Annotated in this window: 45 protein-coding genes; 31 read left to right on the plus strand and 14 right to left on the minus strand. The window is 61.8% G+C overall.

What is annotated here, in order from left to right; genetic code table 11:
• Positions 1–363 carry a TfoX/Sxy family protein gene (locus LD110_RS14410; RefSeq protein WP_225499508.1) on the minus strand — a complete coding sequence of 121 codons (363 nt, stop codon included), beginning with the start codon at positions 361–363 and terminating at the stop codon, positions 1–3.
• Between the two features lie 319 nt (positions 364–682).
• Here LD110_RS14410 and LD110_RS14415 point away from each other — a divergent pair, with 319 nt between their 5' ends.
• Both LD110_RS14415 and LD110_RS14420 read left to right on the plus strand, forming a co-directional pair.
• Entirely contained in the window at positions 683–886 is a 204-nt protein-coding gene (locus LD110_RS14415; protein WP_225499509.1) for a cold-shock protein, read from the plus strand.
• Positions 887–1065: 179 nt separating this feature from the next.
• The gene (locus tag LD110_RS14420) at positions 1066–2136 is read left to right on the plus strand and encodes a hypothetical protein (protein ID WP_225499510.1); all 1071 of its coding nucleotides are present in this window, start codon (positions 1066–1068) and stop codon (positions 2134–2136) included.
• An 86-nt stretch (positions 2137–2222) separates the two neighbouring features.
• On the opposite strand, the gene LD110_RS14425 is transcribed toward LD110_RS14420, so the two are convergent.
• The 4 genes from LD110_RS14425 to LD110_RS14440 are packed head-to-tail and all read right to left on the minus strand — an operon-like array spanning position 2223 to position 6198.
• The gene (locus LD110_RS14425; RefSeq protein ID WP_225499511.1) at positions 2223–2531 is read right to left on the minus strand and encodes a hypothetical protein; all 309 of its coding nucleotides are present in this window, start codon (positions 2529–2531) and stop codon (positions 2223–2225) included.
• A 10-nt stretch (positions 2532–2541) separates the two neighbouring features.
• On the minus strand, positions 2542–3966 hold the full coding sequence (locus LD110_RS14430; RefSeq protein ID WP_225499512.1) for an amidohydrolase family protein: 1425 nt from the start codon (positions 3964–3966) through the stop codon (positions 2542–2544).
• Positions 3959–5059: an acetamidase/formamidase family protein gene (locus tag LD110_RS14435; protein WP_225499513.1), complete on the minus strand. Its 1101-nt coding sequence runs from the start codon at positions 5057–5059 to the stop codon at positions 3959–3961. Before LD110_RS14435 ends, LD110_RS14430 begins: the two co-directional genes overlap by 8 nt.
• A 14-nt stretch (positions 5060–5073) precedes the next feature.
• Entirely contained in the window at positions 5074–6198 is a 1125-nt protein-coding gene (locus tag LD110_RS14440) for a branched-chain amino acid transaminase (protein WP_225499514.1), read from the minus strand.
• Between the two features lie 372 nt (positions 6199–6570).
• Between LD110_RS14440 and LD110_RS14445 the strand changes: the two genes are divergently transcribed.
• The 15 genes from LD110_RS14445 (at position 6571) to LD110_RS14515 (ending at position 20047) form a co-directional block, all read left to right on the plus strand.
• Positions 6571–7458: an ABC transporter permease gene (locus LD110_RS14445; RefSeq protein WP_225499515.1), complete on the plus strand. Its 888-nt coding sequence runs from the start codon at positions 6571–6573 to the stop codon at positions 7456–7458.
• Positions 7458–8486: an ABC transporter ATP-binding protein gene (locus LD110_RS14450; protein WP_225499516.1), complete on the plus strand. Its 1029-nt coding sequence runs from the start codon at positions 7458–7460 to the stop codon at positions 8484–8486. Before LD110_RS14445 ends, LD110_RS14450 begins: the two co-directional genes overlap by 1 nt.
• A complete protein-coding gene (locus LD110_RS14455) occupies positions 8486–9364 on the plus strand; it encodes an ABC transporter ATP-binding protein (RefSeq protein ID WP_225499517.1) in 879 nt (292 codons plus the stop codon). Before LD110_RS14450 ends, LD110_RS14455 begins: the two co-directional genes overlap by 1 nt.
• Positions 9361–10434, plus strand: coding sequence for an ABC transporter permease (locus tag LD110_RS14460; protein WP_225499518.1), 1074 nt, complete (start codon positions 9361–9363; stop codon positions 10432–10434). The genes LD110_RS14455 and LD110_RS14460 overlap by 4 nt, the downstream gene beginning before the upstream one ends.
• A gap of 161 nt (positions 10435–10595) precedes the next feature.
• On the plus strand, positions 10596–11423 hold the full coding sequence (locus tag LD110_RS14465; RefSeq protein WP_225499519.1) for a hypothetical protein: 828 nt from the start codon (positions 10596–10598) through the stop codon (positions 11421–11423).
• A gap of 9 nt (positions 11424–11432) precedes the next feature.
• Positions 11433–12260 carry an MBL fold metallo-hydrolase gene (locus LD110_RS14470; RefSeq protein ID WP_225499520.1) on the plus strand — a complete coding sequence of 276 codons (828 nt, stop codon included), beginning with the start codon at positions 11433–11435 and terminating at the stop codon, positions 12258–12260.
• Positions 12261–12302: 42 nt separating this feature from the next.
• The gene (locus LD110_RS14475; RefSeq protein ID WP_225499521.1) at positions 12303–13898 is read left to right on the plus strand and encodes an ABC transporter substrate-binding protein; all 1596 of its coding nucleotides are present in this window, start codon (positions 12303–12305) and stop codon (positions 13896–13898) included.
• 92 nt (positions 13899–13990) lie between these two features.
• Complete coding sequence (locus LD110_RS14480) at positions 13991–14677, plus strand: cysteine hydrolase family protein (protein ID WP_225499522.1); 687 nt, start codon at positions 13991–13993, stop codon at positions 14675–14677.
• A gap of 21 nt (positions 14678–14698) precedes the next feature.
• Complete coding sequence (locus tag LD110_RS14485) at positions 14699–15505, plus strand: hypothetical protein (RefSeq protein ID WP_225499523.1); 807 nt, start codon at positions 14699–14701, stop codon at positions 15503–15505.
• Positions 15502–16326 carry an MBL fold metallo-hydrolase gene (locus LD110_RS14490; RefSeq protein WP_225499524.1) on the plus strand — a complete coding sequence of 275 codons (825 nt, stop codon included), beginning with the start codon at positions 15502–15504 and terminating at the stop codon, positions 16324–16326. Before LD110_RS14485 ends, LD110_RS14490 begins: the two co-directional genes overlap by 4 nt.
• Before the next feature lie 156 nt (positions 16327–16482).
• A complete protein-coding gene (locus LD110_RS14495; RefSeq protein ID WP_225499525.1) occupies positions 16483–17427 on the plus strand; it encodes a polysaccharide deacetylase family protein in 945 nt (314 codons plus the stop codon).
• Entirely contained in the window at positions 17424–17876 is a 453-nt protein-coding gene (locus LD110_RS14500; RefSeq protein WP_225499526.1) for a cupin domain-containing protein, read from the plus strand. Before LD110_RS14495 ends, LD110_RS14500 begins: the two co-directional genes overlap by 4 nt.
• A complete protein-coding gene (locus LD110_RS14505) occupies positions 17869–18573 on the plus strand; it encodes an aldolase/citrate lyase family protein (RefSeq protein WP_225499527.1) in 705 nt (234 codons plus the stop codon). Before LD110_RS14500 ends, LD110_RS14505 begins: the two co-directional genes overlap by 8 nt.
• Before the next feature lie 125 nt (positions 18574–18698).
• Positions 18699–19310 (plus strand): cupin domain-containing protein, encoded by a 612-nt coding sequence (locus LD110_RS14510; RefSeq protein ID WP_225499528.1) that lies wholly within the window; start codon positions 18699–18701, stop codon positions 19308–19310.
• A gap of 2 nt (positions 19311–19312) precedes the next feature.
• The gene (locus LD110_RS14515) at positions 19313–20047 is read left to right on the plus strand and encodes an aspartate/glutamate racemase family protein (protein ID WP_225499529.1); all 735 of its coding nucleotides are present in this window, start codon (positions 19313–19315) and stop codon (positions 20045–20047) included.
• Positions 20048–20060: 13 nt separating this feature from the next.
• Here LD110_RS14515 and LD110_RS14520 read toward each other — a convergent pair whose 3' ends face one another.
• Positions 20061–20957 carry a polysaccharide deacetylase family protein gene (locus tag LD110_RS14520; protein WP_225499530.1) on the minus strand — a complete coding sequence of 299 codons (897 nt, stop codon included), beginning with the start codon at positions 20955–20957 and terminating at the stop codon, positions 20061–20063.
• Positions 20958–21046: 89 nt separating this feature from the next.
• Here LD110_RS14520 and LD110_RS14525 point away from each other — a divergent pair, with 89 nt between their 5' ends.
• From LD110_RS14525 to LD110_RS14585, 13 genes are all read left to right on the plus strand, one after another.
• Positions 21047–22420, plus strand: a complete 1374-nt coding sequence (locus tag LD110_RS14525; RefSeq protein WP_225499531.1) for an amidohydrolase family protein — start codon at positions 21047–21049, stop codon at positions 22418–22420.
• Entirely contained in the window at positions 22417–22596 is a 180-nt protein-coding gene (locus LD110_RS14530) for a hypothetical protein (protein ID WP_225499532.1), read from the plus strand. Before LD110_RS14525 ends, LD110_RS14530 begins: the two co-directional genes overlap by 4 nt.
• Positions 22593–24017, plus strand: a complete 1425-nt coding sequence (locus LD110_RS14535) for an amidase (RefSeq protein ID WP_225499533.1) — start codon at positions 22593–22595, stop codon at positions 24015–24017. The genes LD110_RS14530 and LD110_RS14535 overlap by 4 nt, the downstream gene beginning before the upstream one ends.
• Positions 24018–24658: 641 nt before the next feature.
• The gene (locus LD110_RS14540) at positions 24659–27226 is read left to right on the plus strand and encodes a LuxR C-terminal-related transcriptional regulator (protein WP_225499534.1); all 2568 of its coding nucleotides are present in this window, start codon (positions 24659–24661) and stop codon (positions 27224–27226) included.
• A 196-nt stretch (positions 27227–27422) separates the two neighbouring features.
• Positions 27423–28043, plus strand: a complete 621-nt coding sequence (locus tag LD110_RS14545) for a hypothetical protein (protein WP_225499535.1) — start codon at positions 27423–27425, stop codon at positions 28041–28043.
• Positions 28044–28141: 98 nt separating this feature from the next.
• Positions 28142–28759: a hypothetical protein gene (locus LD110_RS14550; RefSeq protein WP_225499536.1), complete on the plus strand. Its 618-nt coding sequence runs from the start codon at positions 28142–28144 to the stop codon at positions 28757–28759.
• A complete protein-coding gene (locus tag LD110_RS14555) occupies positions 28756–29373 on the plus strand; it encodes a hypothetical protein (RefSeq protein ID WP_225499537.1) in 618 nt (205 codons plus the stop codon). The genes LD110_RS14550 and LD110_RS14555 overlap by 4 nt, the downstream gene beginning before the upstream one ends.
• Entirely contained in the window at positions 29370–29990 is a 621-nt protein-coding gene (locus LD110_RS14560) for an LPXTG cell wall anchor domain-containing protein (protein ID WP_225499538.1), read from the plus strand. Before LD110_RS14555 ends, LD110_RS14560 begins: the two co-directional genes overlap by 4 nt.
• On the plus strand, positions 29983–31278 hold the full coding sequence (locus LD110_RS14565) for a hypothetical protein (RefSeq protein ID WP_225499539.1): 1296 nt from the start codon (positions 29983–29985) through the stop codon (positions 31276–31278). Before LD110_RS14560 ends, LD110_RS14565 begins: the two co-directional genes overlap by 8 nt.
• Entirely contained in the window at positions 31275–31952 is a 678-nt protein-coding gene (locus LD110_RS14570) for a hypothetical protein (protein ID WP_225499540.1), read from the plus strand. Before LD110_RS14565 ends, LD110_RS14570 begins: the two co-directional genes overlap by 4 nt.
• 32 nt (positions 31953–31984) lie before the next feature.
• On the plus strand, positions 31985–32752 hold the full coding sequence (locus LD110_RS14575; RefSeq protein ID WP_225499541.1) for a signal peptidase I: 768 nt from the start codon (positions 31985–31987) through the stop codon (positions 32750–32752).
• A gap of 925 nt (positions 32753–33677) precedes the next feature.
• A complete protein-coding gene (locus LD110_RS23925) occupies positions 33678–36248 on the plus strand; it encodes a LuxR C-terminal-related transcriptional regulator (RefSeq protein WP_225499542.1) in 2571 nt (856 codons plus the stop codon).
• 425 nt (positions 36249–36673) lie between these two features.
• Positions 36674–37252 carry an Hpt domain-containing protein gene (locus LD110_RS14585; protein WP_225499543.1) on the plus strand — a complete coding sequence of 193 codons (579 nt, stop codon included), beginning with the start codon at positions 36674–36676 and terminating at the stop codon, positions 37250–37252.
• 64 nt (positions 37253–37316) lie between these two features.
• On the opposite strand, the gene LD110_RS14590 is transcribed toward LD110_RS14585, so the two are convergent.
• From LD110_RS14590 to LD110_RS24090, 8 genes are all read right to left on the minus strand, one after another.
• Complete coding sequence (locus LD110_RS14590) at positions 37317–39077, minus strand: ABC transporter permease subunit (RefSeq protein ID WP_225499544.1); 1761 nt, start codon at positions 39075–39077, stop codon at positions 37317–37319.
• Positions 39074–40654, minus strand: a complete 1581-nt coding sequence (locus LD110_RS14595) for an ABC transporter substrate-binding protein (protein WP_225499545.1) — start codon at positions 40652–40654, stop codon at positions 39074–39076. Before LD110_RS14595 ends, LD110_RS14590 begins: the two co-directional genes overlap by 4 nt.
• Before the next feature lie 19 nt (positions 40655–40673).
• Positions 40674–41984 (minus strand): MFS transporter, encoded by a 1311-nt coding sequence (locus LD110_RS14600; RefSeq protein ID WP_225499546.1) that lies wholly within the window; start codon positions 41982–41984, stop codon positions 40674–40676.
• Positions 41981–42772, minus strand: coding sequence for an ABC transporter ATP-binding protein (locus tag LD110_RS14605; protein ID WP_225499547.1), 792 nt, complete (start codon positions 42770–42772; stop codon positions 41981–41983). The genes LD110_RS14600 and LD110_RS14605 overlap by 4 nt, the downstream gene beginning before the upstream one ends.
• Positions 42769–43647, minus strand: a complete 879-nt coding sequence (locus LD110_RS14610; protein WP_225499548.1) for an ABC transporter ATP-binding protein — start codon at positions 43645–43647, stop codon at positions 42769–42771. The genes LD110_RS14605 and LD110_RS14610 overlap by 4 nt, the downstream gene beginning before the upstream one ends.
• 777 nt (positions 43648–44424) lie before the next feature.
• Positions 44425–45054, minus strand: a complete 630-nt coding sequence (locus tag LD110_RS14615) for a hypothetical protein (RefSeq protein ID WP_225499549.1) — start codon at positions 45052–45054, stop codon at positions 44425–44427.
• A gap of 200 nt (positions 45055–45254) precedes the next feature.
• On the minus strand, positions 45255–45824 hold the full coding sequence (locus tag LD110_RS14620; RefSeq protein ID WP_225499550.1) for an RNA polymerase sigma factor: 570 nt from the start codon (positions 45822–45824) through the stop codon (positions 45255–45257).
• Positions 45825–46738: 914 nt separating this feature from the next.
• The gene (locus tag LD110_RS24090; protein ID WP_374200346.1) at positions 46739–47749 is read right to left on the minus strand and encodes an IPT/TIG domain-containing protein; all 1011 of its coding nucleotides are present in this window, start codon (positions 47747–47749) and stop codon (positions 46739–46741) included.
• Positions 47750–48070: 321 nt separating this feature from the next.
• Between LD110_RS24090 and LD110_RS14630 the strand changes: the two genes are divergently transcribed.
• The coding region (locus LD110_RS14630; RefSeq protein WP_225499552.1) for a S8 family serine peptidase at positions 48071–49695 on the plus strand (1625 nt) is incomplete at its 3' end.

Here is a 49695-nt window from a genome sequence, read left to right on the forward strand (position 1 = left end):
CTACTTCTTGGCAGCCTTTGGCGGCAGCTGCGCAACGTATTCGAAAGCCTTCGCCACCCAGAACCTGGCGCGGGCTTCGTCCCCCTCACCTTCGGCGTTCCATACCTCGGGCAAGCCGACGTAGTCGCCCATTGGCCGCTCTTCCGGGCCGAAGGGCCTCGTTCGTTCCGTGGCCTCGAGTTCTGCCTTGTCCTCCGGGGAAAGTTTGACCCCGATGGCGGGTCCAAAGAGTCCCGCGAACATGTTGCCGTTCACGAAGGCGCCGAGATTACCGAACATGGGTTTGACGATCACCTCAGGGTTATCCGGGAGCACCGAGCGGAAGTGTTCCTTGTCGGCTTCGGACGGTTTGGGGATCTGCATGTGCTGTTCTCCTCGTGTGGAGTGGCTGGGCTCGGAGCTGTCTGCAGGATAGGGGAGTGGGGCGGCTGCGGCTAGGGGCCAGCGGCGCCCGACGGCCATCTGTTAACCTTTTGTTTTCCACACAGGGGATCGAAACTCTGGCGAATCGCTCAATCCCCTGTAAACTCGTAAACGTTGTTGTGTCTGGCATTTGGTAGTTCAGGTAGTACGTGCGGTCCGTTCGGCCGTGTCTTTCTGAAGTAGCGGTTGTTGAGAACACTCACACACCCGGAGGCCCGAAAGTCGGGAGCCACCTCCACCTTCAGTAAGGACAGAAATTATGGCTACAGGTATCGTCAAGTGGTTTAACGCCGAAAAGGGCTTCGGCTTCATCTCCCCCGAAGATGGCGGCCAGGACGTTTTCGCCCACTACTCCGCTATCCAGTCCAACGGCTACCGCTCCCTCGAAGAGAACCAGCACGTTTCCTTCGACGTCGAGCAGGGTCCCAAGGGCCCGCAGGCCGTGAACATCCGGGCACTCTAAGCCTTTCGGATTCATAAGAAAGTAGGGTCGGTTCATTTGAACCGGCCCTACTTTGTCTTTCCGGGGCCTCTGCCCCTCTTGAGCCGCGCTCACTAATCTGTAAATAGACGCCTCGGGACCCTGACCCTTCCCGCCACGCCTATTTTCGGAAAAGCAAAGCTCAAAGGAGATGGTCTCCAATGACGGCGATTCAGCAATCGAAGGGCACTCTGAAGTCCGCCGATATCGTGACGCAGGTCTTGGGCATTTGGCTGGTCATCGCCTCTTTTGGAGATGGCTGGACACACGTAAACAGGCCCGCGCCCGAGACCTTCTTCACACCGTGGCATGCCGTCCTTTACTCAGGACTTGTCGCGGTAGCAGCGTGGACCGGCGTCGTCGTCTGGCGCAACCACACGCCCGGAACCTCGTGGATCAGCGCAGTCCCCACCGCGTATCGGCTCACAGTGGCCGGCGTCGTTACTTTCGGCGTAGGCGGACTTTTGGATATGGCCTGGCACCAGGTGTTCGGGATCGAAGTAGCCATAGACGCGTTGGTTAGCCCGACGCACCTGATCCTCGGCGCGGGTGGACTTTTGATCCTCGGCACGGGCGTTAGAAGCGCCCGCTTGTCAGCGGGCCGGGGACCTATCAGGTGGACAGCCCCCGCGGTGATGTCTGTTGTCCTGATGACCGCCCTAGTTTCGTTTTTCCTGATCTACGCATCCGCGTTCATCAGGGTGGCCCCCACCCACTCCTACCTCCCCATACCCGAGGGAACGCCGGGCCATGACAAGGAAGAACTGGATCTCATCGCCGGTTTGGCCTCCTACCTGCTAACCACGGCCGTGCTGGTTGTTCCCTTTTCATTCACTGCTGTTTCCAGCCAACGTCCCCCTCGGGGCATCGTCACACTGTTGGTCGGTACATCGGCTTGGTTGTGCGTAGCCATGATGGACTTCCACACAGTCCCCGTCAGTGGAGCCGCCGGTGCGACAGCCGCCGCACTACTCGCTGATCTTGCTTTGTCCAGGCTTCCCGCCGCCCAAGTTCGCCACAGACTGCCTGTTGTCGCCGCAGGAATCATCACCCTGGTCTGGGTGGGACAAACGGTGGGGATGGCCGTGGCCCGAGGCATCGGCTGGCCACCATCACTCTGGGTGGGCGCCATCGTCCTTAGCGCCACCGCAGCCGCTGCAATCGCCTGGATACCCCTGTGGCGGCTGCATTCAGCCACCGAGGTCCAGCCTGCGCAACAGCCACCCCTCTGACGGCACAGGCCCGAACACCTAGCCACGGCGCTATGAGGGCTCCCTCCGTCCAAGATACGCAGGGAGCCTTCATGCCCTAGCTGCGGCTACCGCTCACACGCGATGCCGTCGCTGCCCTTCATCGCACAACTTTCCAACGTCACTCCGAACGGGACCTCATCACTCACCTCTACCGTGAATTGGTCATGTGCAAGGCGAGTGATCAGGACGCCACCACCACCGCTTTTGGTGGCCTCAAGCCGGGCCAGCAGCTCGGCCTCGCCGAGCCGTGCCTCCAACGTCATCCGATCAGGTCCCGATACGCGCAGCACCAGCGGCACAGCCGCCGTCGAACGGTCAACGTCCGAGGCCGGCACGTCGCCTACCGTCGATTTCTCACCAACCGTCGTCGTCACCGTTGCCGCCTCAGCAAGCCGGCCGGTTCAACACGTCAGTGGACACCTTCTGCTTCAGCAGCGTTCCCTCCGGACCGGCTTTGAGTTGCCGATCCTCAACCACCACAGTCCCGCGCAGCACGGTCATGCTCGGCCAGGCAGCAACCCGATACCCTTCCCACGGCGTGTAGTCCGCCTCGTGCAGGTCCGCGGCAGTCACACGCCGATCCACAGTGGTGTCCAGCACGGCCAAGTCCGCGTCCGAACCGACAGCAATTACGCCCTTCTGCGGGTACAGGCCCATGATCTTCGCCGCGTTCGCTGAGGTGATGTCCACAAATCGTGTCAGGTCCAGGCTACGCTTGGCCACGCCTTCCGTGTACGCCACAGCCATCCGCATCTCGACGCCGGCATGCCCCCCAGTCGCGTCCAGAATGGTCTTGCCGCGCGTCTTCACATCCAGGTCCGTGCACACACCGTCCGTGGCCAAGGTAGACAACGAACCACTGAGCAACGACTCCCACATCGAATCCCGGTCATTCTCCGACTTCAACGACGGGTACGTGTGGTAAATCGCCCCGTTCTCCTGCTTGTAATCCTCGGCCGTGAAATAGGCGTAATGCGGCAGGATTTCTCCATAAACAGCCTGACCCCGGCCACGGGCTTCGCGGATCGCGTCCACGCCCTCGCGGGCACTCACGTGCATCAAATAAATCGGCGCGCCCACGTGCTCGGCCAAAGTAATCGCCCGCTGGAAGGACAGCTTCTCGGACAAATTGTTGTGGGCGTGATGCATGTACTCGATGCCGATTTTGCCCTGATGTTGCAGCTTCTTATACGAGTACATAACAATGTCGTCGTCTTCGGCATGAACCGCCAGCATCGCTCCCGCGGCCGCGGTTTGCTCCATCAGGCCCCACATATTTCCGAGGTCCGTCTTCTGCCTGGGCCGCGTGGGCGTGGTATTTGTCATCCACACTTTCCAACTGCCATGCCCGGCGGCAACCGCATCCGGAATCTGCTCCAAAACCTCAAACGGGATTTCCGGCTCCTTGAACGTCCCATGCAGCGCATAATCCGTGTACGTTGAACCAGCCCATTCCGCTGACTTCCGCGCAAACGACTCCGACAATTCGTCGCCCGGCTTCCAATGCGCAAAATCAATCAGAGTAGTAGTACCGCCATAAATCGCGCCCTCACTCACGCGGTCCGGGCCGAAACACATAATGCCGCTCTCTGCAGCCGTTGGCAGCACCGAGTTTGTGTGCACGTGCGGGTCCACACCACCCGGAACCACCAATTGCCCCTGCAGGTCAATAACCCGGCGCGCCTCATCCAGCGAACCGAAACCCGGTTCCCGGAGCGAAGCAATCTTGCCCTCAGCAATTCCGATATCCAGGCGCTTGGCCCCAGCCGGAGTAACTACCAAGCCATTTGTCAGAAGAAGATCAAACATTCGAAACCTGCGCATTCGTATCAGAAGAGGGAAGGGCAAAAGGGGCCGTACGGAAATAACGGGAAGCCAAAGTCACCTTGGCGGACATACGAGCATTCACCAGCTGCGAAACAGAAACATCCGCCGCGGCGCTCAGTAGCATCGCCGTTTTCTCACGCGACCAACCACGATCCGCCTGCAGCAGCGCCAGCATGTCGTCCAAAGCGAGCCGCGCCGCCTCATCCAGCGAGTCCCCGTCGCCAATGGTGATCACCTGCCCACCGGACAGGACCACCGGACGCCGAGTGTCGCCGTCGGACTTCACGGAACCGGACACCAGCGGGTCCGTCACCACGCGGCAGGACAGCCGCACGCTGCCCTCAACCTCCACAGCGGTAAGGCAGCACTCGCCGTCGCCCTGCGCCGCGTGCAGATCGCCCGCGTACAGCATCGCCCCGTCAACCTGGACAGGAAGTACGACGGCGGCACCCGCCATCACGTCCTTGCAGTCCATGTTGCCGCCATGGATTCCCACGGTGCTGGAGTTGGGACGCTCACCAACGGGGGCGACGCCGATCTTCCCGACCATCGGCCGGACCGGGACAGTGATGCCGTCGTCGAAAACCACGTGGCCGTCCACGATCTCCAATGCCTGACCCGCACGGCCCAGGCCACCGGAGAAGCCACCCCTGCCGGGCATGGTGACCATCGCACCGCGGTCGGCGATCCGGATTTCGTGGATGTCCACGCGCAAAAGGTCTCCCGGCTTCACCCCACGCACGGCAATCGGACCGGTGACCGGGATGGACAACTTCTCGTACTCGCCGGTCCTCTCAAATAGCCCGCCGGTGAGCAGGCTCCGCGCGTCCATCCAGAACTGCTCGCCCTGGTCCACAGTGAGGACCGGCGCAACAGCTGCGTCGAAGGAAAGGGAGGTGTGCTCGTAGCTGACGCGGGCGAGCTTTGGGGCAGCCGACACGTCGTGCCTAGATTCGGAGCCGTGACCGGCGGTTTCGCGGGCGCCAATGTCGCCCGGAAGTTGTTCGCGCAGCACAGCCTCCCGGCCCGTGCCTTCATGCACCCAACCGTGGTGCACCGTGTCGATCTTCTTCATCGGAAGCTCCCGACCTAGGACGAATAGACCGGAGTCGCCCAGCCCTGGTCCGCAGCGACGCGACCACGGACAGCCTGCTGGTACAGCTCCTGCAGGCTCTGCGTCACCTCGCCGGCCGTGCCCTTGCCGATGACGGTGCGGTCCACCGATTTCACGTGGTTCACCTCGGCCGCGCTGCCGCACACGAAGACTTCGTCCGCGGAGTACAGCTCAGTCCTGTCAATAGGCCGGATGTCCACGTCGATCCCCAGCTCGGTGCGGGCAAGGTGCAGGACGCTGTCCCGTGTGATGCCCTCAAGGATGCTCTCTGTGACCGGGGGAGTGCAGAGCCTGCCCTGGCGGACCATAAATACGTTGTATCCGGCGCCCTCGGCAACATGACCGCTCTCCGTAAGCAGCAGCGCGGCGTCGTAGCCGTTCCGCTTAGCCTCCAGCAGTGCGAGCCGGCCGTTCTGGTAATTCGCTATCGACTTCACGCGCGGCGGCATGGAGCGATCCGACAAACGGGCCCAGCTGCTGATCTGCACGTCCAAGCCGCTGGCGCCAAAATAATTGCCCATGGGAATCGCGGCCATAAATACCGTCGACGGACCAGTGTCTTCTGGCTTGCCGTCCTTGGAATCGACGAACACCTGCGCCCGCATATGCAGGTTCCCGCGCAATTCGTTGGCCCGGATCAGCCCGAGCAACTGCTCGCTGAGGAGGCCAATGTCCTGTGGCCCGTCGATCTCCACTACCCGCATCGAGTCGACCAGGCGACGCATGTGGTCGGCGACGCGGAAAGCGTAAAGCTGCTGTTCGTCCTCGCTCCAGTACGCGCGGAATCCTTCAAAAACGCCGACGCCGTACTTCAACGAGGTGCTCAAAACGTGCAAGCGTGCGTCTGCGTACTCAACCAGTTCGCCGTCGTGGAGCAGATAGCGGACGGGCTGCTTCGCGTTCCCGACGGCGGCAGGCTGGCTTTGGGGGACGGGCTGCTTCGCGCTCCCGCCGGCGGCAGGCTGGCTTTGGGGGACGGGCTGCTTCGCGCTCCCGCCGACGCCCGCGTTCCCGACGGCGGCCTGGTTACCACGCGCGCCTTTCCCAGCGTTCTCAGTCTTGGCAGGTGCCGTAGCGGTCAGTTCTTCAAAATCAGGCATCGCTCTTGTCCATCCTCTTCGTCTTGTGCGGAGTGCTGGCGCCAATGGCAGCACCATGCTTCATCAAGATCGGCACTTTACTCACTATATTGAAGATGCTTCAGCGCCCTGTCAACGGGTTCCAAGCTCGCACGTTGCCTCTATTGGGCCCCTCGGCGAGCCTGCAGAAATGGCATACCAACCCGCACAACCCACAAAGTCGTGCATCGGATAGAAGGATTTCCTCAAAAGGGGGTGCAATAGATCACACTTGGCGCTAGAGTCCATTCAATAAAGTGATGAGACTTCAAGGGAGCTGCATATGCATCAGCAATCAGTCTTCACCCCGGCTCCTCTTCAATATGTTGTGAGCCGGCATCCTAAGGCGGTCCCATGAGCATTCAAGGACTGCCACGAACCTCCCCAGGGCTGCGCGTCACTGGCTGGCCCCGCCGCAGCCGGAACTTCCTGACTAACAAATCCAGCACCGTGCTCACCGCTATTGCGGTGGCGGTCATTGTCGGGCTGCCACTCCTGGCCCTCTTCGCCCCATTGCCCCACGACCCGTTCCGCCCAGACACCAACGCGATTGGCATTGCGCCCAACGGAATCCATTGGTTCGGCACCGACGGCAACGGAATGGACGTCTTCTCCCGAACCATCGAGGCCGCTAAACTCGACCTTCCCATCGCCCTGGCAGCAACGGCGCTGTCGTTGGTGGTCGGCGTTCCACTAGGCCTGTTCGCCACCAGCGGCCGCATCGGCGACGCCATAATGCGTGTGATCGACGCCTTCGCAGCCCTGCCGATCATCGTGATCGCAGTCGTCTCCATCAAACTCATGGGCGGTGGCGCCACCGACGTCATTCTGGCTATCGCCGTCGTCGCTGCGCCTCGCTTCGTCCGCCTTTCCCGGGCCTCAGCCATGACTCTTCGCTCTGCGCGTTACGTGGAAGCGGCAGCAGCCATCGGTTGTTCACCCGTGCGGATCGCCTTTAACCACATCTTCCGCAACGCCTACGGAGTGGTCCTGGTCCAGGCAACACTGACAGCAGCCAACGCACTGGGAACCATCGCGGCCCTGAACTTCCTTGGTGTGGGTGTGAAACCACCTACACCTACGTGGGGAGCCATGATCAACGACGGCGTCAGCATGCTGATCCGCGGCGAATGGTGGGCGGCAGCGTTCCCAACGGCCGCGATGCTGCTGGCCATAGCCTCCTTGAACGTGATCGCCGGAGCCGTAGAAAACAAGATCGAGCGAGTGGAGCGTGTTCGGTAATGACAGGACTTCACGTCAAGGACCTGGTGACGGAATTCCACTCCCGGGACAAGGTCACACGGGCCCTCCATGGGATCTCCTTCGAAGTCGGCAGCAATGAAATTGTCGGCATAGTCGGCGAATCAGGCTCAGGCAAATCCACTGTGGTGCGCTCGGTCATCAAGCTGCTGATGCCGCCGGGCAAAGTCACCGACGGCACCGTCACTTTCCACGGCACCGAGCTGAGCAATATGCCGGACCGCAAAATCCGCCAGCTCCGTGGAAAGGACATTGGCTTCGTCGCGCAGAATCCTTTCAGTGCATTGAACCCCGTGGTCCGCATCGAAAAGCAATTCGCGAACATCGCCAAGGCCCACGGCCTCAAAGTGGATAGCGAATCCCGCTCACGCGCCCTCGAGTTGTTGACCTCTACCGGCGTCAACGACCCTGAGCGAGTAATGCGTGGGTATGCGCACGAACTGAGTGGGGGTATGGCCCAGCGCGTGGTCATCGCCATGGCGCTCTACCTCAACCCCAAGCTGGTCATCGCGGATGAGCCGACGACGGCGCTTGACCTCACCGTGCAACGGCAAGTTTTGGACACCCTCACCCGGCTGACGCGGGACAGCGGCCGTTCGATGCTGGTCGTCACCCACGACTTGGGCGTCGTGGCCAACTATTGCGACCGCGTCCTGGTGATGTACAAGGGCAACATCGTGGAGCAAGGGCCCGTGTCCGAGGTCTTCGTCCACCCGCAGGACCCCTACACAGTCTCCCTTCTTAACTCCGTGGTCCGCCCCGAGGCCGCCCCGGCTGAAGCAGGGCTGGAAGCCGGTCCGCCGGAAGCAGCGCTGGACGCCCGCCCGCCGGAAGCAGGGCTGGAAGCCGGCTCGCCGGAAGTCGAGAGCAACCCACTCGCCCAGCCTCCCGCCGTCGTACTTAACCGACGAGGTCAGAGGACAGCAACGCCCGACGCCGGTGAGCCCGCTCTGGCGGTCCCGGCACCTTCAGTGCATCCCACCGAGCTCTCCGAATCGAGGAGCACCTGATGCCCATCATCGAAATCAAGGACGTCCGCAAGACGTTCCGGACTCCGCAAGGCCACACCCTGAACGCGGTGGACGGTATTTCCCTGTCTGTCGAGCGCGGCGAAACGCTGGGGATCATAGGCGAGAGCGGCTCCGGCAAGTCCACGCTCGGCCGCCTGATCCTCCGCCTCCACGAGGCCGACTCAGGCACCATCCTCCTGGAAGGCGAGGACATCCGTTCATTGTCCAAGCGGCAACTGAGAAAACGACGCCGGAGCTGGCAGATCGTCTTCCAGGAACCTTTTGCCTCGCTCAACCCGCGGTTGACCATCCGGCAGATCGTGGAGGAACCGCTAATTGTTGCCAAGCAATTCGGCGCCAGCGAATACCGCTCCAAAGCTGAACGCCTGCGGCTGGTGACATCGACGTTGGAAGAGGTGGGGCTCTCCGAGGATTTCCTGGACCGCCGGCCAGCCAACCTCAGCGGGGGACAGCAGCAGCGCGTAGGCATTGCGAGGTGCCTGGTGACGGACCCGAGCCTGGTGGTTTTGGATGAGCCCACGTCCTCGCTGGACCTGACGATTCGTGCTTCTATTCTGCGGATGCTGGCTGAGCTGCAGGTCTCGAGGGGCCTCACCTACGTGTTCATCTCGCACGACATCGACACGGTCCGGCATTTCTGCTCCCGCGTGGCGGTCATGCATCGCGGTCAGTTCGTGGAGACAGGTACCACGCACCAAGTCCTGTCCAACCCGCAACAGCCCTACACCCAGAAGCTGATGGCGGCGGCAATGCCTCCCATCCCGTACTCCGACAGCTCCACAGCGAACGCCAGCTCCGCAGTGAACGCCAGCTCCGCAGCGAACGCCAGCTCCGCAGCGAAGGCGGTCAGCGCATGATTCGCTACATCATTTCCCGCATTGCTATCGCTGCGCTGCTGCTGTTTGGCCTGGTCACGTTGAGCTTCGGACTGGTTTCGCTGCTACCCGGCGATCCGGCCGTCGCTTTGCTCGGTGAGTACGCCACCCCGGCGGACATCGCGCGGATCAACTCACAGCTCGGCCTGGACAAGCCGTTCTGGGAACGGTACTTCGACTACATCGGCAACACGGTAAGCGGCGATCTTGGGAAGTCCTTCTTCACCGGCAGCCCAGTCTCATCAGAAATTCTGACCCGACTACCGAACACCCTGATCTACCTAGTTCCCGGACTCCTCCTGGCCCTGCTCATCGGCATGGGAATGGGCACATGGGCCGCCTACCGCTACGGTCGGGCCGCAGACAAGACCTTCACCGCCGGCGTTTCCGTTCTGATGGCGATGCCCGAGTTTGTCCTTGCGCTGCTGCTCCTGTTCATTTTCTACCAGCAGCTGCACATCGCCCCGGCACCGCTGGGCATGCTTTCGAGCGTCGATATTCCGCCACCGAGGGTCACGGGCTCCGTGGCTTTGGATGCCGTGATCGCGGGCAAATGGACAACCGTCAGCTCCATCCTGAGCAGGGCGGCCTTGCCAATCGTCACAATCGGCTTGTTCTTCGCGGCTCCCTTTGGCAAAACCGTGCGAACGGGCCTGCTCCAAGTCCTCAATTCACCCCAGATCGAGTTCGCCCGAGCCTGCGGCCTGAGACCGATGCAGGTATTCCGCTATGCACTCAGTGATGTGCGGGGCGCCCTGATGACGTACATGGTGTTGCTGTTCGCTGCCGCACTGAGCGGCGCGGCGATCGTGGAGAGCGTGTTCGCGTGGCCCGGCGTCGGTGGCTGGTCACTGGACGGCGTCCTCAAAGGCGACGTTCCGGTGATCCAAGGATTCGTTCTGATCATGGGCGCCACGAGCCTGATCGGCTACGTGCTCCTGGACACGCTCATCACCCTGCTGGACCCCCGAACGCGCAACACCGTGTTGCACGCCAAGAAATGGCACTTCGGCCTGCGTTCTCCGCGCCAAGCGGCGACGACGCGTGCCTAGTTTGCGACCACCAGCCCTCACCGGCCTCCTCCCCATTCCCGCCCACTCCGCGAGATGGCATTTGATGCCAATAATTCGCAGAAACATTGGCATCAAATGCCATCTCGCGGGGGAGCGGGCGAAACTCTTGACAAACCTGCCAGATTCAATAGATTGAAGACATGTTCACTTCATTGCATGACGACAAGCTGGTCGTCCTCGGCGGATCCATCCCGCTCGACGGCCGCGTGAGCTGGGTCCCGCAGGGATCCACAGGGTTCCAGCCCTCCAACGCGTACCTCCTGACTGAGGGCGACTCCCACCTCCTGATCGACTCGGGACTCGCCCTCCACAAGGACCTCATCCTGGACGACTTGGCAGCACTCATCGGCGAGGGCGGCGGAGTCTCCATCTTCTTCACGCGCAGTGAGATGGACTGCGTGTCCAACCTCGAGCCAATCGCAGGACGGTTCGACATCGAACGGCTCTTCACCGGCGGCGTCATCAACCCCTTCGACGCCTTCGATGACCTGAGCCGCATGGCCCTCCGCGGACGCCGGCACCAGATCGACGCGAAGCGCACCGAGGAAGGCGATTCCATGGCCCGGGCCGCCGAGATTGAAGTAGCGCCGGGACGCGTGCTGGAAGTCGAGTCTCCGTTGCTTCGACTCCTGCCCACATTCTGGGGCTGGGACAAGGAAACAGGCACGCTCTTCACCTCGGACACCTTCACCCACGGAGTTATGGACAGCCCGGATGGTTCCCGAATCATCGACTCCACCACAGTGGATAACACCACCGTGGAGCAGGTAGCCGGCCACCTTTACGCGAAGTACGAGTGGATCCCGCGGTCCACCTGCGAGCCGCTCCGTGACTGGCTGGTGGACAAGTTCGCGGAGCTTGACCCGGAGATCGTCGCCCCGTCCCGCGGTTGCGTTCTGCGAGGTCGGGACGTGGTCCGCCGCCACCTGAACTTCATGCTCGACGCGCTGACCCCGCAGTTTGTATAGGAGACCGCCATGGAAGATCTAGTCGAAACAATGAGCACCGACCTTCCGCGTGAAGTCGCTCCCGGGGTCACCTGGATGAGTTCCTGCCTCCCATTCCACCTGGCGGACAGGGTGATCCACGGACACAACTCCACCTACCTAGTCCAAGGCGACCACTCATCAATCCTGGTGGACACCGGCAACCCATCCAGCTGGCCCATCATCTCCCGGACGCTCGATGAATTGCTCCAAGGAGAGCAACTCACCTACGTCTTCCCAAGCCACCCGGAACTGCCACACACCGGCAACCTTCCGCGGCTGGTGGAGAAATACCCGGAGGTACAGGTTGTGGGGGACATCCGGGATTACCACCTCTTCTACCCGCAGATCGTGCCTAATCTGCACGCGCGGGTGCCTGGTGACAGCATCGATTTGGGTGGCAAGGAATTCGTGGTGGTCGAGGCACTCATAAGGGACCTGCCCAACACTCAGTGGGGCTTTGTCCGTGAAGCGGGGGTGCTCTTCACCGCGGACGGCTTCTGCTACATGCACCGCCCCGAACTCGACGACGAAGACCCCGTCCACCTGCCGGGCGAGTGCGGCCTGACCACCGGCGAACTGTCGGTTCCCATCGCCGTCGAAAATGCCGCGTTCTTCACTGGCAGCGCGCTGTACTGGGCGCGTTTCGCCAATGACGCGGATGCAGTTTATGACCGAGTTCTTCATCTTATTGACGAACTAGGTGTTACCTCCGTGGCCCCCACCCATGGAAACTTCATCAGCAACATCCGCGACGTGGAGCCCATCATCCGGGCCGGCCACAAGCGCGCTTACCGCTATGAGACTGCCCAGTCCTAGCTGGCGACTCAACCACTCCCGTCAGAAAACGGAGTCCCCTTCATGAAAAGTCTGCGTCTACTCACCGGGGGCGCCGCCGTCGCCCTCACAACCTCCCTCGTCGGTTGCGGCGGTGCTGCCAGCCCCCAGGCCGGCAACGCCGCGATCGAAAACGTTGTTGTCGCCGTCGGCGCCCTGCCGGACAGCCTCACGCCGGCGCCCTGGGGCGGCAGCGCCTCCCACGTGGTGCTCAGCGGCCTCGGCTCCCAACTCCTCGAATACAAGCAGGGCGCCAGCGACGGCAAGAGCTGCCCGGCCCCGTCCACCGAAGTGTCCGGCCGATTGGCCGAAAGCGCCAAGCCCAGCGCGGACGGCACCGGCATAGTGGTCACCCTCCGCAAACTGACAAGCCAATACGGCAACACCCTCTCGGCCGAAGACGTCCGATGGAGCCTGGATATCGGCATGAAGCGCCAGCCCGTTATGAAGGGCACGCTGAAGAGCAGCGGCTTCAACGTCGACAACCTGGTGAAGGTGATAGACGACCACACCATCCAGCTCAACACCACCGGGCTGACCTCCTACACCGAGGAATCCCTGCAGAACAACCTCTTCTACATCCACGACAGTGTGGAAGCCAAGAAACACGCCACCGCAGAAGACCCGACGGCGAACGGCTGGCTTTCGAAGAACCTCGCCGACTACTCGGGCTGGAAACTGGAGGAGTTCACGCCGGGTGCCTCCCTCACCGTGACGGCGGACTCGAACTGGCAGGGCCAACGCGGCTCCGTGAAGCGCGTGGTGGTCAAGGCCGTCCAGAGCACCGCTACCCGCAGCCAGCTGGTTGAATCCGGCGAAGTCCAGGTTGCCAACGGCTTCGAGTACGACCAATACAAGTCGCTGGAGAAGGCCCCCGGCGTCACCGTCCTCAACTGCCCCAGCCAGACCCGCGACACCATGATGATCAACACGAAGACGGGTCCGCTCTCCGACGTCAAGGTTCGCCACGCTGTCTCGATGGCCATCGACCGTGACGCCTTGGTGAAGGGTGCCTATGCAGGCTTCGGCGAAGCGGCTGGCTCCATCTTCCCAACGGTTGAGGGTTCAGCCACCTACAAGTTCAATAAGGAAGAAGCCAAGAAGCTGCTTGCGGAAGCGGGCTACGCCAACGGCTTCCCGATGACCCTGAGCTATAGCGCAACCCGTCCGGGTCCGGTGGCAGCGAAGTCCGCCGTCCTCATCCAGTCGATGCTCAAAGAAGTCGGCATCACCGTCCAGTTGCAGAACGTCGCAAGCTCAACCGACTTCTCCACCGCCCTTCTCGAAGGCCGCTACCAGGCGGTGCTCTACTCCGAACCGATCGTGATCGCGGACCCCGCGTTCTACAGCTACGCGTTCTACGGCTCCGGAGCCCCGAGCAACACCACCGGCTGGTCGAACCCCGAATTCGACAAGGCCCGCGCCGAGCTGGCCGCGACGCCGGCCAAGGAAACGGACAAGCGCACCACCCTCCTCAACAAGATGGCCTCGCTGGTGGACGACGGCGCCCCGATCCTCTCGCTGGTCGAAACCCGCGGAGTCCTGGTGGCCAAGACCGGACTCTCAGGCGCCACACCGCTCACCAACGGCCAGATCTACTTCAACGCCCTCGGGCGCTAGCACTTTCGCTAAAGCCACAGGCGACCTTCACTCGGTGCCGGCCGGCCGTCGTCGAACCCGGCCGGCACCACCTCTACAAGGAGGAACAACCCATGATTGAAATTTGCGGCAAGCAGGTCCGCGACACCCTCCAGGAACTCCTGGATCCCGCCACCACCGCGCTGGTTGTCATCGATATGCAGCAGGGCGCGGTGCACGCCGGCGGCGCAATCGGCGACTCCGGCCACGACCTCAGCATGATGCCCGCCGTCGCCGAGCGCTGCGGACGCGCCATCGCTGCGGCGCGGCAGAACGGCGTGCCGATCTTCCACATCCGCGTGGAGAACCTGCCCGACGGCGGCAGCTCGCCGGCCGCCTGGCTCCGCGCCTTGTACACGGCTGCTAATGGTCGGCCCATCGACCTCGGACGGCTCAGCCTCAAAGGCGATCCAGCCACGGAATTCTGCGACGAATGCAAACCGGAAGAGGGCGAAATCATCATTACCAAGCGACGCCCCAGCGCATTTGTTGGGACGGAACTGGGGCTGTTGCTTCGGAGCCAGGGCATTGAGTCCGTCGCATTGGTTGGTGTTTCCACAGGCGGCTGCGTCGAAGCCACGTTGCGGGACGCCGTGCATAACGACTTCTACGCCGTGCTCATCGAAGACGCTGTTGGCGCCTACGACACAGTGGTCCACGAAGCTGCGCTGACGGTGATGAGGGCGCGGCACGACGTCTGCACCCTGGACGAGGCCATCGCCGTTTGGGAATCCGCGGGCGTCGCCTCGCCGCGCGCCTAGTCCACGGTTGAGGAGAAGACCGTGAATTCCCGAACCATTCAACCCCCAGGGCCATCCCGCACCAGGGCCCGCGCCATTGCCGCCGCGGGCGCACGTGACCTGATTGGCGACAGGGTCTACCGGCTGGGCGCCGACATCCTGGTCGATGAGAACGTCAGCTGGTGCCCGCCGGGCATTCGCACCACTCAGCCCGTCAACTGCTACGTCATCAAAGGCTTTGGCGGTTCCGTACTCGTGGACACAGGCGTCCGCCTCCACGAAACCGAGATTCTGGCGCAGCTGGACGCCGTGCTTGAGCCGGGGGAGCGGCTTGCAGTCGTCCTGACCCGCACCGAGATGGAGTGCTGCCTTAACCTTCCCGCCATCGAAGCCCGATTCGACGTGGAATCCGTTTGGTACACCGGCGGAATCACGGTTCCGCGGACCACGGCCGAGCCGCGACGGATCATGGTCAATCCCGGAACTTCCCAACTGGTGGAAGTCATTGACGGCATCAAGCTGGAGTTCGTTTCCCCACTGATGCGGCTATTGCCCACGCTGTGGATCTTCGATCCAGTGTCCGGAGCGCTGCTGACCTCCGATGCCTTCACCCATGGCTCGTATCGTCGGACGCCTGACGGCCTTGGGGCATCCGACGGCCTCTGCAAGTTCCGCTGGTTCAGCGAGGCCGACACCCGAGGGATCGCCGCCGACGTCGAATCCGTTGTCCGCGAGCGGCAAGTCACCGCAATCGGTCCTGGCTACGGCGAGCCGTTTATCGGGGTGGCACAGTGCGCCACGGAATCAGCGGCGCTCGCCGCCGCGATCAGGGAGGTGGGAGTCCAGTGAGCCCTGAACTTTTGGCCGGCCGGATCATCGACGACGGCGTCCACTGGCTGGGCGGGTGCCTGTCGGCCAGCGCTCCAAGCCATAGTGGAGAAGTCCAGGAAGTCCACTACCACGTCTCCTCATATCTAGTGGTGGGTTCCAAGGCCACGATCCTGGTGGACACGGGGGACCCGGCGCATCGTGCCACGGTGATGGACCAACTGGACGCTGCCTTGTCTGGACGGCCTTTGGATTACGTCTTCCCCACGCATCCGGAGATCCCGCACGCGGGCAATCTTCCGGCACTGCTGGAACGTTATCCGGGCGCCCTTGTGGTGGGCGATGTTCGGGACTATGCCCTTCATTTCCCGGAATATCGTCACCGGCTGCAGGCTCAATCCGCGGGCGACGTCCTGGATCTTGGTGACAGGGAGTTCCGTTTCCTGCCCGCGTACATCCGCGATCTGGAAAACACGCTGTGGGGCCACGACTCCGGCGCCGGGATGATGTTCGTCTCGGACGGCTTCTCCTACATCCACGACATCCCCGGCCCGGACGAGGACGACGAACCCGTCCATTTGCCAGGCCAGTGCCGGCTGTTCTCCAGCGAGATGCCCGTCCCTCCGACCGTGGACCAGGCGGCGTATGGGACCGGCCGTGCCCTGTATTGGACCAAGTTCGTTGACGTCAGCACTGCGTTTCAAGCAATTGAAGACACACTTTCTGCTTTTCCCACCCGGTGGATCGGCCCAGCGCACGGCAACGTGATTGATGACGTTGAGGACATGCTCGCGACGTCGCTGGCCGCCCATCGAAAGGTCTATGAAGGGCGGCTTTTGTAAGATGAATCCTCATCAATATAATGAATCGACTGTGGTTCGTGAGTGCTCCGGACCCCAGCCCATAGTTTTCGGGCTTCGCAGCCCTGAATCCCAGCAGGGATGTTGCGGCGGATGCCCACGAGCAGCAGTTGTCTATGAACAGCGAGGAGATGCACAATGCGAGACCTGATCGGGTATGGCGAGAACCCTCCGATTGTCACGTGGCCCGGCGGCGCAAAGGTGGCTGTCTCCCTTGTGCTCAATTACGAGGAAGGTGCGGAAAGTTCCATCGAAGCCGGCGATGCGCGGGACGAGGACGTCTCCATCTTCGGCGGATGGTCGGCTGATCCCACGCGCAGGAGCCTGATGAAGGAGTCCTTCTTCGAATACGGCAGCCGCGTTGGCATCTGGCGATATCTGGGAATGCTCCGTGAATACAACGTCCCGGCGACCGTTATGGCCTGTGGCGCTGCCCTGGAGCGGAACCCTGAAGCGGCGCGCGCCATCGTCCGCGACGGCCACGAAATCTGCGCCCACGGCTACAAATGGCGTGGCACCGTAGGCATGACTCCCGCGGAGGAGCGTGCCGAGATCCGAGCCAGCCTCTCCGCGATCGAAGCAACAACTGGAGTGAGGCCGGTCGGCTGGTATGTCCGCGAAGGAATTACGGAGAATACCCGCGAAATTCTTGCCGAAGAAGGGTTCCTCTACGATTCGAATTCCTATTCCGACGACCTCCCGTATCACGTGGCGGCCGGGCCCAACAGCCACCTCGTGGTGCCGTACTCGGGGGACACCAACGACGCCCGCTTTTGGGGCAACGGCAGCCTGGGGACTGCTGAGGACTTCTTCACTGTCTTGAAGGACAGCCTGGATTGCCTGTTGATCGAAGGGGAGACCGTTCCCAAGATGATGTCCGTCGGTCTGCACTTGAGGATAGGTGGCCGCCCCAGCGTCTCCCACGGCGTCCGGCGGTTCCTGGAATACGCCCTGGCCAAAGATGGAGTCTGGTTCGCCACGCGCGAGGAAATAGCCCGTTGGTGGATCGAGCATCCGCCGGTGCAACAGTCAGTTGAAAATACGACGGCGGAACGCGCCGCGGCCTTTGAAGGTGTTGCATGAGCGGCGCGGCACGTGCCGGCGCGCGGCTGGACAGCGAAAGCCGGCCCGCCGTCGTCGACCTCAAGAAACTGGTCCACAACGTCCACGAGCAGGGGTTCCAGGAACTGAGCAAGACAGGCCTTCAGGGCCAGCGGGACCAAGGCCTGGTCAGCACGCTCATCTCCCGTGACCTCAGCGGCTCCGACGATCTATGTGTCAGTTGGGGGAGGATCCTGCCCGGCCAACACCATCTGTGCCACCATCATCCCGATGCCTCGGAGTTCTACGTGGTGCTGGCGGGGACGCCCATCGTCCACTTGGGTGACACGACGTACCGTGCCAAGCCGGGCGATGGCATTTACATCCCCCGGGGGACCACGCACGGACTGACCAACGACGGCGACGAAGCGGTCGATTTGGTGGTCGGAGTCAGCAAGCCCGCCGACTGGGAGTTCGTTCCCGATGAGTGAGCAGCGAAGCGTCGGCCTCATCAGCGCCGACCCCAGTCCAACACTCCTTGCCCTCCTGGCCCGCACCAAAGTGGACTTCCTGGTCCTCGACGCGGAGCAAACCGCTGTGACCGTGTCCGAATGCGCCGGGGTGGTCCAGAGACTTGCCGGCAGCGGCGTCCAAGTTGCGGTGCGTGTTCCTGATCTTGAAACAAACACGCTCGTAGCTTTCGCGAATACAGGCGTTGCGGAGATTGTCCTCCCGCAAGTTCGCACGGTGGACGAGTTGGAGCGTGCCTACGACGCCACGCAGTATCCGCCCCTCGGGTCTCGCCCCAAGCAGGTGAACCCTTCCTCCGCCTTTGGTATGGATTACTCCCTGACGCCCAGGCTCACCGTGCTTTTCGAAACCCACCAAGCCGTGGATAACGTGAAGGAATTCGCCGCGTCTGAGGCTTTCGGCGGGGGATGGGTGGGACCCACGGATCTCGCAGCGGACCTGAAACGGCACGGGCAACATGGCCCGGATGCCGTTAGCGAAGCCACCCAACGCGTGGTGGACGTCCTGGCGGAAGCTGGGAAGAGCGTGGGGCTGCCTGCTCCTGGCCTTTCCGACGCAGCCAGCGTGTTCAGCCGCGGCGCGGATCGTTGCGCTGTCTACTGGGAGCGCGAACTGGCCTCCTTGCTTGTCGGTTTTGCCAAGCAGCGAGCCGCTTGAACCTGTCCATCACCAGTAGTCACTGCAACAAGATTCAGCCCATTAAGAAGGGTTTCGAAGACCCTTCCAGGCACCCCCATCTTCGATATACTGACGGAAAACCGAGGACTAGTGAAGGAGTCGTCGTGACGGAGACAGCAAGCAATGAAGCAGCCGAGTCCCTGGAGCGCGACTTCTGGATCGCCCATCTCGGAGCAATGATCAAGCAACAACGTCTGGGCCGGTTCACCGTTGAGGAACTCGCCGATCGCGCAGGCGTCAGCGCTGGCCTGATCAGCCAAATCGAACGAGGCATCGGGAACCCGTCCTTTGCCACCCTCCTCCGCCTCGCCAACTCCCTGGAGCTGCCCCTCTCCAGCATGTTCACGGACCCCAACGAGGGCGAGAACCACATGCTCGTCCGCCGCGCAGACCGGCGCCGGATCGAGATCCCGTCGCAGGGCATCATCATGGAGCTCATCGTTCCGGACTCGGAGCGGAAGCTCGGCGTTGTCACCATGACCATCCCGGCAAACTTCGACGGCGCCCACGTCCCGCACTCCCACGACGGCGAAGAATGCGTCATTGTCCAGGCCGGGACCCTCGTGGCGACCATCAGCGGCCAGGACTTTACCCTCGAAGCCGGCGACAGCCTGACCTATGACGCCTCACAACCGCACTGGTGGAGCAACCGGACTAACTCGGCTGCCGTGATGCTTGCGATTTCCACTCCGCCGTCCCTCGGTAAGGCCCACTAGGCGTGGGCGACCCCCATGCCGACCTGCCCGGTCCGGAAACGCGGCTGGGAATTCTTGTTCCGTCCACAAATTCAAACGCCGAGACGCTTACCGCCGCGATCCTCGCGGAACAGCCCGACGTCGGCGTTCACTATAGCCGTTTCCGCCTCCCGCCGAGCCTGGACGACACCGTCAGTGCAGCCGTCCTGGGCGACGCGCCCGGCCTTTTGAAGGACGCGGAACTCCAGGCGGTTGCCTTCCACGGAACCTCCGGCTCCTGGACGGGGCTCGACGGCGATCGTGCACTGTGCGCCGAACTCTCGGCTGTCACAGGCTCACCTGCCACAACGGCCTCGCTGGCCGTTGTCGAGGCGCTCACCTCGCTGTCGGCAAGCCGCATCGCCGTCGTATTTCCGGGGCCGGGAAGCATTGCCGAGCGTATCCAGCGCGAATATGGCACCCAGGGAATCGACGTGTCGGTGACGTCTGTCCCGGCCCGGGAAATGACCAACCCGGAGATCTCCCGCTTGAGCCGGAGCGACATCGAAAAGCTGATGCGGCCCGCCTTCACTGGCGACGTTGACGCCGTCGTCTGCATCGGCACTAACCTGCGCTCCGGCTACCTGGTGCCCCATCTCGAAGAAGAATTCGGCGTCCCCATTGTGGATAGTGCCACCGCCACCCTCTGGCACCTACTCAAAATTGCCGGAGCCAGCCGCCCCATCAAAGGCTGGGGCAGACTCCTCGCAGAGTCGTAGCCAGCACCCCAACTTAAGAACTAGTCGACGAGCGCCAAGCGCCGACGATCTCTTCGCGCGTCGCGAACCATACCTTCTGGGCGCGCGCCGACTCGAGGAACCTATCCAAGGCCACCGCATAGGCTGGCCGCCCGATCAACCTGGGATGAAGTCCGACACTCATCACAGACGGCCCGGAGCGCGTGTCGTGCAGCATCATGTCCAGGGCGGCCTCCAGGTGGTTGGCGAAGGACGCCGCCGTCGGGAATTGCTTGAAGAGACCGGAATCGTTGGTGTCCCCTGCGTAGGGGAGAAGCGGGAGCTTGGGGTTTGCGGGTCCGTGTCCCCAATGCGGCAAGTCGTCATTGAACGAGTTTGAGTCGTAGCTAAATCCCTCGTCCGCCAGGAAACTCCGTGTCCCTGGCCTGAGGCCGTCCCGTGAATACCATGTGGTCGGCTGCCGACCGGTTGCAGCGGAAATGGCCTCGCGCGAGGCAATGATCTTCTCCCACTCTTCATGGTCCGTCAGGTCCGTGTGTGTATCCCACTGGTATCCATGGTCGGCGATCTCATGCCCGTCCCTTACCAACGCGGCCGCGATATCCGGGTTAAGCTCGAGTGCCGCCGCACAGCAGAAAGCCGTGGCTTTGACATCATGACGCCGCAGGATGCGCAGCAGTCGCCAAACGCCTGCGCGGGAACCGTACTCAAAGGCCGATTCGAGCGTGAGGTTGCGTTCCGTTGAAGCATGCGCCGGGATCCAATGTGCACCCAGGTCGTCTGCTGAGTCGCCCCGCGCCCTGCTCCGCTCGGCTCCTTCTTCAACGTTGATGACCAAAGATATGGCCACCCGGGCTCCGCCGGGCCAGCAAAAATCAGGCGGACTTTCGCCGTAGCCAACGAAGTCCCGCTGGGATAGTGCCTCTTCCATGGTTCTCCAATCGGGGGTTCCCTACTCCCGTTCGCCGACGCTATAGTGAAGCAACTTCGATATGATGAATCTAGATCAGAGGGAGACAAATGTCTACGCTCGTTCGGGGAGGCACCGTTGTCACCGGCGACGGGAGCACTGTCGTGGAGCCCGGCGCCGTGGTGATGCGCGATGGCCGCGTGTCCGATGTCCTGGAGCGGTGGGAATTCCCAGCACATTTCGACGGCGAAGTCATCGACGCCTCCGGCTGTGTTGTGATGCCCGGGCTCATCAACTCCCACACCCACGGCGTGACACCGGGTGCCCTGTTCCCAAGCGCGGCGCCGCCACTTCCTGAGCACCGCTGGATGGGCCATCTGGACCGTCACCTATTGGCGGGCACTACAACAGTCCTTAACCTCTGTGGCTTCGCGAGCATGGATGACGTGCGTGAGGCCGACCGCCGACACGCCGTGCACGTACGGGGTGCCACGACGCATTTGCCCAATTGCCTGCGCGCGGCGGAAACGGCGGACGGGAAAGGCCTGCCTCCCGACGCAGGGGACCTAACAGTTGAGCGCATGCTCGAAGACGGTGCCATTGTGATCGGTGAACTCGGCGGCGGACAGACTCTCGGCGGGGGAGGGCAGGATCTGGTCTATATTCCCGCCGCGATCGAAAAGGCCAGCGGAATCCGAATCTCCAACAACCAGGCAAGACGGATCAAAGAGGCGGTCCTTGGCCGTTTCATCGACGTGAAGGCCATCAACCTCGTGGAACTCGCTGAAGCGGCGGAGGAAGCCGGACTCGCTGAAGCCTTTACCGCGACCGAGTTAATGAAGCTTGTCGCCGACACCGTGCTGCCATCCATTACTCCCGCCTTGGACGGCATCCGCGAGGGCGTGCGCGCCGCGGCTCGATTTGGTGTGCCCGCAATTGTCCACAGCGCAGCAGCGACCGGCGGCGTGATTCGCGAACTCATGACTGACACGCGCAACAAGGACGTCCGAGTGGTCGCCGCCCATGCCAACCATCCCTCGCACACTCCTGCGGAGGCGCTGGACCTCGCAAAATTGGGGCACGACGCCGGATGGGCCGCGGAGGCGTCGGTATTCGATCTACTTCACCGCAAGCACACCGTCACCACTCGCGAGCATTGGGACCTCCTGCTCCAGGATCCGGGGCTGATCTCGGTTCTCGCCACCGACTACGGCCACGACGGTCACCACGACGAACTCATCTCGGCCGTCCAGGATGTCGCCGCCTCAGGTCACCGTTCACTTGCCGGGGCCGTGGCGATGGCGGCTTCCGCCGTCGCCGACCTGATCCCGGGACTCGCTTCCGGTGGCGGCCGGCTGGAACGCGGCAGTCCAGCAGACGTTGTGGTTGCCAGCGCAGGCGACTTCAGGGACGTCCGTTTTGTTTTCGTCGACGGCGTTTGCGTCGTTCGTGATGGTCAGCTCACATCGGAGGCCCACAGATGAGGACCACTCTTTCCCAGCAACAGCTCGACATCATCCGGAATCTCGTTGGCTCCGAGCTGGCGGCCGAAGACTTGCCAGCGCTGGAACGCGCCTATGGAGACTTTAGGGCGGCGATGGACACGCTTGGTGAGGCCTTCGGGTCCCTTGCTGACGTTGACAAGGAAGTGGCGCATTGAGTGAGGCATGGGAGCTGGGCATCGCTGAAGCGGCGCGCCAATTACGACGCCGGCAGTTGGGGTCCGTAGAGCTGCTTGACTCCGTTCTGGCTCGCTTGGGAGAGACGGAGGACTATGCCCGTGCCTGGGCTTACGTCGACGAGCACGGCGCGAGGGAGGCCGCGCGAAGGGCGGATGCCTTAGCCAGTTCAGGCGCTTTCGACGGCGTCCTGCACGGCATCCCGCTAGGAGTCAAAGACGTGATCGACGTCCGGGGCCTTCCGACCGAGGCCGGTTCCGCATCACTGAAGGGAAACCTCGCGAAGGCGGATGCCGGCGTCGTTGCCCAGCTCCGCGGTAGCGGTGCGGTGATCCTCGGAAAGCTGGAAACGCACGAGTTTGCATTTGGCCAGGGCACTCCGCCGACCCGAAACCCCCGGGATCCGGAGCGGTACGCCGGAGGGTCCAGCGTTGGATCGGGCGTAGCAGTTGCCGTTGGCAGTGCGCCCGGCGCCCTGGGTACGGACACGGGCGGTTCCATAAGGAATCCCGCCGCGGTCAATGGTCTGGTTGGGCTGAAGCCCAGTGCAGGTGTGGTTGCTTCAACGGGGGTGCTCAACGTCAGTCACACACTGGACCATGTTGGGCCGATTGCCCGGAGCGTCGAGGATTGTGCCCTGATGCTGGACGGCATGGCCGAGGCGAAAGGTCTTGAGCTTGTGGGCGGCCCCCTGTTGGGCCGAATTGAAAGACTTCCTTCCTCCCTGCGCCTTGGAGTTGATCGCAGGATTTGGTCTGATTGGAGCGTCTCGGCAGGAGTTGCCGCTGCCGTTGAGGATGCCTTGGCAGTCCTCGCCGGTCTTGGACTGGAGATCGTTGATCTTTCGATTCCTGAGTTGGACATGGCGCTGCCGGCCAGCCTGGCGATCTCGCTGTCTGAATCAGTGGAGCACCACAGGGCTCGGCTCGGCGCGGCCGCCGAGCTGTACCTTCCCGCCACAAGGGTCATGATCGAGACAGGCGCGCTTGTGTCCGGCCAGGAGGTTCACTTGGCGCGGCATGCGCGGGAGTACTTAAAGGTGTTCCTTGCGGATGCGATGGACCGTGCCGGGGTTGTTGCGCTGGTTTCGCCCACCCTTCCTACTATCGCGCCACGCATTTCTTCAATGACGTCAGAACTGACCGCGGCCAGTGGCGAGGAGTCCCTATCCTCGGCGCTTCGGATGCTTGCTAGTGCGAACCTCACAGGCATGCCGGCGTTGAGCATTCCCTGCGGGCTTGTTGACGGGCAGCCGGTGGGGCTTCACCTTATGGGCCGCATGTTCTCCGAAGCCAACTTGTTTGCCATTGCGCATGCTTACGAATGCGCGACGCCGTGGCATCAAGACGTTCCAGTGAGGACGCTGCCCGAAGTGGGCGCAGCAACAGCAGCAACCAGGTAGCCAGGGCGCGCCGGATCTCATCTGAAGTAGGTTCGGGGCCGACTGAGGAAGCCCAACTTGCCCACAATCCCCGTGGAGAACTAGTCGCCCCTGCCCTCTGATTCGAATCTATATTCGAGTATAGAAAAACTAATTCGAACACATATCCACATACGCCCCACCCACCATGGAGCCTTCTCACCAAGCCCCCGTAGCCTCCTTATAAGGAACCGCCACCCGCGGAATCCACGCCCAGACGTTCACGCGAACCCAGCCCACCGACCAGCCCAAACCGCCCTCTCACCACCTAGACGCCCGCGGGGCAATACCTATTTCTGCGCCTTCAATACCTAGATGGGAGTTCCAGACCCCGGATTTTGCCCGTTTCACCACCTAGATGCTCAACCGTCACCACCTAGACGCAAAACGGGAGGCCTAACTTCAATCCTGGAAACCAATCGTTTCCTTGGGCCTTCACAGCGGATCAAAAGGGCAATCGATCTTTTGATCCCCGACGGCCCACCCAGCCTTGCCGGCATAGTCCGGCGTCAAGCTGCCGGCGTTTGCGCTGTCCCCCATGCGCGCCGGCAACCGGGGGCTGTCGGGATGGCGACCCCGGCAGCCCCCACCCACTGGGGTTAGTTAGCCAGGGAGGGTAACGGGTGTTCGAGCAGGAAGTTCAGCAGGCACTGGACTATGTAGCCCGAGGAATCAACGTGCGCATTGTTGGTCAGTCCGGCAGCGGTCGAACCAGCGTGGCCAAGCGCGTTGCGGAGAGTCTGGAAAAGTCGGGAGCCACGGTCCACTTTCTTACGGGCCTACGTACGCACAGACGCGTGGCCTTCGGAGGCGTCAATTCGGTGGTCATGGATGTTCGGGTTGGAAGCCTTGGCGTGCTGGGCGTGGCAGACGTCTTCACAGCCCATCTGCTCAAGCCGGGCCTCCAGGTAGTCATAGTCGATGACATCGAATTCATCGACAACGAATCCCTGGCTGTCCTGGAGGCCGCCCTCGCCAGGACCGGACGTCCGCTGGTGGTAACCATGGGCGAACCCAGAATGTACTCCAGTGCCCAGGCAACTGCCGTCAGTCGTGGCCCGGAAGCAGAGGTGCAGCTCAATCCGCTCCGGTATGAACAGGCGGGCGAACTCATCTCCCAGGCACTCGGCGCACCAGCGGATGCCAACGTGATAGCCAGGATCCTGGCAAAATCAGCGGGCAACCCCCGGCTCATAGTGCGCATCGTGGAAACAGCCATACTCAGCAACCAGCTGAAACTTCATAACGGCAACTGGGCCCTGACCAGCGACGCACTGTGGAATGACCACCTCCGCGGCACCGTGGAAACACTCCTTGAAGGGCTCGGTGCAGAGGAAATCAATGCGCTGCACGCCATGGCCCTGGCCGGTGCCACCCCACTCGAAGCGCTACAGGACGTGATTCACCCAGACGTGCTTGACGTGTTGGAACGTCGGGGATTCGTGTCCCTCATGGAAGACCAGTATCGAGTGCTCACCGCAGCCATAAACCCTCCAATCATCGCCGACTACTTCGGCAACCACAGCAAGCCCAACGAACGACGCATCCTCCGGAAGAGGATTGCGCGGGTACTCAACGCCCTGCCTTACGTCCCCGAGCGCGACGCCGCGGAGCCCAATCCCTTGGACCGGGTTCTCCGGGACATCCGTTCTGAAAGCAACACCGATGCGGCTGCCACCGCTAGGCACTTTCAGGACAGGATTCACATGCGGGAGCGGGCCTTCTACGACCGCTGGGAAGCCGACAGATCTCTCACCAACGCCATCCCCGTCCTTCGGACGTACTGGGGCTCGCCTATCGATTCCCACCGGATCAGCATCGTCCTCGACCATACGCAGCTCACAAGCGGTTCGCCCATCGAAGCCCTGTTCTTCACCATGACCAAGGCGCTCTGGGGCATACATTCAGGGCAAAACGTCCACGTCGCTGCATCGGGCTTGCGGGAACTCGGGCGTCGCCATCCAGAGCTGATCAACGAAGTGGAGATGGCCGCCCTGTTCCTCCAAGCTACGTACGATCGCGTCCCGCCAGATCTCCAACGCTTCTTTTCCAACAACGACGCCGGCCATCGCCACGGAATCTCGGCCGTTGTACGCGGGATGATCGAGCTTTACCGGTTCAACCCGACGGCGGCGCTTGCCGCCGTCGACTCCGTGGCCGATTCCGACGTCGAACCGTTCCCGCGAATCAGGCCGTTCATCCGGGCGATGGCGCTGTTCGCCTCTGGGCGGGCGGAGGAGGCCCTCTTCTATGCGTTGGAAAGGCGCACCGAGGCCAGGCGTGCCCTGGATCAATTCGGCGTGGTCACCAGCAGCTACGCTGCCGCCCAATCCCTCGTCTACCTCGGCTACCTCGACGAGGCCGAATACCTCATGAGCGGCGTCTTCGCCATGGGCCGTCCCGGCCTCCTCATCGACTCCCTCTACGACGCCATGCTGCGCCTTGCCGGCCTCAAAACCGCGACGACGGCTCCCGTCCCAGCCGGAACGCTCGCCTCCCATGCCAAGAGGGGAGCTGCGGACATCGGACCGCTTCCTGGGACCGGAAAAGGAGTCTTCGACCTGATTTCGAAACGCCCAGTGGATCCGGAAGCGTTCGATCGCCGCGCAGCGCGCCTGATCAAGCGGCAGATCGATCAAGGGTTTGTACTGGAAGCGGTCATGTGCGCTCTCCTATGTACATGCCTGCTTCCCGGACGGAAAGTGGTGGAACTCCTCCGTACGGCACTTCAGATGAGCGACACGCCGTCCCACGGGCAACTAATGGCCATGGCCACTGCAGTTGTTGGCCAGGATCACCGCTCGCTTGGAGCGCTGGTCAACCGCTATGAACCCGATGACGACCTGTATGCGGTGGGGATGTTGCTGAGGGGAGCCTTCACCCGCTGCGTCCTCCTCAACGATCTTGTGTTAGCCGCTGCCATGGACCGGGCATACAGCGCGTTCGCCAATCGCTTCCCGGCGTTGAACGACGTTCTGTCGTTTAGTCCCGGGGACTACATGACACTGACCGTCCGTGAGATCGAAGTGGCTGCACTTGCCGGCCATCGCAGCAATGTGGAGATTGCACAGCAGTTGGGGATCAGCACCCGCACTGTGGAAAACCATATCTCCAACGCACTTCGGAAGACGGGAGCCGCCACGAGGAACTCCCTGTTCGAATTGGTCCGGGACCTCTATTCCTCACAGTAGTGCCCCGATTTACCACCTAATTTGGCCCTGAATGCCACTCATTTTTGGCCAAAAGCCCACCTAGTGCCCTAATGCCGCCCTTAGTTTCTTTCTTGGTTGCACACAGCGCCGATGCTCAAGGGAGCGCACCTGTCCCTTGTCGATGCAGTCACTCGCACAGTCGGCCAACGCCGACCCACCGTGAAAGGAACACATCTTGACTACAAAAACCAGCTCCGGCCGTAAGCGCGCCCTCCTCACCGGCGGTTCGCTGCTGGGCGTGACCGCCCTCTTGACGGCTGCTGCGTTCACTGACTTTGCCAACCTGAACCTCGGAAATGGAACCACCGATTCCGGCGTTGGCGGCAACAACCGCTTCAACATCCAGGTTGTTGGCACGGATACGGCCGGCCTCCCGGTGGCTGGCACCTGGCAGGAAGCAAACACCGCCGCCGGTGTGAACATCAAGGTCCCGGGTGCGGACCTGATCACCCCGGGCGACACCGTGTCTGTGGAGATCCCGTTCCGCAACGAGAGCCCCGCCCTCAGCGCCGCCATCAACTTCTCGCTGCAGGACCGTGCCGGATTCACCTCCAGCCCGGCTCTCTCCAGTGCACTCCGGTACACCGTTACCCTTGACGGCGCCGCTATCGCCACGAACGTCCCGCAGTCCGGAGTTTCCGCGCTGAACCTCGGCACTTTCGTTGCCGGCAAGGAAGGCAAGCTCGGCGTGAGCATCACCCTCCCGGACCAGGGCAGCGCCTCAGCGAACAACGCTCTGCAGGGCCAGATCTCGTACGTCCAGGCCCACTTCGACGCCACGTCCGTCAAGCCGTAACGCATTGAACAGGCTGGCGGGGATCGGGCACGGGTCCCCGCCAGCCAACGGCTTTGTGTGCCCCATGACCAAGCGCTCGCACCCTTGAAGGACACAGTATGAGGACTCACCGCCGCGGAGGCCTTCGGCTACTGCTCGCAACCGGTTCGCTGGTCGCGGCTGGAACGCTGATCACCGCCGCCTCGTTCACCGACTACGCGGACGTAGACGTAGCCCTGGACGGCTCCCGCAACACCTTTGACATTGTGGCATCGGGGAAGGCTGACCCGTCGTGGCAACCCACGCAGGCAGACTGGGACCAAGCAAACCCGCGTGCCTTTCGCATCGCACTGACGAATGACGGCAGCGGATACACCATGGCTCCCGGTAGCATCCTTGATCTTCGCATCGCGGCGAAGAACAACAGCCCCCGCCTTGCAGCAAACCTCGGTCTGCGGATCCTGGATCCGCATCCCCGCGGGAACCAGACGGATCCCAACACAGGCCATTTTGTAGAGCTCTTTGACCAACTGGTCTTCACCGTCAAAGACGGCGGGACAGTCCTTCTTGATCGAGTTCCGGCTGCCCAGCTGACCACCATCAACTGGAACGATCCCCTTCAGCCGGGGGCGTTCAAGCTGCTGGATGTTCGAGTCGAGCTGCCGTACAGCGTCGACAACCGCTGGCAGATGGCATCCACCGACATCCAGTTCAATTTCCAGGCGGTGAACCCATGACAAGCAACCGTCCAATCGCTGAAGGCGCTGAGAAAGGGCGCGGCAGGAAGCGACTGATCCTCATATTGGGCGCAGGTGCTTTGGTTATCGGTGCCACAACAACCGCTGCCGCGTACACCGACTTCGCAAGGCTGAACCTGGGCACAGGTGCGGCCGGCTCCGGCCTCGGAAATCCCAACCGTTTCGACATTGCGGTCAAAGACAGCGCGAATGCCCTGCAAGATGCGGAGACACCTGCAGACGCCGTGGTTCTCCCACTGACGTCAGGTGCCGCGTTCTCTGAGTCGGCACCCGTGCAGTTCGATGTCACGGTTGCCAACCGGACCCCTGGAGTTACGGGGGACCTGGCAGTCACTTTGTACGACCCGGACGCGCAGACGGATGACCTCTTTGACACCCTTCGCTTCTCTGTGTACCTCGACGGCGCAGCCACGCCGGCAATTGCCAACGCTTCAGCCCAGCAAGTCAATCAGGCAGGACTGAAGTTTGCGGACGTAGCTCCCGGCCAGGAACACAGCATCCGGGTGACGGCGATTCTTCCAGCCGGTTCCGGTGCTATGGCTCCCGGCAAGGCCACTCAGCTTGGCGTACTCACCAATGGAGAAAGCAAATGATCGCGCTTCGAAGCCTCCGCACCCTGTTGGCGGTCATTGGGGTCGCGGTCTTGACCATGATTCAAGCAGTCGGAGCCTCCGCGGCACCTGATCTCATCGACGCCGCGCCTACAGCTGTGGCTATTGATGCTCCCGCGCCCGGCGAGGCGCACAGCTGGAACATGTCGGTAAAAAACGTTGCCGGCCAACCTGTTCCCCTGGGACTCGAGATCACAGGCCACTCGAACGTGCTGTTCACGGGGCCAGCCCCCATGGAACTCACCGTTCAAACCCGTGACGGCGTTACGGTCGTCAACAAAGTCCGGGTTGGAGACGTGCTTGGGAGGTCCATGACACTGCCTGAACTGGGCGCCGGGGCTTCTTATGACCTGATAGGGACGGTCACGCTTCCACGGGAAGCGGATAACTCCTACCAGGGTGCCAGCGGCAACCTGAAGTTCCGCTTTGTAACAAGCGTAGATAGCCCCAAGGTCACTCCGGTCAGTCCCGTGAAGGGGCCGGATCTTGCCTCCACAGGCCTCGGCAATGTACTTCCGGTGGCCGCAGCAGCGGCAGGTCTGCTCGCCCTCGGCTTTGCCCTCATCCTCGTTCGTCGAAAGAAGTCCGCTCATGAGTAAGCCGTTCAGTGTTTCTCGCAGGCAATACCTCGGTGCAGCCGGTCTGCTGGGACTGGCCGGGTTCGTAGGCGCCGCTCAGCTCCCCGTTGCCACGAGCGCCGCCTACAAAGACCGTACGCATGCCCGCTCCGTCTCGATTCCTGTGAACGCGGGACCGGTATTTATGGCAGGCCTCTCGGTCAACGCGCGCATGGTTGACACCGGAATTGGTGTCGGGTCAGACGGAAACGCCTACGTGTGGGGCCTGACCAATATTGCGATCAACGGCGACACTCTAACGGACGGCGTTCAGCAACCACCCACCAAGGTAGCGGGCATTCCCGACGGCACTGTCCTCCAAGTCACAGGCCAGATTTACGACGCTAACGCGCTGGACAAGAACGGGACAGTCTGGGGCTGGGGCACGTTCAATTCGCGGAACGGAACCGACGCAGCGGCGCCGAATGGCAACGCTAAGCAGATCCGCATCAATTCTGCATGGAATGGGTCAGGCCCAATCCTTGACAGGATCACCGCTATTTCCTCCACAGAGTACGCCGGCGCCGGCATTCGCAGCGACGGGACAGTTTGGCACTGGGGGTCACCTACCGGATACGGGGGTAACTCAGCCCCTGGAGCAAGCCAACTGCTGGGCCTTCCCGATCCGTCGGTGCCAGGTAACCGACCCGTGTATCTCAAGGGTGCGTACACCAATTTCTTCCTGATACTTGAGAACGGGGACGTGTATTACTGGGGCGGAACCGGCGGCGGTGACAGTCTGCCCGGCGCCCTGGCGAATGTTGATTCAACGCCCGCCATGGTCACCCCCTTGAGTCCTTGGTTCAAACGCAACGTTGCCGCCGGATCTCCATATATCATTGCCGTTGACGGTGGCATCAATATGGGTGGCGCCATTCTTTCCAACGGCCAGATGATCAGTTGGGGGAGCAACTACACCCGCACAGGACGGGGAACAACTCTTACACCGACAGTTCCGGACGTCGTCCCCGGGCTTTCGAACATCAAGTCCATGCAGTTCGGCTTCACCGGTGTGGCCACGATGAACTCCTCCGGCGAACTCTGGGGTTACGGCGCCAGCGATGACTACGGCAGGTTTCCCCAGACACCGACTCGGATCGATACAAATGTCGTTCAGTATGCCTCAGGCCAGGGCTTCTACTTATGGCAAAAATCCGACGGCACGTTCTGGGGGAGGGGCTACAACCCTCAAGGATCCATCGGTCTTCCCACAGGTCAAATCAACACCACACGTCAGGTGTCTTGGAACATGGGGGTCGTGGCGAAATGAGCAAGCTAACAATGAAACCACGATCGACGCATGCGTTCATCCAGAAATCCGGGCGACTCCGGCTGGTCCTTACCGCGGGTGCTCTCGCTGCGGCAACAGTAGCTGTTACCAGCGCGGCCGCAACCGACTATGCACGGCTAAACATCGTGGGCGATTCGCTGATCGGGTTTCCGGATCGCTTCGATATCGGCGTGGTCAAGGCTGATGGGAAAGTGGAGCAGGCTGACACCGAAACCGGGTTCGATTGGGCAGTTGCCGGTGCCGCCGACCTAGTACCGGGACGATCCGTTGAGACCACCATCCCGGTCTTCAACAACACCCCCACGGTAAAAGCGGATACGACCTTCAAAATCGTTCTCAGGAACGGCGATGGCACCGTGGCCGCAGGAGTGCCGAACATCCTGTCCTTCCTGAGATTCACCGCAGCGGATGAATCAGGCAAAGTCCTGGTCTCCAATGTGACTTGGGACCAGGCGAAGGGATCGCTTGGTGTCTTGGAGCCGCGATGGGGTGCTGTGCTAAGGCAGGGAGACACCTACACGGCTGCCGCAGCCGGCTCGGAAAAGAAGCTGAAGCTGACAATCACCTACGTGGACGGACCTGGAGTCGAGAACTTCAACGGCGGACAGACAGCCATCGCCGTGCACTTCGATGCGACCTCGGTCACTCAGTGAGTGTGCGTCATTCCGTCAGGGAGAGCGACAGCGTGACAAACGGCCCGGTTGAGGAGTGGGACGCGCGGGAAGACCGCGAAAGCGCCCGTGCTAAGGGGACCCACGGATCGGAGGAGGCAACGATCACCGTGGAAGGGGAACCGGGCAGCCTCCAGGAAGAGCTTCTAGGTGGCGCGGACGAGGCATCGGCCGCCTGGGAGGAGGATACGCCGGGCCGCTCCGACGAGGCATCGGACGGCCCGGCGGATTCGAAGCAGGAAGACCAAATGGACCCGTGGCTCCGGCTTTATGCGCTGGTCCGCTCGGGGGTCCTATCCCTCGGGGCTTTGCTTGGAGTCCTGTGCATCTTGGTCTTCGGCGTATCGTTGCTCTTCGGTGTTCGACCGCTCGTTGTGGTTTCCGGCTCCATGGAGCCAACGATCCCTGTGGGGTCAGTGGTCTTCTCGGCCCAAGTCGCGGCAGGGGATATCGATGAGGGAACGATTGTCACCGTGGAACGGCCACGTGGTCTTGGGTTGGTGACTCACCGAATGGTCAAGTCTGTGGAGCCGATGCCTGGCCTGTACGAGTACACGCTTAGGGGCGACGCCAATGCCCAAGAGGATCCTGAGCCATACCGGCTCAGGACGGCCGGTAAGTACCTAGGGCATGTTGTTGGACTCGGCTATCTGGCTGGTTTCCTCCAGTCGACCTCCGGGCTCTTCGTAGCTGGAGCAGTCGGTCTTGCCCTCATTGCCCTGTTCATCCTGGATCCAGTTCGGATGAGGAATGGTTTACCGGCCAGAACCCGCAGGGACTAGCGCTGAGTTAGATGGGGGTCAGCGCTGGCCACCAGACGTTACGCATCCGGTTCATGACTGGCTGATTCAATCGAGGCAGTCGGGGCGACGGGGACGCCATCGATCTGGTTCGGGTTCAGGTACGCCGGCCGTAGCCGTGGTCCTTCTCGCGGACCAATACTCGGCTAGGGCCGGCGATACCGTCTCTTTTGTCGCTTGGATCATAAATGATTCCCAAGAGGCTTTCTCCCACATTGCGGTGACTTATCTCTCATTAACCAATTCAAATCTCGAAGAGTTGGCCTTCGTCGCCCCGCCGACATTGAATGAATTGGATATTGCCTCCCTTGCTCCCGGAGAAAGCGCCCGGATCAGATTTTTGTACGTTATCCAACCTGCCGATGTCGTAGCCGGTGGAAGGATTTCGTGCACGATGCACGTACGGGCGTCCTCCAGTTCCGGGACAGTAAGGGATGAAGCTTCTGTTGACGTTCAGGTGAGAGGATCGCATCGGGGCAGCTGGTTCCGATAACGCGCCACGCTCTAATATTCCTGCACGTCAATTGCTGAATTAAATCCGAGATCTCGTACCACCTATTGTCGATCGAAATATCGTAAGTTTTCCACCTAATTTGGTCCTTTTTGCCACCTAATTTTCGTCAAACGCCACTCATTGCACCCAATGTGGTCATAATCTTTTTTGTGAGGACGTACCTGTCCTTCGCGGCGTGTTCCGGACGTTTGACCCTAACCTGGAGCGCGGATGACTGCTGATTGAGACCCGGCAGAGTCTGCAGCCGGCCAGCGCGAACGTGGCCGGCTGCACCCATCTTGTAAGGGGTCGGGAAAATCACCGGAGATTCGTGTCTAAGCCACTGCGATGTGATCCCTCGCCACTCTGGCGCGGTTCAATGGTGAAGGGCTTAGAGAAGTAAGGAGTCTTGCGGTGTTCGAGGAAGAGACCCGCCGGGCACTCGATTACGTTGCGCGGGGAATCAGCGTACGGATAGTCGGTGCCACTGGAAGCGGCCGCTCGACGGTGGCCAAAGGCATCATCGCACAACTCGAAAAGGGCGGGGCCGAAGTTTATAGCCTGTTTGGGGCACGCCTTCTTCGTCAAAGTCCCTTGGCAGGAATATCAACGTTGGCGCTGGAAATGCGTGCGCGTCACACCGGCCCACTGGGGCTGGCCGACGCTCTCGCCGAGCAGCTGGCCCAGCGCGGCTCGCGAATAATTGTGGTGGACGACATCGATTTGCTCGACAACGAGTCACTCGCTGTCATTGATATCGCCCAGAAGCGGTCGCAGCGGCCGCTTGTCATGACCATGGACGATTCGCCGATTTATCCACGGAATCCGGGTTTCAGCCCTGAACGTTGGCCGGAGGCGCACATTCGGCTTGGACCGCTCCGGTATGACCAGGTCAACAAGCTTGTGACACAAACCCTGGCCGCGCCCGCAGACGTGGACACCACCGCGCATATTCTGATGAAGTCCGCGGGCAACCCCCGGTTGGTTGTGAGGATGGCCCAGAGTGGCGTGCTAAACAAACTGCTGGCTCTCAGCGACGGGCAATGGCGGATGGCCGGCCATACCCTATGGACTCCTGACCTCCAGGGCACTGTGGAGGCTCTTTTTCATGGTCTGGGCCCGAACGAACTAAACGCGTTGCATACGCTCTCAGTCTTGGGTACGCGGACCATGAAATGTTTGCAGACGGTTGTTGACGCGTCCATGCTGGACCGACTCGAAGCACGAGGCCTGGTGGCAGTCTCCGAAGACGTCAACGGCGAGATCTGCGTGGCTGCAAACCCGCCCCTGCTTGTGGATTACTTCCGCGATAGACACATGCTGTCAGCACGCAGGGTCCTCGCCAGCCGCATCGAAAATGCAGTCGAGATGCTTTCGCGGCCGCCAGAGGAAGGCCGACACCTCACGCCTTCAGTTGCAGCGGTGGTGGGGCAGCTGAGGGAGGAAGCAGGAGCCGGAGAAACCCTGACCGGGATCCACTTCCAAGAGCAGCTCCGTGAACGTGAAGAAGCACATTACGCCCTGTGGGAATCCGAACCGAACATGGCCAATGCTTCAGCCTTCCTCAAGTTCTACTGGGGCGGTCCAATCGATGCTGGACGAATTGAGAAGGTCTTCCGACGCACCTCAACAGCAGGTGCCCGCCCTGAACATCACCTCGTCTTTGCAATGACTCGGGCCCTGTGGTCCATCGTCAAGGGCGAAGAGACATCAGTGGGCGCTGCAATTCTTGCCGACTATGCTTCGATCCATCCCGAGTGGGCGCCTGAAGCCGAGGCCTTCGCGCTGTTCCTCAGTGCTTCGTACGACCAGATGCCGGACAATCCTGATGCCATGTTCGATGAACTGGGCAAGGGCCATTCAAACACCGGAGTCCTGTCCGTCGTCCGAGGCATGCTCGAGGTTTATCGCTTCGACGGGCAGTCAGCCCTCAAAGCGCTCGACGAAGCAGACGGATTCGAGTTGGCCGCGAACATTGAGCCTTTCGTGCGTGGGTTGGCCCTGCTGGTGGCGGGTCGTTTGGATGAGGCTTTGGTCTTTTCGCTGAACCAGCGCAACATTTCGCGACGAGCACTGGATCAGTTTGGGTTCATCGCAAACAGCTACGTGGCGGCCATGGCGCTCACCCAGCGGGGCTTCGGTCTGGAAGCGGACTACATGATGAGCAGTGTCTTCGCCCTTGGGCGCCCGGGCTTCCTGGCCAACTCGCTCCACGACGCCATGTTGCGGCTAGCCGGACTCCGTGCCCTCACAGGATCGGGGAAGAAAATCTCGTCCTTGGGTACCCAGGCCCGCGGTGATGTGGCGGATATTGGGCCACTTCCTGGCACTGGTAAGGGAGTCTTCAATCTCTTTGCCCAACGATATGGGGACCCCAAAGCGTTTGACGACAAGGCAACAGAACTCATTGAGGGCCAGTTAAGCCGTGGCTACGTGATGGAAGCAGCCTACACAGCGGTATTTACCTTGTGCCTTCTACCGAGCGGCGAGGTGCTGGAACGGGCGGAGAGACTGTTCAAAGGCAAGCGCGTAGCTTCACACAATCAATTCTTGGCGATCGCGGCAGCAGTGGTGGAGAACGACTATCAGCTGGTAGGAATCCTGCTGGACCAATATGAGCCTGATGCCGATCTGCACGCCGTCAGCTTGTTGCTTACGAGTGCCTCGAAGCGCCGGCTCTTGGAGCGCGATAAGAGCTCCGCATCAAGCTTCCAACAGTTGGCGCGTGCATTCGATTCGCGTTTCCCAACGCCCGGGCCGCATGTGACTTTGAACATCGGAACGGAACAAGCCCAGCCGCTGTCATCGCGCGAGGCTGAGGTTGCGATTTTGGCCGGAAGCCACACGAATACTGAGATCTCTGCCCGGCTGCGCATCAGCCTTCGCACCGTGGAAAACCACATCTCAAGGGCGCTCAAGAAAACTGGCACCAACTCGCGGCGTTCCCTTTACGAACATGTCCGGGGATCCCGGAATTCTCAATGATGGAGGCTGGACTGGGCTAGTCACCGCATCAGCCAGACAAAAGTTCAAACCACTCAGTCGCCGCAAAAATTACCACTCAATTTCAGCGGAATCGCCACCTCATTCCTCGGTTCCGCACACCTAGTGCCGATTTACGGGCCGTAGTCTCTCTTCGTTGGGGGTGAGATCACATGGCGAAAATCATTGGCAGCTGGGTCTTCTGGGGGCACAAAACGCCTATGCCTCGAAAGTGGGTGTCCCGCTGGGAACGGAATAACTGGGTCACCCTCGATTGCAGAGACGCCGTCCACGAAGCCTGTGACATCTGCCCCTGTTATTGCCATTCAGAGGCTGGTGCCGTTGTCGGCATGTCCGTGCCAGAAGCCGCATCTGCGGACTATGGCCAGGGGCAGTCGACCACGGTGCCCTGATCGAAAGTGAATGAGATGGGGGACATTGAACGTGCCGAAATTCCCTTGGTGTCCCGCTACGTGCTGGATGCCTTGGAACTCGAAGTGCAGGACCCCACGGCGTACGTGGATTACGTCCACCGGAACCTGGACCTGTGGCCGGCCCGCTACCACCGCTTGGTGGACGCGATTCGGCGTGAGGACGAAGTGGCATCGATGGACGCTATGCTCAGCCTGCGCTCTGCTAGTGAGATGGTGGGAGCAACGGGGCTGGCGGAGATCGCACTCCACATGGAACGGGTCCTGCGGGCGGGGAACTTCGTTGAAGCGGAGGCCTTGTTGCCACGCCTGGAAGCCTGCGGAATCGCTACCGTGGATCAGCTGACTCACCAATTCCCGGCGTACGCCCTGCCAGACTTCTGCGACATCGACTGGCGCACGCTCACCGGCCAAAAAGTGGAAATTGAGATCGCCAACGGAATCACAGATGCCGGAGTAGTCGACACCGTCACCATGGACGGCCAAATCTTGTGGCTCCGCCAAGACGGAGCCATCCCGCGCCGCCTGGTAGAGAAAGGACCCGGCGTGGGCATTCGAGTTCTGTCAAGGGAATGAGCGGACGACGGCGGCGGGCCGGCTGGAGGCGTCCGCATCACCTCCGACGCCACTGCCGTCGTTGTTACGCACCTGAAGCATCCACGGCTCCGCGTCGCGACGCCTTCCGCCGACCCCACGGGATACTGGACAAGGATACGGCCAGGACCGAAGCCAGAATGAGCGCCCCGGCAGGGGCAGCGACAGCCCAAGGTGCGCGTTCTACGTAATTGATACCCTCGGCAAGGATGAGCCCCCATTCGGGAGCTGGTGGTTGCGGGCCGAGCCCAAGGAAACCCAGCGCAGCGAGGGCCAGTGCAATGCCGGGGATCCGGAGCATGGAGTGGCGGAAAACCGGGCCCACCACTGTGGGAAGAATGTATCGCCACAGGACTCGGAACCGGCTGACTCCGAGTATGGGGAGAATCCGCACATGCGGTCGGGCGCGCGCTTCCTGTGCCAACGCCGCCGTGTGTGCCGCCAACGGCGCCCAGCTTGCCACTGTCACGGCGATGGCCGCGCCATGAGCCGACGGGCCGGTGATCACGGCAACCATGAGGCCGGCAAGGATGGGTGGAGCGGCGTTAGTGACCTCCAACGGACCCGTTGCAGCCAATGGAAACAGTCCGATGACCACCCCGAGGACCAGACACGTCAGGCAAACAACAACTGACGTGCCGAGGGTTCCCACAGCCCCGTGCGCAAACCGGGCAAGCAGGTCGCGCCCACTGGCGTCGGCCCCGAAAGGTATGTCCAGGCTGGGAACTGCCAATCGCGGAAAACCGGACGTAGACGGATCTCGGAGGAGCCCGGCCGCAATCATCAGAACCAGTAGGGAAGCCGCGACGAGCGGCACAGCCGCGTCCCGGCGTCGTACTTGTTTAGGTAATTCCGGCACCGGTACCGTACCTGCACGGAGGGCAGGGCCCAGCAAGAGGTACCTTGCACCGGCACTCAGCGCCCCGACCACGATGGCAAGCAGCACAAGCGCCAGGACACCAGCCTGAAGGGCGGGAATGTCCTGGGCGCTCGCGGCGCCCAGGACAGCCCGGCCGAGTCCAGGAATTGCGAAGACCTTCTCCACAGCCACCGCCCCGCCGGTCAGGCCCACCAGCACCAGCGCGATTTGACTGACGACGGAGGGCATAGCGCGCCGAACAATTGCGGCCATGAGCTTGCCGGATCCAGCGCCTGCCATGGCCCACGTACTTACCCACTTTTCGGCGAAAGCCATAGTGATCGCGTCGGAGAGTAGACGTCCGATCAGCCCGCCCGCAGGGATTCCCAGGGCGAGCGCGGGGAGGATCGCGTAGTGCAGGCCCTGCCAACCGTAGGGTGGGAACCAGCGGAGCCATACGGCACCCAGCACCAGCAGCATCGCGGCCAGGAGAAACTCGGGGAGTGCCGTCATGGCAGCAGCCGCGGCACCCGAACCACGTGCTGGGCGGCCCTGCAGTCCATTCAGGACGGCAGGCAAGCAAAGGGCCAGGGCAAATACAGACGCCACCACAACAGCCAAAGCCATCAACGTGATGGAGACGCCCAGGCTCTCCCACGTCCCCGGGCCGACGGGCGTGTTGGTGATCCAGGAATTGCCTAGGTCACCAGCTAGAACTCCGCCGGCCCAATCCAGGAACACATGCACAGGACCTTGATCGAGCCCCAATTCGGCGCGGATCATGGCCAGCGTCTCGGGTGTTGCTTCCCGGTCGGCATAGCGAGCCCGCAGGATGGTGTACTCGGGACTTAGTCCGGAGAGCCACGGTAGAAGGCCGATAAGCACCACGATGCCAGTGAAAGCCAGAATCCGGGACGCCGCGGTCTTGATCAACGCCGAATATGTCATTGCTTTGTGATTCCTGTCCTGCCGGTGATGAGTGCCCGTTCGCGGGGATCGCGCTCGACATTGCGAACTCTGGAGGATTCGCCCTGGATCACGCGTTCATGCAGCATTGGGATCACCGCATCCTTGGAGAGGATGAGCGCCTCGGCGGCCGCTATGGCGGCACGGCGCTCTTTCCCGGCGGGAATTGCAGCCGCGGCCTGCAGCGCGGAATCTACTTCGGGTTTGCAGAATTGGGCGATGTTGAACGTTCCTGAGCAGGAGAAATCGCTGACCATGTAGGCAACCGGATCACCGGAATCGAGGACTGTGGCCCGTGACAGGATGAAGGCGTCGAACTTGCCTGCCAAGGCGTCCGATTCGATGTGCCGATATTCGCGAACGTCTTGTTCCACGATGAAACCGGCGGCTTCCAACTGCTGTTCCAGTTGCACGGCCACTTCTGGCAGCTCGGCGCGGTCGGTGAACGTGCCCAGCTTTATGCGTGTGCCTTTGACGGGGGCGGCTGCGGCTCGCTTGTTCAAAGTGCCGCTGTAGGACTCGCTCTTGCGCTCCTCCGCAACCCATGGGAGTGCCGGCCCGAGCAACCCCTCAGCCTCATTGGCGCGACCCTCGTACACGCGTTGGACAATCGACGCCCGGTCGATTGCTTCGCGCGCAGCTGCCCGCACGCCGGGATCTGAGAAAGGTCCGGACTTGTTGTTTAGGTACAGCGTGTTGGTGCGCGGCATCGGTACTTCGTGCACCAGCTTCGGGTCGATCTGGGCCACTTGCCCCACGGGGATGGCCTCGACAACGTCGGCGTTTCCGGTCCGCAGGGCGGCGGCCCGGGCGGTCCCGTCCGGGACGAATTGGATGTCCACGCCGCCGGCCGCGGCTTTCTGGCCCCAGTAGTCGTCGAAGCGGTTGAGTGTGGATGAACTGGTCCCGTCCACAGCCGTGAGCGCGTAAGGTCCGGTTCCGGCGTTGATCGGGCTGACAATGCCGCCAGTTTTGTAGGCCGAGGCAGCCAGGATGGCGAGCTGGGGGCTTGAGAGTCGCTGTGGGATCAGCGGGTCTTCGGCTTCGGTTGTAACGACGACGGCGGCCTCGCCGTCCGCGCGGATGGTGAGCTTTACGCCGTCGAGAATTCGCGGTTTGGGGCTGGCTTTCGCGGCGGCCGTCAGGGAAGCAGCAGCCTGCTGTGCGGTGAGCGTGGTGCCGTCGTGGAATTTCACGCCCTGGCGCAGTTCGAACCTCCACGTCTTGCCGTCTAAGCGTTGCCACGACGTGGAGAGTGCGGGCTTCGCTTCACCAAGGTCATCCAGGACAACCAACGTTTCTGCGGTGCTCCAGCGTGAGAGCTTGAACGCGTCGTCGCTGAGGGGCGTCAATCCGGAGCGAGGCGGCTGGAGCATAGCGACTTTGATCCGGCTATCACCGGAGCTTTCTGTGGCGTTGCCAGCCGAGAAGCAACCGCTCAAAGTTGCCGCCAGGGCTGACACCGAGAGAATGGTCAAGGCTTGTTGGCGACGTGGCCTTCGACGTGGCCTTCGACGTGGCCTTGTATTTGGGCGCGCCGAGATAGGCGGTTTGGTCATGGGACCCTGCTTTCTTTCGTTAATGGATGGTGCTACTTGACGGTTGTGCTACCTGCTCGCTGTCCAGGCGGGCGGGTTCCGCAGGGAGGAAGCGGCGGATAGCGACGGCTGAAATCCCCGCGGCGACTGCCAGCAGGAGCCAAGGCATGGCTGCGGCGAGCGTTGTTGCGGCCGCACGTTCGTAGGGGACAGCCAGCGCGATATTGGCCAGAAGCGTCATGGCCCCGCCACAACTAGCGAGGAGGCCGTAATAGGCGCCCGTCGGGCGGCCGGAAGCGAAGTGGAGGACGGCGGTCATCGCCGTGGGGGCGACGCACATGTGCCCCAGTGATACCGCCGTGACAAGCACGACGACGGGAAGGGCTTCCAGCCCCTCGGCCGCTTCCTGCGTGGCCAAGACCGCGACGGCGGCGAAGCCCACGGCCTGGATGCCGAGCCCCAGGATCAGGGCCTGGCCGGTGCCGAATCGCCGCATGGCCCTTGCGATCGGCCATTGCAGCGCGATCGTTAACACCGAAGCGTAGGCGAAGAGCATGCCAAGGGTGTCGGCCCCGCTGCCGCTTCGCTCCATTTCGATCGGAAGGCCGAAGTAAAGCTGGTTGTGGGCCACCAGATTCATTCCGTAGAAGATCGCGAAGCCGACAAAGCGCTTCTCGCCAAGGCACCGCCACACTGATTCGTGGTCCCGGCTGCCATTGACTTGGGCGGCACCGCCGGTGGGCGCTCGGCCGTCGGCGCTCACCGCCGTCGTTGTTGGCAGGAACCGCCAGAAGACACCGGCCATCACGGTGAACACAACGGCACCACATACCAATGCGACGTCAAAGCCAATGCCCAGGAGCGCCGAACCTAGCATCGGGCCGGTTACAGCGCCGAGTTCCCCTACGATCACAAGCCATGCGAAGAGCGTTGGGCGGTTGCCGAGTGATGCCTTGCGGCGCTTTTCCGCTGCGGCGATGAGGCTTTCCAGTGCCGGCGAAAATAGTGCGCCGCCGATGCCAGTGACAATGGCTCCCAGCAAGAAGAGCGGAAAGTCGGCGGCCAACGCAAGGAGCAGGTAACCGGACACGCGGATCAAACAACCGGTGACCATGGTTCGCTGCGGCCCCCATCGGTCGGACAGGCCACCGCCAAGGAGGAATAAGCCTTGCTGTGCAAAAGTGCGGGCGCCGAGGACGAATCCGATTGCCATTGCACCAAGCTGGAAGTCCTGGCGCATTGTGATAGCCAAGAAAGGGATAACGGAGTAGAAGCCGACGTTGAAGATGAGTTGGCTGGCGAGCAGGAGTTGCGGCGAGGCGTGCCGACTCGTCCCGGAAGTCCTGGTCATGGTCTTTGGGCTCGTTCCAGCGTGGGGATGGATGCGATGAGTTCCCTCGTGTGGGCGTGCTGGGGATCGGCGAACAGTTGGGCCGTGGGGCCTTGCTCGACGATATGTCCGGCCGACAGGATGATCGTTTCCGGGCAGAGAAGGGAGACTGCGGCCAGGTCATGGGATACGAACAACAGGCCAAGCCCATCCCTGCTCACTAGTTCATGCAGGAGGTCGAGAACGGAGTTCCGGAGCGGGAGGTCCAGGCCGCTGACGGGTTCGTCGGCGAGGAGGATGCGCGGCCCGGGGGTAAGCGCGCGGGCGATGGCGACACGTTGGTTCTGGCCACCCGAGAGTTCCGTGGGCTTCCGATCCAGCATGCAGGCTTCGAGGGAGACACGCTCAAGCGCTGAGCGCACCAGATGCTCGTGGTCTCCGTCGATGCGTAGCTGCCTGAGCGGTTCGAGGAGTAAGGCGCGCACGGTCATGGCCGGATTGAGGCTGCCTGCCGGGTTTTGGGGGACGTACTGCACAAGGCGGCGATACCACCGGAGTTTCGACGCCGGGCCCGGTTTGACGTGTTGACCGCCGATGGCGACCGTACCGGCGTCGGGCTTTTCCAGGGCGAGCAGCGCTCGCAGGAGAGTGGACTTGCCGGCGCCGGAGCCGCCGACCAGCCCAATGCTGGACCCCGCCGGCACATTCAGCGAAACGTTCTTCAGCGAAGCTTTGGTTTGGGGCCGCCGGAACCAGCCGTGCTGCTTGTAGCTGTGGGTGAGTCCTTGGGCAGTTAGTACGGTACTCATGCGGCGCCTGCTTTGGCGGAGGGAAGTGCGACCACGTCGGAGCCTCCACGGCGGTGAAGGGAACCAAAGCCTTCGCGGGCTGCCTCCACCAATCGTTGTGTGTACGCGTGATGCGGATGGGCGAGGACGTCGGCCATGGAGGCTTCTTCGACGATGCGGCCGTGGTGAAGAACCATTGCGCGCGTGCAGAGGGCAGCGGCGGCGGCGATGTCGTGGGTGATGAAAAGGATGGCCGGTTTGTTTTTATTCTTCCGGGTGAGGACTTCCAGGACCTTTGCCTGGCTTATGACATCCAGGGCAGTGGTGCATTCGTCCGCTATCAGGATTGAACTGCGGCAAGCGAGTGCTAGGGCAATGCAGACGCGCTGGAGTTGTCCCCCGGACAATTCGCCGCTGAAACTATTGGCTGCGCGCTCAGGGTCCTCGATGCCCACGGAATTGAGGAGAGCTATTGCGCGCTGATGCGCGTCTTTGGCGGATAGGCCGGAATCACGCAGCGGAATTCCAATTTGAAGTCCCAGACGGACCATGGGGTTGAGCGCGGTCATGGGGTCCTGCTGGATGGCAGCGAGGTTCCCGTGGCCTGGCCGTCGGCGGTTTAGGGGTGTGCTTTGCCCATGAACTTGGAGTTCACCCTTTGCCGTCATTTCGCTGGGAAGTTGACCCAGCAGGGCGGCGGCCGTGAGCGACTTGCCGGATCCGGACGCTCCCAGTAGGGCGAGCCTTTCACCGGGTTCGAGCCTGAGGTTGATGCCGTGGACCAAGGTTCGTCCGTGCAAGGACACGGTCAGATCCTTCGCGAGGAGGGCGGGTGTCATCAAGACGTCCTTCATGTCGACGGGCAGGAGCGGCGCCTTGATGCTATCAATAATCATTCTCATTAGCATGCTGAGGGGGAGTCGCAGATTGAGGAACCTGTGAGTTTTTGGGCCCTTATTGAGTGGAGTGCTTTGTGAATTGAGTGGCTACAAAGGCAGCGTTAGGTGGTGTGAGTTTTGCAAACACAGCGTGGGCGGGAATGCAGCTGTGTGAGTGCAAAGCGTCGACTTTTGTGCAGCAGTGATTGGAAATTTCGCCGTCTTCCGGTGGCAAGCTACGTCCGCGTATTGTGGCTGCGCATCGCTGAGGGGTGCATTTCGTGGGCCCTCAGGGCGCCGGATGTCACTGCAGACCGGGACCAATAACGAAAGAGGTTGGCATGGTTCGTCCGCTTGAGCCCGATGACCAGGTATCCGCGTCCGGCCATCTGGCGCTGGACTCTAACATTCCAGCCCTCTTTGCCGCGCCGTCCGTCGGATTGGGAGCCGACCTTGATATTAACAGGAACTATCCGAGTGACAAACGAGGGCCAGCCCACTCGCTGTGCGTATGTTCTGGCCGCTAATGCTGGCCGCGCCCGCGAGGTCCTAGGTGGATTCTATGGAGACTCTCTCGTTGTCCGACCGAGCGCGTACACCAAGGGACAGGTCGACGGCGTAGCAGATGCATTGCGAGGTGTCGTGGCCGTTCCATGGCTTTGGGCAAGGCTTGGACTCATCGGGGGAATCCGAACTTACGTATTTGTGCCGTCAGTAACACAGGAAATTGTTGATTGGTTGGGGAACTTTCGTGCCGGACTAGTGGTCCTTAGGCCCTGGATTCAAAGAATTAGATCAGAAAGCTAGCCGGCTGGTCCCTGTAGTGCCATCTCGGTACGTTACCTCCACTTCCATCCCCCGGCTGGACGCATTTTGAAGCTCTTCACCGGGTAGCCAGAGGGCGAAGTGTCCCAGATTCACGGTGGCCTTTACCGTTCCGTGGCTTTGGCTCTGGTAGCTAATGCCTGCGATATCCGGACCTGCTGTGCCTGCTGCCAGAGAGAGGTTGCTCCCGCTAATCGTGCCCGATCCCAAAGCCGTGGCGCTCAGTTCACGAGCTCCTGGATTGGCCCGGTGGGCCGGCTTTCCTATCGAGCCGATCATGCCTCTGTTGAACAGGTGAGTCGAGTCGTCGGTGATGCACATTGCTGAGAAACCATCCTCGCCAGCCAGCACAACCGTGGTCCAGGCGCCGCGGCGTTCACCAATAGCTAGCTTCGCGGTCTCGACATCCTGGGAATACATTCCGCTGGCTGTGTTCTTTTGGTACGCCCGGCACTGGTCAGCGGCGCGTCCACGTTCCTGCGCGCTCATGCCGGCAGGAGCCGAGGTCCAGCTGGCGAACGCCGGGTCCCCTCCGTTGAACGATGGCAGTGCAATCAGACCGGCGGTGACAGCTGTCACCGCGCCTCCGATCAGCGCCACCCTGCGGATTGTCTGAATCCTGCTACGTATTGGACGCTGCGGGCTGATGCGTGGAACTGAGGGGCGCTGCCTTGATGGCAGCGCCGGGTCGGTGGAGAGTATTCTCTCAAGATCGGCGCGGGCTCGCGGGGTCCTGTTCGATACGAGATGGTCAGCAGGGTCGAATGAGCGAAGCAGGGTGTCGACGTCTTGGCTGCGAATCATGATGATGTGGTTGTCCTTCCATGCGCTGTTGCCGGTGTACGGGTGTGGTGAGGCAGGTGTTCGAGAAGGAGTCGAAGTGCTCGTCGGGCTCGGCTGAGTCGCAGGCGGAACGCGACGGGTGAGATGCCGAGCACCGTTGCTGCCTGCGGTGCGCTGAGATCTTCGAAGACAGCGAGGGCGAGTGCTTCCTGCTGGACTTCCGATAGGAGCTGCCACGCTGTGTTTAAGTCCACGCGGCTCGTGGCCAGGTCGGCGGTTGTGTCGAATGAGGAATCCCCAGCGGCATCCGCGAGGCGGACGCCTAGCGCCTGGCGGCGCTGCTCGCCCCGTTGGGTATTCAGCAGGACATTGCGCGTGATGCCGAAGACCCATGCCCGGGCGTCATCGCGAAGTTGCGGTAATTCATCTAACCGACGCCATACGACCAGGAGGGATTCAGCAGCGACATCTTCGACGTTGTCGGGGTGCGTTCGCCGTTGCAGAAACCTGATGACGTCTGGGTACACCGCTTCAAAAATTGTTCTAAAGGTGTGCTCCCGGTCAGGAACATCGGCAAAGTGACTCATGTCCTGTACCTGTCCGCCATCCAAGCAAGTGTGTCGCACTGCTTGCCACCCACGACGTAGGCACTCATGAATGCTGTGATCTGACGCTTCGATTTGGATGGCTGCAGATGTCTCGAACTCATGATCAGCAGGGAAATCAGAGTTATCGATCACTAGCTTTCACGTCGCCTCTTCCTCCTGAATCTCCGCGTCGAGGGAAGCTGAACGCTATCGATGTAGACGTAAGCGCACAACACGGCCGCGGCGAGTGCGACCGCCAAAGCGACCAACGACGTCGTACTTTGAAGGGGAACTGCTAGCGGCGGTCCCACGACTACGGCGTTGGCAAAGCAGGCAGCGGCGAAGACGCTGGCATTCAGTCGAGGAGCGCGCTGGGGCCGGCTGAAACAGGCTGCCAGGGGGACCAATGCTCCAAGGACGAACAGGCCCCCCACTGCGCCCATCTTCACGGCGAGCGGATCGAGCACTTTCAGGTCCGCTGAAGGAGAAACCCACAGAATGCAAGCCGAGATGGCGGAGAAGCTTGCAGCGATCAAACTGCCAAGCAGGAGTGATCGCCGATAAAGCGTGGAAAGCATAATGAAGTCCTTTCAGATGTCGCCTATGCGAAAACCTATGGCCCAGAAAAGGCACTTAGGTGACCAAGGGTCAGAAATGAGTGCCTGCGAAAGCGGGACTAGGTACACGAAACCGCTAGATCATGCGGTGGGCAGCAAGGGGTCTAGGTGGTGGCCTCGTCGCATCTAGGTGGTGACAGCGCCGTCTTGGGCGATAGACGGGCCCGGTCTAGGTGCTGGCGATGCGGCTGGCAGAATTTCAGGAATGGACACACCAGCCCAGGTCCCCGCCGTCGAACTCCGCATCTCCGTCAGTTATGGTGCCCGGAGCTTCTGATTTCAGGGTATGCGCGGGAGTCAGGCTGACGGCGTCCCGGGACGTGTGGCTGAAGGCTCCGGCGAGGGCGAAACCGACGGTTCCGGGCAGGGGAATGACTCCGCCATATAGGTGAACGTTGCAGTTCCCAGAAGCAACGCTGGAAGTTCAGGGCTCGGGCGGCTGAAAACGGAAATTGAGACTGGCTCTGCGGGGTGGGCGGGAGTCACGAACTCAAAATGGTTCTCACCGGACTGCCTCACCGGGACGGAGACGCCGTCGACGACGATCTCTGCAACGCCCAGAAGCCTGCCCATCAGCCTGACCTGTTCGCCGCCGCAGATTGAACCTTGATCAGGGCCGAGACCGGAGAATCGCAAGGGACATGCCGTTCCCTGCTCCGCGACCAGGGGAATTGCTGTGGTCTCGGGGTGGAGCGAGTGAAATTCGGAAAGCCGAACCAAAGCCTCATAAACGGCCGCATCCAGACATCGGGAGGACTGTGGTCGGGCGGTCCGTGCCAGGTCTGCTGCGCCTTGAGTCCATGAGGATTCATTCCCGCTTACAAGCGCCCCACAGAAATGGACCGCCGCAGTCCATAGGGGATCCGGCGACCCGGAACCGCTGACATTCGCCGACAGGGTCTCGCACCTTTTGTCTTTGATCAGCGCGTACCAAAATTCGCCACCTGGATCCCCAGGGCTGGCCGGTCCAATTGGAAGCCATCGGACTACGGGTGCTTCTGTCATCGGAGGAACGTCCGGGATGGCGGGTCCGGGGCCCGCTGCGACAGTCGGAGCAGCTTCGATGGAAGCCGTGCTTCCCCGCGTGTTACTGGATCCGGTGGGTTCCGGAACAGGACGTGATGGAGCAGTTGCCATGCCCGTTGCAGGTTCCGCGATCGCGGTGGCTCCAGCAGCTATATCCGGTGAAGTTGTAACTCCGGCCTGCTGCCAGTTTGGCCGTGGAGCCCAAACAACCATCAGCCCTATGGCCAACAAACCTGACGCCAGGCCGATGAGGAAGTCCTCGGTTCGTCTTCCAGCTTTCATGCAAAGTGCCGCCCCCTTTGGCCTGCACACGAATTGCCGGGATCCATGTTCCCGCCACCTGGCCGAGTTAATCAAGTCGTTGACTTTATTCCCTTCCGGCGGGATACTTTTGGGTGTCTCCTTACTGACGGCCCGGGCAGGGGGCAGCCCCGGCCGCCGACAATTCTGGGGCCTCACAGCCGGTGACTCGAATCGCCGTGAAAACTATTCGCTACACCTGCGCCCGAAATCCGGGCAAATATCCATTTCCGTAATGCGGAGCATCTGACGCTGAATTGTGCCGTCCGCGCTTCGCCATGATCTCGCTCGGAGGAGCGCGCCATGAACAGGGACTACTATCAACGCGGCCAGCGCAAAAGCCTTGAGGAGATCGAGAATGTAATCTCAGTCAAGGCCCCGGCCAGTCCAGCAGCCAGAAGGGAACTGGGTGCGGAACTCCGGGCCGCAGACGTCGGAATGTCCGAAGAAACGTTCGAGGCATTCCAAAACGCCAATTGGGTGTTCGTTCAGCCGACATCGGACACGAGCCGCCGACTCGAGGCCCGGGAACTGGGGGATCTCGCAGAAAGCGCGGGCAAAGTGGTTAAGAAGGACAATGGCCGCTTCGGGATAGTGTCCACCCGGCTGAATGTTCAGCTCGAGGAAGACATTCCAGAGGACCAAGCTGAAGGCGTGCTGGCGGACCTCGGACTCCAGTTGGTCGGACCGCTCACTTTCGCACGCAATCTCTACGAGGTGGAAACAACGGCCCATGCGGACGCATTGGAAGCGTCTTTGGCCCTTCACGACGATTCCCGAGTGAAGATGGCTGAGCCAACCTTTGAAGAACACATTCCGGGCCGTTTCACCCCGACGGACCCCCGCTATGGAGACCAGTGGCAGTGGTCCAACACAGGCCAAGCGGGCGGAACTGCCGGCGCGGATGTCTCAGCTGAAGAAGCGTGGGACCGGACCAGGGGCGCAGGCATACGGGTCGCCGTCATCGACAACGGTTTTTTGGCAACCCACGAAGACCTGCAGGCCGGCGTGGTGGGCACCTCCGGATTCTTTGTTAGTGCCACACCTCGCGCCACATTTACGCAAGGAACCGCCGGAATGCCCGGAAGCAACCACGGCACTTTCTGCGCCGGCATGGTGGGTGCCCGCCAAGGCAATGGAGTCGGCGTTTCCGGTGCTGCCCCCGATAGCGACCTTATGCTGGTCGCCTGCCTTGGGGACCAGGTAGGAACACAGACAACCCTGGCGCGCGCCGTCGCCTATGCCGCCGACCCCTCCCGCGAAATCGCCGGTGCCGATCCCGCTACTGGCGCCGACATACTCGTGTCCAGCCTTGGCCCTAATGGTGCAGCTTGGGACCTGACCTCCACCCTCCAGCTCGCCTTGGAATTTGCGGCCGCCAGTGGCCGCAGTGGACGAGGGATGGCCATCTTCTGGGCCGCCAGCAATGGAAACAACGTGGATGTCATGCAGGACGAAGTTGTCTCGCATGCCGACGTTATCGCTGTGGTCCGCTCCACCAACATGGACCTGGAAGACAACGCAGCCCGTGGACCCGAGGTGGAACTCATTGCTCCCGGCGTTAACGTGGTGAGCACCACGGGGAGCGGAGGTTACGGCACAAGCACGGGCACAAGCTTCGCCGCCCCTGCGGCTGCGGGCTGTGCAGCGTTGGCACTCTCCGTGAACCCTGGACTCACCCGAGACGAGCTACGCACCATCATGCGGGAGACGGCTGACAAGATCGGCGGAGTCACCTATGACGTCGCCGGCCACAACGATGACTATGGCTTCGGACGCGTGAATGCGGCTGCCGCCGTCGATGCAGCAGAGACGGCAGGTGCGACGGCGGTGAAAGGCAAGGATATTGCGCTGGTCCGTCAGACGCCGGGGTGGGCGACGATTCCGGTGGCGTTTTCCCGGGGTGATGGTAATTGGGACATCACGAA

Origin of the sequence: Arthrobacter sp. M4, from assembly GCF_020251205.1 — a bacterium.
Classification (GTDB): domain Bacteria; phylum Actinomycetota; class Actinomycetes; order Actinomycetales; family Micrococcaceae; genus Arthrobacter.

What these genes read in the sequence shown, in the direction of transcription:
- LD110_RS14610 (WP_225499548.1), bottom strand. Translation starts at nt 43,647, where the DNA reads ATGATTATTGATAGCATCAAGGCGCCGCTCCTGCCCGTCGACATGAAG.
- LD110_RS24090 (WP_374200346.1), bottom strand. Translation starts at nt 47,749, where the DNA reads ATGAAAGCTGGAAGACGAACCGAGGACTTCCTCATCGGCCTGGCGTCA.
- LD110_RS14560 (WP_225499538.1), top strand. Translation starts at nt 29,370, where the DNA reads ATGATCGCGCTTCGAAGCCTCCGCACCCTGTTGGCGGTCATTGGGGTC.
- LD110_RS14470 (WP_225499520.1), top strand. Translation starts at nt 11,433, where the DNA reads ATGGAAGATCTAGTCGAAACAATGAGCACCGACCTTCCGCGTGAAGTC.
- LD110_RS14440 (WP_225499514.1), bottom strand. Translation starts at nt 6,198, where the DNA reads ATGCCTGATTTTGAAGAACTGACCGCTACGGCACCTGCCAAGACTGAG.
- LD110_RS14505 (WP_225499527.1), top strand. Translation starts at nt 17,869, where the DNA reads ATGAGTGAGCAGCGAAGCGTCGGCCTCATCAGCGCCGACCCCAGTCCA.
- LD110_RS14595 (WP_225499545.1), bottom strand. Translation starts at nt 40,654, where the DNA reads ATGACCAAACCGCCTATCTCGGCGCGCCCAAATACAAGGCCACGTCGA.
- LD110_RS14455 (WP_225499517.1), top strand. Translation starts at nt 8,486, where the DNA reads ATGCCCATCATCGAAATCAAGGACGTCCGCAAGACGTTCCGGACTCCG.
- LD110_RS14465 (WP_225499519.1), top strand. Translation starts at nt 10,596, where the DNA reads ATGTTCACTTCATTGCATGACGACAAGCTGGTCGTCCTCGGCGGATCC.
- LD110_RS14520 (WP_225499530.1), bottom strand. Translation starts at nt 20,957, where the DNA reads ATGGAAGAGGCACTATCCCAGCGGGACTTCGTTGGCTACGGCGAAAGT.
- LD110_RS14500 (WP_225499526.1), top strand. Translation starts at nt 17,424, where the DNA reads ATGAGCGGCGCGGCACGTGCCGGCGCGCGGCTGGACAGCGAAAGCCGG.
- LD110_RS14600 (WP_225499546.1), bottom strand. Translation starts at nt 41,984, where the DNA reads ATGACCAGGACTTCCGGGACGAGTCGGCACGCCTCGCCGCAACTCCTG.
- LD110_RS14620 (WP_225499550.1), bottom strand. Translation starts at nt 45,824, where the DNA reads ATGAGTCACTTTGCCGATGTTCCTGACCGGGAGCACACCTTTAGAACA.
- LD110_RS14550 (WP_225499536.1), top strand. Translation starts at nt 28,142, where the DNA reads ATGAGGACTCACCGCCGCGGAGGCCTTCGGCTACTGCTCGCAACCGGT.
- LD110_RS14460 (WP_225499518.1), top strand. Translation starts at nt 9,361, where the DNA reads ATGATTCGCTACATCATTTCCCGCATTGCTATCGCTGCGCTGCTGCTG.
- LD110_RS14410 (WP_225499508.1), bottom strand. Translation starts at nt 363, where the DNA reads ATGCAGATCCCCAAACCGTCCGAAGCCGACAAGGAACACTTCCGCTCG.
- LD110_RS14495 (WP_225499525.1), top strand. Translation starts at nt 16,483, where the DNA reads ATGCGAGACCTGATCGGGTATGGCGAGAACCCTCCGATTGTCACGTGG.
- LD110_RS14420 (WP_225499510.1), top strand. Translation starts at nt 1,066, where the DNA reads ATGACGGCGATTCAGCAATCGAAGGGCACTCTGAAGTCCGCCGATATC.
- LD110_RS14590 (WP_225499544.1), bottom strand. Translation starts at nt 39,077, where the DNA reads ATGACATATTCGGCGTTGATCAAGACCGCGGCGTCCCGGATTCTGGCT.
- LD110_RS14435 (WP_225499513.1), bottom strand. Translation starts at nt 5,059, where the DNA reads ATGAAGAAGATCGACACGGTGCACCACGGTTGGGTGCATGAAGGCACG.
- LD110_RS14555 (WP_225499537.1), top strand. Translation starts at nt 28,756, where the DNA reads ATGACAAGCAACCGTCCAATCGCTGAAGGCGCTGAGAAAGGGCGCGGC.
- LD110_RS14415 (WP_225499509.1), top strand. Translation starts at nt 683, where the DNA reads ATGGCTACAGGTATCGTCAAGTGGTTTAACGCCGAAAAGGGCTTCGGC.
- LD110_RS14480 (WP_225499522.1), top strand. Translation starts at nt 13,991, where the DNA reads ATGATTGAAATTTGCGGCAAGCAGGTCCGCGACACCCTCCAGGAACTC.
- LD110_RS14585 (WP_225499543.1), top strand. Translation starts at nt 36,674, where the DNA reads ATGGGGGACATTGAACGTGCCGAAATTCCCTTGGTGTCCCGCTACGTG.
- LD110_RS14475 (WP_225499521.1), top strand. Translation starts at nt 12,303, where the DNA reads ATGAAAAGTCTGCGTCTACTCACCGGGGGCGCCGCCGTCGCCCTCACA.
- LD110_RS14450 (WP_225499516.1), top strand. Translation starts at nt 7,458, where the DNA reads ATGACAGGACTTCACGTCAAGGACCTGGTGACGGAATTCCACTCCCGG.
- LD110_RS14570 (WP_225499540.1), top strand. Translation starts at nt 31,275, where the DNA reads ATGAGCAAGCTAACAATGAAACCACGATCGACGCATGCGTTCATCCAG.
- LD110_RS14525 (WP_225499531.1), top strand. Translation starts at nt 21,047, where the DNA reads ATGTCTACGCTCGTTCGGGGAGGCACCGTTGTCACCGGCGACGGGAGC.
- LD110_RS14445 (WP_225499515.1), top strand. Translation starts at nt 6,571, where the DNA reads ATGAGCATTCAAGGACTGCCACGAACCTCCCCAGGGCTGCGCGTCACT.
- LD110_RS14530 (WP_225499532.1), top strand. Translation starts at nt 22,417, where the DNA reads ATGAGGACCACTCTTTCCCAGCAACAGCTCGACATCATCCGGAATCTC.
- LD110_RS14565 (WP_225499539.1), top strand. Translation starts at nt 29,983, where the DNA reads ATGAGTAAGCCGTTCAGTGTTTCTCGCAGGCAATACCTCGGTGCAGCC.
- LD110_RS14430 (WP_225499512.1), bottom strand. Translation starts at nt 3,966, where the DNA reads ATGTTTGATCTTCTTCTGACAAATGGCTTGGTAGTTACTCCGGCTGGG.
- LD110_RS14605 (WP_225499547.1), bottom strand. Translation starts at nt 42,772, where the DNA reads ATGAGTACCGTACTAACTGCCCAAGGACTCACCCACAGCTACAAGCAG.